Raw genomic sequence first — 57138 nt, forward strand, 5'->3', positions numbered from 1 at the left:
CCGTTCCACGAACCGGTACAGCAGGAGCCCGATGAGGATGTTGAGGACGAGCATGCCCAGCACCACCAGGACGCCCGACCAGACCGGGAACCGCACCTGCGGGCCGATGAGCTCGCGGCCGATCGCGAGCAGCGGCCACTGCGTCAGGTACGCGGCATAGGTGGCGTCGCCGAGCACGACCATGGGCCTCTTGTTGAGCCACCGGGACCGGCCCTCGATGTCCCGCATCGCCACGACGGGCACGAAGAAGCACACCGCGATCGCCATGAACCCGCTGCTCTTGTAGATGGGCGGGAGCAGGTACGTGACACCCCACAGCAGGAGGGTGAACAGAACCACCCAGCGGGCCTTCACCCGCGGCCACGAGCCGGTCTGGACCATGCGCGCCAGGATCACACCGAGCAGGAACTCCGGCAGGCGCGAGACCGGGAAGAAGAAGGCGAGGTACGCCTCGTTGAACGACAGCGGCGCCCACATCGGCCACACCGGGGAGTTGATCGCGGCGTCGACGACCGCCGGCAGCACCGCGATGACCACCATGAGACCCACCAGCCAGCGCCACAGATGACGGGTGGGAATCCGCAGCACGGGGTGGATGAGCAGCGGCAGCGAGATGTAGAAGACGATGTCGGCGGAGACCGACCAGTTGATGCCGTAGACGCTGAAGACGTACGACGGGTCGGGGATCCACGCCTGTACCAGGAACAGGTTCGCCAGCGCCGGCTTCAGCGCCGTCGGGCCGATCAGCGTCATCGGGCCCACGATCGCGACCAGCAGCAGGGTGAAGGCCCAGATCGTCACGTGGCTGGGGAAGATCTTCGCGATGCGCTTGCGGGCGAAGTCGCGGATGGTGGAGGTCCACGGCTCCTGCCAGGTGAGCACGAACCCGCTCAGCACGAAGAACAGCGACAGCGTCGAAATGGCCGAAGGGACCTTGGTGCCGAGGCCGTTGACATCGGCATTCTCGAAGAATTGACCGGCACCCAGCGCGTGCGTGCAGAAGGCGAAGAAGAAAAGAATCACCCGGCCGCCGGTGAGGGACGGCAGGCGGGCCGGGTAGCGCCCCGCCGATCCGGGTCTTATCCCTGCGGGGTCGAGGGTTTCGGGCGTTGCGGACATGGCCGTTCCCCATTCAGTACGACGGCTTGACGAGCACGACGCCCCCAGGATTACCGACCCGGCCAGGCGCTGAGAAGAGGCTCGAACGGCCTTCGAGCGAACCGCGAGCCCGCCTCTAGGAATGGCTTCTCCAGCGATTCTCCGCCGATTTTTTAGGCCCGTCGCGGCGCATGCCCTACCATTGACGAACGTCAACGTCACGCCGTGGAGGGGAGCCGGACCGTGGCACACCGTCGAGGGCGCGGCCGGCTACGGCGCCTCGGCAGGTTCCTGCGGGTGCACCTCCCGGCCGCCCTCGCCCACGTCGCGCTCTGCATGGGACCGTACGCGGCGCCGGCTGTCGCCGAGACGCGGGGCGGCCGGCCGCTCACCGCCCGCGAGGCCGCCGCCTGGGCCGAGATCGTGGCGCGGTGGAACACCTCGGAACCGCAGGCGTAGGTGGCCCGTCGGTCAGGGGCGGTCGCTCGTGATGCCGAAGAAGTCCACGGCGGTGCGGTCCGCGCGGTCCATGTCGTCGAACGCCTGCACCAGCCGGCGCTCCTCCCACTGGAAGTGGGACTCCATGATGGCGCTGAGGCCGTCGAGCTCCCGGCGTACCTTCTCGGCGTCCTCCACCCGGAAGTCCGTCAGGAGCTCCTGGGTCCGGCGCAGGATGTCGGCGATGAGGACGTGGTCGCGCTCCAGCTCGGTCAGCACGTCCCCCAGCTCGGGGAACTGCTCGCGCAGGGCGGGGAAGGCCGTACGGTCCTCGCTGGTGTGATGCGTCGTCAGCGCGTCGCAGAAGGCCGCGCACCGCAGCCGCAGATCGTCCAGCCGGAACCGGACGTCATCGGGCGCCGTCTCCAGCTGCCGCCGGACCCGGGAGAGCTCGGACCGTAGGGACTGGTGCACCGCCACGAGCTCGCGGCCGAGTGCCCTGGCCCGGTCGCTGGGCCGGCCCGCCTTCGAAGACCTGGTCATGAACCCGCTTCCGTCGGGGCGGAAGCGTCCGGGCGGGAGTCTGGCGTCCCCACCGGCCCCCGCCGATCGCCATGTCCGGTTTAGCAGACGCGACCAAGGCGTACAACTCAGGGCGAAAATGGCGTCCGGCTCGGGGTCGCCTCAGGGGCGTGTCGGGGTAGGGCCCCATGGTGCGGGCGGATCTCGGCGACAAGGCTGATCGTGTGATCGCCGAACTGATGAGCTCCGAACTAGCTAGCTCCGCCTCCACCTTTGTCGCGTGGCTGGCCACGCTGGACGAGTGGCCGGTGCTGCTGTTCACGACATTGTCCAGCGCCATCGAGACCACGTTCCTGCTCGGCCTGTTCGTGCCGGGCGAGTCGGTGGTCATGCTCGCCGGTTCGCTGCCGCACGGTCCGGGCGGGTTCGCCCTCGCGGTCGCTGCGGGTACGGCGGGAGCGCTGGCGGGTCAGATCGCCGGATACGCCGTCGGCCGGGTCCTCGGGGCACGGCTGCGCGACACCCGGCTCGGCCGGCGGATCGGCCCGCAGCGGTGGGACCGTGCCGAGGCGTACCTGCGGGACAACGGCGCGGCGGCGCTGGTGGCGATCCGCTTCGTGGCGGTGATCCACGCGGTGGTGCCGATCGTCGCGGGCACCGCCCGGATGCCGTTCGGCCGGTTCGTCGGCTGGTCGGCGCTGGGCACCACCATCTGGGTGAGCGTCTTCGCCGCGGTCGGCGCGCTCACCGCCGGCGCCGACGACTCCGGCGGCACCGGCGTGGTGCTCACCGCCATCGGCGCGACCTGCCTGGGCGTGGTGCCGTTCGCAGGGCGCCTGGTGCGGCGCGTCGTACCCCGGGTGGCCGCGGCCGGCTCCTGAACCGCCGGTGGTCGGCGTAGCTTGTGGGGAGCAGGTCGTCCCTCCAGCCAGACCGCTGAGGAGTCCGGAGATGAACAAGCTCATCAACGACCCGGCCACCGTCGTCACCGACGCGCTGCGCGGCATCGCCGCCGCCCATCCCGAGCTGCGCGTCGACCACGAGAATCACATCGTCTGCCGCGGCGACGCACCGGTCCGCGGCAAGGTCGGGCTCGTCTCCGGCGGTGGGTCGGGCCACGAGCCGCTGCACGCCGGCTTCGTCGGCCCCGGCATGCTCGACGCCGCGTGCGCGGGCGAGATCTTCACCTCCCCGGTCCCGGATCAGATCCTGGCCGCCACCAAGGCCGTCGACGGCGGCGCCGGGGTGTTGCACATCGTCAAGAACTACACCGGCGACGTCATGAACTTCGAGATGGCGGCGGAGCTGGCTGAGGCCGACACCGGCGTCTCCGTCACCGCCGTGGTGACCGACGACGACGTGGCGGTGCAGGACAGCCTCTACACGGCCGGCCGCCGCGGCGTGGGCGTCACGGTCCTGCTCGAGAAGATCGCCGGCGCCGCCGCGGACCAGGGCCGGCCGCTGGCCGAGGTCGCCGAGGTCGCGCGCAGGGTCAACGCCGAGGGCCGCAGCATGGGCGTCGCCCTCACCTCCTGCACCGTGCCGGCGGCCGGCAAACCCACGTTCGATCTCCCCGACGGGCAGATGGAGCTGGGCATCGGCATCCACGGCGAGCCCGGGCGCCGCCGCGTGCCGACCGCGCCCGCCGCCGAGCTCGCCGAGATGCTCGTCAGCCCGATCCTCGCCGACCTCGACTTCACCGGCGGCTCCGGCGTCATCGCGTTCGTCAACGGGATGGGCGCCACCCCGCTCATCGAGCTCTACGTGATGTATCACGAGATCGCGACGATCCTCGGCAAGAACGGGGTCACGGTCGCCCGCTCCCTGGTCGGGCCGTACATCACCAGCCTCGACATGGCCGGGTGCTCCGTCACCCTCCTCAAGGCCGACGACGACATGCTGCGGTTGTGGGACGCCCCGGTGCGTACCCCGGCGCTGCGCTGGGGGGTGTGAGCCGCATGACCGGCACCGTGGACACCGCGGCGCTCGCCGCGTGGCTGCGCGAGTTCGCCCGCCTCGTCGCCGAGAACCGCGCGCGGCTCACGGAGCTCGACGCCGCCATCGGCGACGCCGACCACGGTGCCAACATGGACCGCGGCATGACGGCCGTGGTCGCGGCGTACGACGAGGCCCCGCCTGCGACACCGGCGGAGCTGCTCAAGCGCACCGGCTTGACCCTGGTGAGCAAGGTCGGCGGCGCCAGCGGCCCGCTGTACGGAACGGCGTTCCTGCGCATGGCCGCGGCGGCCGGCGACGCCGCCACCCTGGACGCCCCGGCCTTCGCCAAGGTGCTGCGCGCGGGCCTCGAGGGCGTACTGGCGCGCGGCAAGGCCGAGGCCGGCGACAAGACGATGGTGGATGCGCTCGCCCCGGCGGTCGACGCGCTCGACGCGGCCCTCGCCGCCGGCCAGCCGCTGCGGGAAGCCCTGAAGGCCACGGTCCGGGCCGCTGAGGAGGGCCGGGACGCCACCATCCCGCTGGTCGCCCGCAAGGGCCGGGCCAGCTACCTCGGCGAGCGCAGCGCCGGGCACCAGGACCCGGGTGCGACCTCGGCGACGCTGCTACTGACGGCCGCCGCCACGACGCTGCCCGGCGAGGCCTGAGGAGGATGGTCGGCCTGGTCGTCGTCAGCCACAGTCGCGCACTGGCCCGCGCCGCCGTGGCCCTGGCGGCCGAGATGGTCCCGGACCGGCCGGTGCCCCTGGAGGTGGCGGCCGGGCTGGACGACACGACCTTCGGCACGGACGCGGTCGCCATCACGGAGGCGATCACCGCCGCGGACCACGGCGACGGCGTCGTGGTCCTCATGGACCTGGGCAGCGCGGTGCTCTCCGCCGAACTGGCGCTCGACCTCCTGGCGGACGGCGTCCGCGACCGGGTCGTGCTGACCGCGGCCCCGCTGGTGGAAGGCCTGATCGCCGCCACGGTCGCCGCGGCGGGCGAGGCGACCCGGCAGGAGGTCGCGGACGAGGCCGCTGCGGCCCTGAGCGGCAAGCAATCCCACCTCGGCACTCCACCGCCCGGGCCGGAAAGCCCCGCACCATCCGGTCCTGGTCCATCCGCGACGGTGGCCGTGGTCAACCCGCACGGTCTGCATGCCCGCCCGGCGGCCCGGCTCGTGACCCGGGTCAGGTCGTTCGACGCGACGGTGGAGATCCGCAACGCCACCACGGGCTCCGCCTGGGTGCCGGCGGCGAGCCTCTCACGGGTCGCGACCCTCGGCGTCCTGCGGGGACACGAGATCGGCGTGCGCGCGTCGGGCCCGCAGGCCGCCGCCGCCGTCGACGCCGTCGTCGCGCTCGCCGCCCGGGCCTTCGACGAAGCGCACGCCGAGCCCGCCCCGCCCGCCACGGCCCCAGCCGCCGCCGGGCCCGCCGCGTCCGCCATCGGGCCGGCCCCGGTCGCCGCCATCCGAGGGCGGCCCGCGTCGCCGGGCATCGGCATCGGGCCCGCCCGGCATGCGAGCACGGCGGAACCCGCGATCCCCGACCTGCCGTCCCGAGGACCGGCCCCCGAGTGGCACCGGATCGAGGACGCGCTCACGTCGGTGCGACAGGACCTGCTCCGGATCCGCGCGGGCACCACCGATGGCCACGCGGGGATCTTCGACGCCCACCTGCTGCTGCTCGACGACACCGACCTGCTCGGCGACGTACGGTCACGCATCGATGGCGATTCTCCGGCGCCGCGGGCCTGGGCGGAGGCCACCGCCCGGATCGCCGCCGAGTTCGACGCCCTGCCGGACCCGTACCTTCAGGCCCGGGCAGCCGACGTGCGCTCGGTGGGCACGCAGGTCCTCCGCGCTCTGCTCGGCGTACCGGGCGCGGCGATGCCGGACGCGGGGGTGCTGATCGCGGCCGACCTGGCACCGGCGGACGCGGCGGCCCTGAACCCCTCGCTCGTCACCGGGATCCTGCTCGCCTCCGGCAGTCCCACCTCGCACGGTGCGATCCTCGCCCGTACCCGTGGCATCCCGGCGGTCGTCGCCGTGGGTCCCGCCCTGCTCGACGTTCCCGAAGGCACACCGGTCGCGCTGGACGGCGCCACCGGCGAGGTCGTGGTGGATCCATCCGAGCCGATGCTCGCGTCCCTGCGCGAACGGGCCGCCGCGCAGGCGTCCCGCCGCAGCCGAGCCCTGGCCCGGGCCGCCGAACCGGCGGTCACCCGGGACGGCGTACCCATCGAGGTAGGCGCCAATGTGGGCTCGGTCGCGGACGCCGCCACCGCAGCGGCGAGCGGGGCCGACCTGGCCGGCCTGATCCGCACCGAGTTCCTGTTCCTCGGCCGCGACATGGCACCCGACGCCGGCGAACAGGAAGCCGTCTACCGGCAGATCGCCGCCGCCCTGCCCGGCCGCCGCCTCACGATCCGCACGCTCGACGTCGGCGGCGACAAACCCCTGCGATACGCGCCGGCGGCGGCCGAGGACAACCCCTTTCTGGGCGTACGGGGCATCCGCCACTCCCTGGGCCACCCGGCATTGCTCGCGGCCCAACTCCTCGCCATCGTCCGGGTGGCTCACGACGTACCCGTCGACGTCATGTTTCCCATGGTGAGCACAGTGGACGAAGTAGTGGCGGCACGCGGGCTCCTCGACGAGGCGGTGGCGCAGTCCGGCCGGGGTGCCCCTCCCGGACTGCGGGTCGGCATCATGACGGAGGTGCCCGCGGCCGCCCTCAAAGCGGCGGCCCTCGCGCCCCACGTCGACTTCTTCAGCATCGGCACCAACGACCTGACGCAGTACGCCCTGGCAGCCGAACGGGGCAACCCGGCGCTCGCCACCCTGGCGGACGGCCTCGACCCGGGCGTCCTGCGGCTGATCGACGCGGTCTGCCGAGGCGCGGGCGACCGCGTGCCCGTCTCGGTCTGCGGGGAGCTGGCCGCCGACGAGGCCGCGGTGCCCCTCCTGCTCGGGCTCGGCGTGCGGGAGCTGAGCGTGGCACCGCCGCTGATCCCGGCGGTCAAGGAGGCCGTACGAGCCACGGACCGCGCGCGGGCCGCCGTCGTGGCCGCACGGGCGCTCGATCTCCCCGGCCCCGCGGCGGTCCGTTCCGGGTCAGGCTGAGGCCTCGACCCAGCCGCTCTCCCGGTGCTGGCACCGCAGCGCGCCGCGCCGCGGGTCGCCCGGCCGCAGGTCGCCGTTGTCGCCGATGTACAGCCGCTTCTCCGGGTTCGCCTCGATGAGGTCGCTGTGCCGCCAGTTCTCGATCCGGCCCATCCACTCGCTGTGGTTCAGCGCCTCGCTGAGCACCCGGATCCGCCGCCGGATGGTCGCCCCGTCGGCGTCCGGCAGCAGCGGGACCAGGGTTTCCGTGAGCTCGTCGACTCTGCGGTGGCACGCGAGCTCGGTGTCCCCGGACGCCCGGCACACGAACTGCACGAGGTCGCTCGCCGTACGGATGCCGACCGTCCGCAGCGCGGAGCGCAGCGCGGCGTTGGGGTGGCTGGGCGCCTCCTCGTCGTCCTGGACGCCGTTGAGGTACATCACCAGGATCGCCTGGTCCACCCAGTCCACCAGGCGGGCCGCCTGGATCCGGGTCTTGAAGAACAGGTCCAGCAGGTCGTGGTGGGCCAGGGCCTCGACGTTGGTGATGCCCTCCTCGGAGAGCCGGGTGCGCTCGTAGAGGTCGACCCCCTCGATCTCGGTGAGCGGCTGCTGCTGGTCGAGGTTGAGCAGGTTCGTCATCTTCGGCAGGACCTTCTCCCACAACAGGTGCAGCACCCGGTCGGGCACGAAGCCGGCGGCGAACGCGATCAGGAAGAGGGGCTGGGACTTGTCGCCGGCGTCGGAGACGGCCTCGATCAGCCAGGCCAGCACCACGACGACGAGGATCCGTACGGCGATCGTCGTGTACGTCTTGGGCCGCAGGTCCGCGCGCATGTAACCGGACCGGATCAGGTTGAGGGCGAAGAAGTACGCGCCCAGGAACGCGAACGTCACCATGGACTGGTCGGGGTCGAGCAGCCCGAGGAACGACAGGCTCTCCCCCGGGCCCAGCTGCACCCGGTCGCCGGCGCGCAGCATGATGAGCAGCCAGCCGAAGGCGAGGATCACCGTGGTGACGATGATCGGCGAGCGGCGCCCGCGGGTGAGCCGCCCGCGGCCGTCGTCGCCGCCGTACGCCTCCTCGAGCTGACGCTCGTACTTCGCCTTGACGTCGGCCATGGTGAAGACGGTCGGGTCGAGCCGGAACACGTTCTGGATCCAGCGGTGCCGCAGCGTCCCCAGCCGCTCGGCGTCGAACTGGAAGTACATCAGCGCCGGCATGAGCGTCGCCACCGAGATGAACGTGAGCTGCATGAGGCGGCCGACGATCACCAGCGGCTGGGCGAAGTCGACGGAGAAGCCGTCGGGCCAGAACGTGACCACGTCGTGCAGGTCGGTCGCGAGATAGAGGATCACCGCGGGTACGAGGATCCCGATGGCCACGACCATGACCATCGTGAAGTTGTACCAGGTCCAGCGGCGCACCTGCCGGCCCGCTGCCCGGCTGAGCGCCGCGTTGCGCTTACGTCCCCGGCGCGCCGGGGAGGTCAGCAGTGCGAGAAACCACAACCCGCAGCCGATCGCCAGGGCCGCCCCCAGGCGCAGCCACCACCACAGCGGCAGCGGCCACCAGGCGGCCAGCCAACCGGCCCCCATGATCATGCTGATCCGGACGGCCGCGGCGATCTGCGGGTCGGCCTCCGGCGTCTCCGGCTTGCGGCACACCGTGACCTGGTGGCGTTCCTCCAGCCGGGTCAGCTGCGGGAACGCCTCGCGCAGCGCCGGGCCGGCGTGCCAGACGCTCTCCTCGTGCGGGGCGAGGCTGAGGACCCGGCCGTCGTTCTCCAGCCAGATGGGGCGCGGCGTCTCGTTGCGGATCAGCCAGCACGGGGCGGGTCGCGGCCATCGGTTCTCGTCATGATCGGTACGGGGTGAGGTCCGCAGAATGCGGGACGGCATCATCGTCGGTGCGGCCACGGGAGTTCACTTCCTTCCTCGTACTGCTACGAGGCGGGTTCCCGGTGCCGAGATACCTGCCCTCAGCGTGCGTGGTCCTGCAGAAACCTGACCAAGTCGGCGAGCTGCGGGGATGCGTCGGTGTCGGAGCCGTTCAGCACCCTGGTGGCCCCGGTGTCCTCGACGGTGACGGTGTAGGACATCGCATCCCGAGCCGCGCCGCGCCCGGCCGATGAGGCCGCGGGCCCGGCCGGCGGGGCGGCGTCCGTGCCGAGCGCCGCCTCCGCCAGCCGGGCCAGCTCCTCCGCCTGCTGCGGCGGCAGCAGGCGGGTGTCGGCGACCCGGACGGCAGCGACCCGGTTGATCGCCGCCGCCAGGCCACCGTGCTCTTGCAGGGTCACCCTCACTCAGTGCCTGCCCGCCAGCGCCTGCACCTCGGCGGCGAGTGCCTGGACCTGGGCGGTGAGGCCCTCGAGCTGCTGGGAGATCGAGGGCGCCGACCCGTTGTCGTCGCCGGGCGTGGCCGGCGGGACCGTGACCGGGACGCCCACGCCCTCCCAGGCGTCCGCGACCGCCTGTTGCTCGGCGCTTCCCGAGCCGTACAGCTCGCCCGCCTTGGCGTGGGTGGTCGCGGCGAAGTCGGCGAACTGCGCATGGGCGGTCGAGGCCTTGAGCGACTCGTACCAGATGTGGCCCGCGGCCTCCCACGAGTTGCCGCCGATCCCGGTCGCGACGAGGTGGAAAGCCTTGTTCGGGATGCCCGAGTTGATGTGCACCCCGCCGAAGTCACCCTCCTCGGTGTCCGGCAGCTCGACGAAGTCGTTCATGTGCGCCGGCTGCGGGTCCTTGCCGAACAGCTGGTTGTCGAACGCCGTGCCCGGGGCCTTCATCGAGCGCAGCGCGTCGGCGTCGATGCCGGGCGTGAAGACGTCGGCCCCGATGAGCCAGTCCGCGTCGGCAGCGCTCTGCTTGAGCGCCCACTGCTTGACCATCGACCCGAAAACGTCGGACATCGACTCGTTCAGGGCGCCGGGCTGATCGTGGTACTCCCACGCGGCGGTGAACTCGGTGACGCCGTGCGCCAGTTCGTGCGCGATGACGTCCAGCGAGCCGGTGAAATCGCTGAAAACGCGTCCGTCACCGTCGCCGAAGACCATTTCACTTCCGTCCCAGAAAGCATTGTTGTAACGCAGCCCCCGGTGGACGTACCCGTGCAGCCGCATGCCGAGGCCGTCGATGGAGTCGCGTTCGAGCACCTCGCGCAGGAATTCCCGGGTCACCCCGAATCCGTCGTATGCGCGATTGACGGATTCGTCGGCCACCTCCTCGCCGCCCTCCGTCCGGGCGAGCGTGGCGATCCGCAGGAGGATGCCGGTGCGGCAGTCGAAGATCGACCGGCGACCGGCTACCGGGGCCGAAGCAGCCCCCGCGAGCAGGGACCGGACGTTCCGCTCGCCGCGGAGCTGGGCGGTGGAAACCAGCGTGGCCAGCGCGGCGCGGCGGATCTGCGCGTCGTCGCTCTCGAGCAGACTCTGAAGAATGTACGGCGGTGTGATGCAGGTCAGGCGCCGGCGATTGACGGTCACGGCTTCAGCCTCCTCCAAGGCACGGAATGGGTTTGTTCTGTGCCCGGAGTCCCTGGTGTGCCCATGATCCGCACATCGGCCGGCGGTCGCAGAATTTCCTCACCGTGACACCCGCATCCGCCCTGGTCCAGACGAAAGTCCAAATGGCGACACGCGCGATCAGAACGGCCGCGGAATCATCGCCGGGCCCATTAGAGACGGCCGTCGATCCGTTATCACACCGAGCTGGCGGAACTGCTCTCCTGCCGGTCGGCGAAGTCCTTCACCGCCCGCGACGTGAGGTGGCGATGCAGCTTCACCAGCTGGCTCACTTCTCGGCGCATGGTCGAGGTGGTGGCGCGCACGTCCGGCAGCAGACCCTGGCCGGGCTCCTGGTCGATCCTGGGCGCACCGGTCCGCGCCTCACGGCGGGTCGCCTCGATCCAGCAGGCGACGGCGACGAGACGTTCCCGGCTCGGTTCGGCCACATCGACGGCGTACTCCGCGGCCTCGCCCAACAGCCGCGGCGTGGCCCAGCCGTCGTGCAGGAAGGTGATGCTGTCCCGGATCTCGACGACCCGCTGGTGCAGCAGCTCCCAGCTGTCGCCGGAGCTCAGGAGATCGGCCGGTCGCGATCGCGGCTCGTGCAGGACCAGCTCGGGCGTCGCCTTCCGCAGCAGCAACCACAGCCCGTACAGACGCTGCCGGCGGGCCCGGTAGAGCAGGGCCCTGCGCATCGGTTCCAGCGCGGCGACGGAACAGGCGAGGGCGACGACGACGAACCGTGTGAAGGAGAACCAGAACCCGGCCACGGCGAGGCCGGCGGGGGTATCCGGCACGAACCACCGGACGGCCCGGATCACCAGGTACGGCAGTTCGGCGCCGACGCCCAGCGCCAGGGCGATCATGCTGACCCGCAGGATCGGGCTGCGCATGGACCGGGCGGTACGCCAGAAGATGGCCGCCGCCCCGATCGCCGTCGTCGCCCCGTACCCGATCCAGGCGATGGCGTAGGGGATCCACCAACCATGGGCCTGCTTGCCGTATCTGTCGGCGTCCGGGGTGAGGACGAACAGCACGACGGCGATGACGGCCATCGTCGCCGCGGCGACCAGCGGAGCGCGGAAGGGTTGCCCCGATCCGGGGTGGGCGGCCCGGTGCAGGTGCAGGGCGAACCACCAGACGGCGGCGAAGTCGGTGAGCGCCACGAGGGACACCACGAGGTCGCTCAGGTGCGCCACCCCGCTCGTGCCGTCGATCCACCGGGCGACGCCGGCCTGGATGACCACCGAACCCAGGGCGAGGCACAGCAGTACGACCCACGCCGGGCGCTGCTGCCGCCGCCGGACCGCGGGGAGGCGCAGGATCAGCACCGTCCAGACGATGATGAGGAGCACGCCTCGCAGGCTCTCGACCCAGCCGGGCACGTCACGCACGGAAGGCTCCGAGCAGCTCCTCGGCGCGCCGTTCCGTCGCGCTCAGGTCGGGTGGGGGCAGCTGCCCCGCCGCCTTCAGCACCATCGAGGCGAACGTCTCGGCGAGCTCCTCCTCGATGCTGTTGCAGACCCGCGCGAAATCCCGTCGCGGCGTGCCGTGCCCGGCCAGGACGTGGCATATCTCGTGCAAGATGATGTGGTCCCGGTAGTAGCCGGTGGCCGAGGCGCGATGGATGATCCGGTCCCGGCTGCCGTCGTCGTACCACAGGCCCGAGGGCAGGCCCCGCAGCCGGACCGCGTGCACGGTCAGGGGGCGGCCGCGTGCCGCGGCGACGTCGCGGCAGAGCGTCTCGATGTTCCAGGGCTTGGGCAGGTCCGGAAGCCGTGCGACGAGCCTGCCGGCGATCGCGCGCGTGTACTTGGACGTCAAAGCCCTCTCCGTTCTCCGCCCCCGGGGGCATCGCCGGCTCACCCTCGGTCGGTGTGGTCGCGCTGTCCGTCACGGTTCTTGACCATGTGGATGGCCATCTCGATCGCTGCCAGTTCCTCGGGGCGCAGCGAGGAGAACCGCATCGCGAGCGTCTCGACGTCCGTCTCCGCGGCAGTCTCAGCTGCCGGCATGAGGGCGGACGGCGGCACTCCGAGGAACCGGGCGAGGACGGCCCTCGTCCGGTCGGTGATGTTGACGGCGTCACCGCTCAGGATGTTGTGCATGTGGCCGTGCGAGATGGAGTCGCCGTCGTTGGCGTCCTTCATGTGCCGGGCCAGGACCCGTACGGAGGGGACGCGGCCGCGGCCGTATCTCTGCTCCAGGAGCCTGAGGACGGTGCTGGCCAGCCAGACCCCGGAGGTGTCGCCGGCAGACGTGCCGTTCATCGGGTCACCCCTTCCTCCGGACGCCGGCGAACAGGTCGTCCTCGGGCAGCGGCGCCCCGCTGCGGTCCCAGGTGCGGATGTACGTCTCCCGGCCCAGCACCGCGGGCAGCTCCTTCGCGAAGAGCCGCTCCATCCAGGTGTCGCGGACCTGGCTGGCGTGCGCCAGGATGGCGGCCTGCTTCCGGGCCAGGACGACTCCCACGTCGACGGTCGTGGTGATCCGCTCGTCCACGCGTTCGGCCTCGGCGCTGGTCTCCGGTTCGGCGAAGGAGTCGCCCAGCCCCGCCTGCACCGCCGCGTCGTGGATCCCGCGCCAGTAGGAGGCGCCCAGGGCCACGCCGTACGCCTTGACCGGGATGCCGGTGGCCGCCACGGCCCGGTGGGTCGCCGCCGCGGCGTGGGAGTGGTCCGGGTGGTAGCGCCCCTCGGGGTCGTACGTCACCACGACCTGCGGGCGGTAGCTGCCGATGAGGGCGCCGATCCGGTCGGCGACGTCGTCGACGGGGACGTCGCTGAAAGCGTCGGACGGGCGCGTGTCCGCCATCCCCGAGTCGCGGTAGCCGAGCAGCTCGAGGTCCGTGACGCCGAGGTGGGCGCAGGCGTTACGGAGTTCCGCCACGCGGTCCGCACCCGCCGCCGGCGTGCCGTACTCCCCGTTCGTGCAGGTGATCAGGACGACACGCACACCCTGCCGCGCGTAGCGCGCGAGGATGCCGCCGGTGTTGGTGGACTCCGTCCCGGGGTGGGCATGCACCGCCATCAGAACCAGCTCTTGCGGGAAAGGCATCGTCGAGGAGGTCCTCTCGTGGGCGATCGTCATTGACTCCGGTCAGTGTACGGCCCCCCGATGATCGGCTCTTCATACCACCGTCACCGCCTCGCGTCCCGCAATTGTCTACTACACCACAAATAGCGCTCGCGATGTCACGCTCTCGAATGTATTCCATTGAGGACATTGCATCGCGGGCGGCGAAACCGCCGTAAAGGAGGCCGAACGCGCTGTCCACTGTGGCGTCCAATGCACTTGACACGCGACGGGCGCAACTCCTAGGCTCAATCAGGTCTTCATGAGGAATATCGTAATTGTGAAGGCTATCGAAATAGGAACGGGAATGGACACGCAGCGGTCTGCTTCACGGGCGATCCACCGCTCTGAACGCCACGGCAGGTGATCGGGGGCGTCGCGCTCTGAGCATCGGAGGCACGTGAGCAGAACTTCCTCGCCAGCCCAGGAGATCTCCGCATGGCCAGGCACCTCACCACCGTGCTGACCGACGACATCGACGGCGGCAGCGCCGACCGTACGCTCGAGTTCGGCATCGACGGCGTGACCTACACCATCGACCTCTCCGAGAAGAACGCCGGCAGGCTGCGCACGGCACTGCAGCCGTACCTGTCCGCCGCGACCCGCATCGGTCGCGGCGGAAACCAGGGTCGCACCGAACGCCGCGCCGGGTCCGGACAGGACCAGCACCGCGCGATCCGGGAGTGGGCCGACCAGACCGGGTACGAGCTGGCCGGCCACGGCCGCATGCCGATCTCCGTCGTCGAGGTCTTCCACCACTCCCACTGACGCCACCACGTTAGTACGGTTGACGATATATTACGGCTGCCGTAGGTTGCCCTGTCATGCAGGAACCGACCTTCTTGATCCTTTCGGCCCTCGCGGCCGAGCCACTGCACGGCTACGGCGTGATGCAGTCCGTGGCCGAGCTGTCCGACGGCGACGTACGGCTCCGGGCGGGCACCCTCTACGGCGCCCTCGACCGGCTGGCCGAGCAGGGACTCATCGAGATCGACCGGGAGGACGCCGTCGACGGCCGGCTGCGCCGCTACTACCGGCTGACCGACGGCGGCGCGGCGGCGCTCGCCACCCAGGCCGACCGGCTCCGCCGCCGGGCCGCGGCAGCCGAGCGCCAGCTCGGCCGCAGAGGCACTCCTCGGATCGCGGGAGGCGCAGCATGACCGGCGCCGCATGGCCCGCGGGCGACGTCCGCCTGGAACGGTGGTATCGCCGGCTGCTCCTCGCGTACCCCGGCCACTACCGCCGCCGGCACGGCACCGAGATCCTCACGACGATGCTGGAGGCGGCGGAGCCCGGACGACGCCGCCCGGTCCCGGCGGAGGCGGCCGACCTGCTGCTCGGCGGCCTGCGCCAACGGTTGCGGCTACCCTCCCGGAGGCCGTTCGCGCTGATGGCCGCCGTGCTGGCGACGGTGGCCCTGGGCGCCTTCGGCGCGGCCGCGGGTTCCTGGGCGGGCGAGCGGACCCTGCCGGCCCTGCCGTCCGAACGCGAGGCATCGGCCCTGGTGAGCGACCTCACCGGCGGGATCGTCGAGCCGTGGATGGGCACTTATGGAAGGCCGTACCACGCGCCTGTCCTTCACGGAGGGACCGGTTCATATCCCGGGGACCCGCTGACCACGGCCGGCTGGCGGGCCGAGCAGGCCCGGGACCGGCTCGCCGCGGACGGCTGGACGATCACCCGGTTCGGCGTCTCCTCGCTGCCCGTCACCGGCCCGGGCCGCAACGGATACCTCTCCGCCGCACGCGACGGGGTCGTGTTCGAAAGCCGTTGGACCTCCGACATGAACGCCGATCTCAGCGTCGACATCTTCGCCCGGCGCAGCGGTGCGTACCTGCCGATCACAGTGGCCGGTGGCCTGCTGGGCGCAGTGACCGGATGGTTGCTGGCCGCCTGGGGCGCGTACCGGATGCGGGTGCTGCCGATCCTCCGCCGCAAGGTGGCCGCCAGGCTTGCGGGGCTTGCCTTCGCCTGGTCCGCGCTTCCCGTCGTGGTCCTCGGCGGCGCCGCCGCCCGGCTGGTGCTCCGGCATCTCGGCGACGACCGGATGCCGGTGTTCAGCCTGCACGCTCCGCTGTATCCGGGCGTCCCGTTCCAGCAGCTGAGGACCTCCTGGATGCCGATCGAGCTCACTCTCCGGCTGGTTCCCGGGTCGGCCCTCGCCGCGGCGCTGTGCGCGGTCGCGGCCTTGGCCGTCATGGCCGGACGGACGACCGCCGTGCCCGGCCTACTTCCGGGTGCGGCGCAGCCGGCCGAGCAGGGGTGAGGACCGCCGGGGTTCGACGTCCTCCACCTGGATGACGAGGGCGTTCGACGTCCCGCCGCCCGGCGCCGGGTTGACGACGACGAGCTGGAGTGCGCCGCCCTCGTCCAGGGCGCGCTCGTCGATGGTGAGCTCCATGGCCGTGTCGCTCACGACGCGCTGCGCGGCGGGGACATCGCCGCGCCCGTCGCCGGCGCGGCTGACGCGGGCGGTGGACTCGGCCGCGAAACCCTCGCCGAGGAGCCGCAGCACCGCGGTGGCGTTGCGCGGCACGCTGCTCGGCGCCACGGCGACCAGTCGTGGCGCCGGCAGTGCCACCTTGTCCTTGCGCAGCGCGTCGCCCTTGCGGTCCTGCACGCGGAACAGCGTCGTGAAGACCTCCTCCAGCTTGTCGGTGGCCTGCTTGGAGAAGAGCCCCACCAGACCCGCGAGGGCGGCCATGCCGTACGGGTTGACGTCACTCGTGTCGGCCTGGGCGGCCAGGAACCCCCCGCGGATCGCCAGGTAGAAGATGACGGCGAGGGCGGCCCCGATGAAGATCCGCAGCAGGTACCACCACACCCAGCTCAGCGCCAGGGCCCGGTTGCCCACGTACGTCGCGAAGGAGGTCGCGGCGTGGACGAAACCGCCCAGGGCACTGCTCATCACCACCAGCAGGAGCAGGGCCGCGTCCGGGACCAGCTGGAGGGTGACGACGCCGAAGAGCTGAACGCGCTGGGCCGGAGCCGGGCCGGTGCCGCCCGCCGTGGCGACGGTCACCGCCGGCCAGATCACGACCAGGACGTACACCAGCACCGTACCCATGACCATCAGGCCCAGGCCGAGCAGCGTGGTGATCCAGGCGAGCAGCTTCGGTGAATCAGCCGTCATGCCGATTCAAGGTAGTGCGCGGCACCGGTACGGGCAGCGGCGTTGTCGGATATCAGGAAGTCGGAGGAGGACTTCGGGATGCGTACGGCGCACAGCAGCCCGCCGCCCATCGCGAGCGCGTACAGGATCATCGCGAGCACATAGGAGCGCGGACCGGGCAGGCCCGACGCACCGGCCGACCAGGTGAGCACGGTGCCGCCGACGGTGGCGCCGAGGCTGCCGCCGACCGTACGCATGACGGTGTTGACCGCTGCGGCCACCCCGGTCTGTTCCCGCGGCACGGCCTCGACCACCAGGGCACCCACCGCCGCGAAGGCGAGTCCCACGCCCGCGCCCATCACCAGCACCGCGGTGCAGACCTGCACCAGCGAGCCGTGCAGGAGCGCCAGCATCAGGTACGCCGAGCCGGCGACGGCCGTACCCGCCGTCAGCGCTGCCCGCGGCCCGCGGCGGCGCACCAGGCGGCTCTGCACCGGCATCACCAGCAGCGTGCCGAGCGCGGTCGGCAGCATGATCAGTCCGACCGTCGTGGGCCCGGCGCCGAACCCGATCCCGCTGCTCGCCGGCTGGCTCACCAGCAGCGGTACCAGCATCCACGAGCCGAACATGCCGAAGCCGAGCAGCAGGGTGGCCGCGTTGGTGGCGCGGACGGTCGGCAGCGCGAGCATCCGCAGGTCCACCAGCGGATGCCGGGCGCGGCGCTGCCTGCTCACCCATAGCGCCGCGAGTGCCGGCACGGCCAGGCCCGGCACGAGCACCGGTGCGGACGTCCACCCGTAGGTGCCGCTGAGGCTGATCGCGAGCAGGAGCAGGCCGAGCCACGAGGCGAGCAGCGCGGCACCGGCCCAGTCGATGCGGCCGTCGTCACGGCGCCGGCCGCCGCCCGGCAGGAGCGCCGCCACAGGGATCATGGCGAGGGCCGAGACCAGCGCCGGTACGCCGAAGAGCCAGCGCGAGGAGGCGACGGACAGCATCGGGCCGACCGCCACCGTACCGGCGGCCCCGCCGACGCTCATCACGGTGGAGACGGCGACGAAGGCGCGCGGCCGCCGGTCGGCCGGAAGCCGGTCGCGGATCAGCGCGAAGCAGAGCGGGAACACGGCGCCGCCGAGGCCCTGGATCGCCCGCCCGGCCACCATCAGGCCGAGCCCGCCGGCCGCCGCGGACACCGCGGACCCGGCGCTCATCGCGGCGAGCGCGGCGAGCAGGACGCGGCGCTTGCCGTAGAGGTCGGCAAGCCGGCCGAGCAGCGGCGTGGACACCGACGCGCTGAGCAGGAAGGCGGTCAGGATCCACGCCGCGCCGGAGGGGGTGGTGCCCAGCTCGCGCTGGAAGACGCCGAGCGCGGGCACCACCAGCGACTGCAGCACCGAGTAGGCGGCGGTGGCGAGGCAGAGGCCGCCGAGAACGGCCCTGCCCCGCGGTGCCGTCACGGAAGGACCGCGGGACGGCGGTCAGCCGTGTTGCGGTTGGCCGGGCGCGGCAGGCCGTAGTGCTCCCGCAGCGTCCGTCCGGTGTACTCGGTGCGGAACCGGCCGCGTTCCTGCAGGATCGGCACCACCTCGTCGACGAAGTGCTCCAGCGAGGACGGCAGCACCGGCGGCATGATGTTGAAGCCGTCGGCGGCGCCGGCGTCGTACCACTGCTCGATCGCGTCGGCGACCTGTGCGGGCGTACCGGCGAAGGTCAGGTGCCCGCGCCCGCCGCCGAGCCGGGCGATGATCCGGCGGACGGTGAGCCGCTCGCGGCGGCCGAGGTTGACCACCAGCGTGCGCCGGCTCTTGGCGCCCTCGATCTCGTCCTCCTCCGGCAGGTAGGCCGGCAGTTCCTCGTCCAGCCGCAGGTCGCCGACGTCGACGCCGAGCAGCTCGGCCAGGCCGGGCAGCGCGAACTCGGGCCGGATGAGCCGGTTGAGCTCGGCGTCGAGCTCGCGGGCCTCGGCCTCGGTGGCGCCGATCAGCGGCACGATGCCGGGCAGGATCTTGACGCTGTCCGGGTCGCGGCCGTGCTCGGCGGCGCGGCGCTTGAGGTCGTCGTAGAACTCCTGGGCGTCGGCGAGCGTCTGGTGCGCCGTGAACACCGCCTCGGCGTAGCGGGCGGCGAAGGTGCGCCCATTCTCCGAGGAGCCCGCCTGCACAAGCAACGGGTGGCCCTGCGGTGTCCGGGGCACGTTGAGCGCCCCGGCGACGCGGTAGTAGCTGCCCTCGTACGCCGGAGGGTAGATCTTGTCGCTGTCGCCCCAGACTCCGCTCTCCTTGTCGGCGACCACGGCGTCGTCGTCCCACGAGTCCCACAGCTTCAGGGAGACGTCGACGAACTCGGCGGCCCGCTCGTAGCGGTCGCGGTGCGCCGGCAGGTGCTCCAGGTTGAAGTTGCGGGCGGCGTCGAGACCGGCGGTGGTGACGATGTTCCAGCCGGCCCGCCCGCCGCTGACGACGTCCAGCGACGCGAACCGCCGGGCCAGGTTGTAGGGCTCGTTGTAGGTGGTCGAGGCGGTGGCGATCAGCCCGATCCGCTCGGTCGCCCCGGCGAGCGCGGTCAGCAGGACGGTCGGCTCCAGGACGCCGGACGGGCGGCGCTCGACCTGGTCCCAGAGCACGGGCCCGTCGGCGAGGAACAGCGAGTCGAGCTTGCCGCGCTCGGCGATGCGGGCGAGGTGCTTGTAGTGCTCGACGTCGGCGGCGGCGTACGGGTCGCTCTCGGGCAGGCGCCACGCCGCCTCGTGGTGGCCGACGCCCATGAGGAAGGCGTTGAGGTGGAGGTGTCCGGGCCGGCTCATGACGCCGCCTGCGGGGTGTAGTGGGCCGCGTCGCCGCCCTCGAGGACGTGGCTCTTGCCGCCGTCCGCGCCGACGGGCACGTCGCCGGCGATGGTCACCCGATGCAGCTTGCGGGGCAGGTCGCCGTAGTCGTCGGCGGCGTAGTGCTGGGTGGCGCGGTTGTCGAAGACGACGACGTCGCCCACCGCCCAGTGGTGGCGCAGCGTGTTCTCCGGCCGGGTCACGTACGCCTGGAGCAGCCGCAGGACGTCCCGCGACTCGGTCCGCGACAACCCGAGGAAGCTGCTCGCGAACCCGCCGATGAACAGGTTCGGCGTACCCGACTCGGGGTGGATGCGGACCACCGGATGCACGGTGCGGTAGCGCTGGGACACGAACACCTTGTGGTACTCCTCGACCTCTTCGTTACGGAACTGCGGATGTTCGGCGTAGTCGTGGTCGTTGGTGTGCACGGCCCACAGCCGGTCGGCGAGCAGGCGCAGGTGCTCGGGCAGGTCGGCGTACGCGGCCGCGGTGCTGGCGAACAGCGTGTCGCCGCCGTACGGCGGGATGACCAGGCTGCGCAGCGTGGTGGCCTTCGGCGGGCGGAGCACGAACGTCACGTCGGTGTGCCAGGAGTTGGCGCGGGCTCCCTCGCCGCCCTGCACCGGCAGGATGTTCGCCTGGCCGTCCACCGAGGGCACGGTCGGGTGGGCGGTGGTCAGCGGCCCGAACGCGGAGGCGAAGCGCAGGTGCGCCTCGTCGTCCAGGTCCTGGCCCCGGAAGATCAGGACCTTGTGCTCGACGAGGGCCCCGTTGAGCTCCCTCGCCAGCGTCTCGTCGATCGGCCGGGAGAGGTCGACGCCCTCGATCTCGGCACCGATGCGGCCCCCGATACGGCGGATGGTCATGGTGGTTCCCTTCTAGTCGGCGGTGCGCCAGGTCGAGAAGCGGCGCTCGATGAGCACGAGCAGCTGGTTGACCAGCAGGCCGATGCCGGAGATGGTGATGATCCCGGCGTACATGTCGGGCACGGCGAAGTTGTACTGCGCGTAGTTGATGAGGTAGCCGAGGCCGGCCTTGGCGCCGACCATCTCCGCGGCGATGAGGATCAGGATCGAGTAGGCGCCGGCCAGCCGGATGCCGGTGAAGATCGTCGGTACCGCCGCCGGCAGCACGACCTTCTGGAACAGCCGCAGGGCCCCCAGGTCGAGCGAGCGCGCCGACTTGATCAGCAGCGGGTCGACCGTGCGCACGCCGCTGATCGTGTTGAGCAGGACGGGCCATGCGCAGGCGTAGAAGATGATCGCGATCTTCGAGGTCTCGCCCAGCCCGAGGATCAGCACGAAGACCGGCAGGATCGCCAGCGCCGCGGTGTTGCGGAACACCTCGAGCAGCGGGTTGAGCAGGTTGGCCACCGGCCGGTACCAGCCGATGAGCAGGCCGAGCGGGATGGCCGCGATGATCGCCAGGCCGAAGCCGGCGAGGGAGCGGGTCAGGCTGGCCTGCACGTGGTTCCACAGCTCGCCCGACTGCACGAGCTGCCACCACGCCGCCAGGACCTCGGACAACGGCGGCAGGAACGTCGCGTCGACGAGGCCGAGCCGCGGGAAGACCTCCCACACGACGGCCAGCGCGGCGATCGCGACGGTCCGGGTCGCGACCGCGCCGGCGACACGCATCACGGGTACGCGCGCGGTCGTCACGATCTCACGTGGCACGGGCAGCACGACGCTAGACACGGGCGGACTCCTTCCTGTCGTCCAGGCCGAGCTCGGCCTTGCGGGCCTTGCGGACCTCGTCGCGCAGCAGGGTCCAGATCTCGTGCCGGTAGTGGGCGAACCGCGGGTCCGACCGCAGGTCCTCGGTGGCCGAGCGGGCGGTGAGCGGGATGTCCACCACCTGCTTGATCCGGCCCGGCCGCGAGGTCATCACCGCGACCCGCTGCCCGAGGTACACCGCCTCGTCGATGCCGTGGGTGATGAACACGACGGTCTTGCCGGTCTTCTCCCAGATCCGTAGCAGCTCGTCCTGGAGCCCGTCGCGGGTTTGCGCGTCCAGGGCCGCGAACGGCTCGTCCATCAGCAGCACGTCGGGGTCGAAGGCGAGGCTCCGGGCGATCGCCACCCGCTGCTTCATGCCGCCGGAGAGCTCGTGCGGATACCTGTCGTGGAACCCGGCGAGCCCGACGAGGTCCAGGTACTCCCGGGCCCGCGCGGCGCGTTCACGGCGGGGCACGTGCTTGGCCTCGAGCCCGAACTCCACATTGCCCTGCGCCGTACGCCAGGGCAGCAGGGCGTACTGCTGGAAGACGACGCCGCGGTCCAGGCCGGGCCCGGTGACCTCGGTGCCGTCGACCAGAATCCGCCCGCTGCTCGCCCGCGCCAGGCCGCCGAGCAGGTCGAGCAGCGTGGACTTGCCGCAGCCGCTCGGGCCCACGATGACCAGGAACTCCCCCGCCCGGACCTCGAGGTCGATGTTCTGCAGCGCGGTGACCGTGGTGCCGCGGGCCTGGAAGACCTTGCCCACATCGTCGAATCGGATCTTGGCGTCGCTCATCGCGCCGCACCGCCCGAGGCCAGCTCGTTGTACTGGTTGGTGTACAGGTCGGACGGCTTGAGATCTTTGGTCTTGAGCTCGCCGGTGCTGCTCAGCCAGTTGATCCAGGTGGTGAAGTCCTTGTCCGTGATGGTGCCGCCCTTGCCGGCCACGCCGTAGCTCTTCCAGAACTTGAGCTGGCTGTCGTCCTCGTTGCGCCCGCGCTTGGCGAGGATGTCGCGGAACCGGGCGATGACCACGTCCCGCGGTTGCGTCCGCGACCACTCGATGGCCTTGGCGACCCCGGTCGTGAAGGTCTTCACCGTCTGCGGGTTCCTCTTGAGGAAGTCGTCGCGCAGCACGTAGCTGCCGCCGGTGAAGGCGCCGAGCAGGTCGAAGTCGGTGTAGAGCGGCCGGATGGCGCCATGCTCCAGAGCCTTGTCCCGCAGCGGCCCACTGAGCGAGGCGACGTCGATCTGACCCTGCCGCAGCGACTGCTCGGTGTTGACCGGCGGCACCACGACCAGCTCGACCTGCTTGATCTCCTCCTGCGTGAGGCCGTTGCGGCTCAGGTAGGTCTTGGTGACGGCCTCGGCGTGGGCGCCGAGCGTGTTGACGCCGATCTTCTTGCCGATCAGATCCTTGGCTGTCTTGATCGGACTGTCGGCGCGGACGTAGAAGCCGTTGTACGTGTCCTTGTCGGACCCGTAATAGCCGATCACGGCGGTGATCGGCGCCCGGCCGGCCTTCAGCTTGACGATCGCGCCGTTGAACGCGCCGCCGAAGTCGATGTCGCCGGTGGTCGCGGCCTGGATGTCCTGCGGGCCGCTGATCGTGTTGCCGATCCACTTGAGTTTGACGTCCCCGAGGTATCCGAGGTCCTCGGCGAGCTCGGGCGGCGTCACCTGGCCGACCCAGCCCTGATATCGCAGTTCCTTGACGTTCTCGGCGGCGCCCGCGGCGGACGATCCGCATCCGGACAGTGCGGCCGCGGCGAGGCTGGCGGCCAGGGCGGCCGCCACGGCGGCTCTGGTCATCTTCATGGGAAGGCTCCTTGCTGCGGGTAGGTGTCATCGGCCCGGGTGGCGGCGGCGCCACGGGAGGAGGGCAAGGGTCGTCGCGCCGGCTCGCGGCGTCGACATGCGAAGAAGGTCGGGCGTTGATCTGCTGCGCTCGCCCGGCGACTCAACAGGTGCAGGAACACACCCGGAGGTAGTCGACGAAGCGGCGTCGGGTGAGACGCTTGCTCCGGTTCATGTCAGCAAGGTAAGCGCCCGGACCTGCCGAAGTCAGCCACTTTGTGACCCACGTCACATACATTTCCCATAGAGTGAGTGGGATATCAGCGAAGGCGGGCGTAGAGCTCCGTGGTCTCCGGGGACGGTGGCACGCCGAGCTGGTCGTCAAGGAGGCAGGTCAGTTCCTCGTACTGGCGCAGCGCCCGCCCCCGGTCCCCCAGCGCGGCGTGGCAGCGCATCAGGCCCCGGTGCGCCGCCTCCAGCAGCGGGTCGTGCGCCACCAGACGGGCGAAGACCTCGGCGGCCTCGGCGAAGCGGCGGTTCCGGGCGAGGAGGCCGCCGAGCGTACGGAGGACGTACTCGTACTCGCGCCGCAGCTCGTCACGGTGCTGCTCGGCCCACGCCCCGGCCGGCACGTCGCCGAGGAAGTCGCCCGGGTAGCGGGCCGCGGCGTCGGTCAGCGCGTCGATCGCGGCCGGTGTGGTGCCGTGGCCGCGGGCCGTGGCCGCGGCCGCGGCCGTACGGAAATCCTCGACGTCGTAGCGCAAGGGCAGCACCGGCTCGACCCGGTAGATGCCGCCGGCGTAGCGGACCCGGACCGCGTCGCCGACCGCCCGGCGCAGGAACTTCAGGCTGGTGTGGAAGCTGTTGCGCAGCTCGGTGCCGGAGGCGTCGGGCCACAGCGCCAGCCCGATCTCGGCCTTGCTGCTGCCGGGCCGGGTCAGCAGGTGGAACAGCAGCTCGCGGGGCTTCGCGTAGGTCCAGTCCTCCGGGCCGAGCGCCCGGCCCGCGATCGTGACCCGGGTGCGGCCCAGCGCGCGCACGGCGACCTCGGCCGCCGCGACGACGGCCCGTTCCGGCTCCAGCGCCGCCTCGACGGCCTGATCCACCGACAGGCTGCGCCCCTCCCTGGTGACGCGTGCCAGCTGCGCCGGGTTCAGCGCGGCACGGATCGCCTGGAGCCGCCGCTCGTGATCCGGCCGGTCGCACGGCGGCAGCGGGGTGCCGATCAGCTCGCGCAGCCGCGCCGCGGCGGCCAGCAGCCGGGCACCGCCGGCCGGGTCGGCGTGCTCACCCGCGAGGGCCTCCAGGACGCTCGCCGTGCGCCAGCGGTCCCCCAGCTCGTGGTGGACGCCGAGACTGTGGCGCAGCAGCCGCACCGCCTCCGCGCGGTCACCTCCGGCCGCGGCGACGAGTCCGAGTTGCTCGTGCGCCCAGGCGGTCGCCTCGCGCAGGCCGAGCCGATCGGCGACGGCCAGGCTCTGCTCCAGCAGAGGGCGCGCCGCGTCGGGGTCCCCCTGGCGGAACGTGGCGGCGGCCAGGTCCACAAGGGCTCCGGCCAGCCCCTCGTCGTCGCCGAGCTCGCGGAAGCGGCGTACCGCGTCGGTCGACGCCTCGATCGCGCCCACGTGGTCGCCTTCCAGCCACGCGGTGAACCCCGTCGACTTGATCGCCCGTGCCACGGCGGCGCCGTCGCCGCGGCGGTGCCCGATGGCGAGCACCTCCTCGTGGTGGCGGCGGGCCTCGGCGTACCGGCCCTGCTCGCGGGCGATGCTGGCGAGGCTCTGCACCGCCGCGGCCGTCCCGCGATCGTCGCCGGTGGCGGCATAGAGCCGGCGGGCCTGCGACAGGCGTTCGGCGGCCTGGGTGTACTCGCACTGCAGGAACTCCAGGGTGCCCAGCGCCGTGAGGGCCTTGGCGCGCGCCGCCGGAGCCGCGGTCGCCTCCATCGCGGACACGGACGCCGCCAGCCATTGCCGCCCCTCGGCGTACTGGCCGCTGAGCCGCCAGTACCGGCCCAGCGCGCCGGCCAGCCGTACGCCCAGACCCGGGTCGTGGTGGCGCGACCAGCTCAGCGCGGCCCGGATGTTGTGCCGGTCGCGGTGCAGCCGGTCCAGCCACGGCCGCAGCCCGGCGCCGGCGAGGCCCTGTTCGGCGCGTTCGGCGAGCTCCAGCATGAAGCAGGCGTGCCGGATGGCGGTGGTGCCGGCGCGGTCGCCGAGGTGCTCCGCGGCGTACTGGCGGACGACCTCGAGCAGCCGGTAGCGCTCCTCGGTGCCATCGGTGCGGGCCTGCACCAGCGATTTGTCGACGAGCCGGGTGAGCAGCTCCAGCGTGTCCAGGACCCCGGCGTCGTCGCCGGCGACGGCCGCCGCGGCGGCCAGGCCGAACCCGCCGCGGAAGACCGACAGCCGGGCGAACAGGTCCCGCTCCGCGGCGGGGAGCAGGTCGTAGCTCCAGTCGAGGGTGGCACGCATGGTCGCCTGCCGCGGCGCCACGTCGCGGCCGGTGCTCACCAGCAGCGACACCGCGTCGTCGAGCCAGGCGACGATCTTCGGCAGGGGCAGCACCCGCAGCCGCGCCGCGGCGAGCTCCAGCGCGAGCGGCATGCCGTCCAGCCGGCCGCACAGCCGGGCCACGTCGGCCGCGTTGGCGTCGGTCACGGCGAAGCCGGGCAGCACCAGCCGGGCCCGGTCGGTGAACAACTGCACCGCCTGACTGCCGGACAGGCCCTCCAGGAACCAGGTGGTCTCCCCCGCCGCGGCGAGCGGCTCCCGGCTGGTCGTGAGGATCCGCAGCCCCGGGCAGGCCCGCAAGAGCTCGCCGGCGAGGGCGGCGCAGTCCGCGACGAGATGTTCGCAGTTGTCCAGCACGAGCAGGCCCTCCCGCTCGCGCAGGTGCCCGACGATCACGTCCGCGAGCGACCGGCCCGGCACCTCGGCGACCTGCACGGCATCGGCCACCGTGGACAGCAGCAACGCCGGCCGGTCCAGCTGGGCCAGCGACACCCACCAGGCCGGGTGCCCGCTCTGCGCCGCGAAGCGGTCGCGGACCACATGGGCCAGGCGCGTCTTGCCGCTGCCGCCCGGGCCGACCAGGCTCAGCAGCCGGGTCCGGCGCGCCGCGGCCAGCAGGGCGGTGATCTCCGCCTCGCGCCCGACGAAGCGGGTCAGCGGCGAGCCGGCCGGAGGCGGCGCGACGATCGCGTGCGACGGTGCTACGGCTGTTCCCAGGGTCATGAAGTGGGCTCCGGCGCCAGGGAGGGGACGGCTCGCCGGGCGGGGCGGACCGTGCTCCAGAATCGAACCCAGCATCGCATCGGTCAAGGCGAATGTCGGTTTCCCGGCGGGCCACCGACCTGCCTCCCCCCACACGTCCCCCCGCGCCACCCCGCAGTGCCCCCCACGCCCGCGCCGCAGCATCGAGGTGTTCCCGGCGCCCGGATGACGGGCCGCCACGACCGAGGGAGATCCCACCCATGCGCACCAACCCGCTCCGCCGGCGCCTGTTCCGCCTCGCCGTGACCGCGGCCGCCGTCCCGGCGACGCTGCTGCCGCTCGCGGCCACGCCGGCCTCCGCCGCCGCCGCGCCGACCTTCACGAAGATCGAGGGCGCCGCCGCCGATGCGGCGGGTCTGCAGCCCACCGTCGACGCCTACCGCTCGCTGCTCGGCGACCCCAACAACGGCAGCACCCCGGGCAGCCAGCCGGCGGGTCGTCGTGAGATCAACTGGGACGGTACGCCGGACGCCCAGTCGGCGCCGAACGCGCTGCCCCGCGACTTCTTCAACACCACCGTGCCCCGCGGCGCCGTGTTCTCCTCGGGCGCCGGCAACCGGTTCCAGGTCAGCGCCGACACCGACAACCCGACGCACACGCCCGTCCGCTTCGGCAACCTCAACACCCAGTACCCGACCGTCTTCGGTACGTTCAGCCCGCAGCGGCTGTTCACCCCGGTGGGCACCAACCAGATGAGCATCAAGTTCTTCAGCCCCGGCACGAATACGCCGGCCACGGTCAACGGCTTCGGCGCCGTGTTCACCGACGTGGACAAGGCGGACACCACCAAGATCGAGCTGTACGACCGCTGGGGCACCCGCCTCTGGTGGCACGCCGTACCCAAGGGCACGACCGCGTCGAAGAGCCTGTCCTTCCTCGGCGTGAAGACCGGCGCGGACGTCTACGAGGTCCGCATCACCACCGGCAACGCGCCGCTGAGCAGCACCAACACCGACACGTCGACGCGCGACGTGGTCGTCATGGACGACCTGCTGTACGGGGAGCCCAAGGCGCTCTAGGCACGGGCCGACGGCGTGGCCGGGGAGGCATTCCCCGGCCACGCCGGCCGTGGCTCGGCGCACTCGTCAGTGCGAGCGCGCACCCCTGAGCACCGGCGCCGGTGCGGCACCGCGCGGCGGCACGGCGCCACGGCGCGGGTCGGGGTAAACCACGTCGAAGGCGGTCAGCCACCGGATCTGCTCGCGCGGGGGAATCCCGCAGCCGCGCAGGAAAGCCACCAGCGAGTCCCGCCGGGGCACACTCCTGGCGGTGACCAGGTTGTGCACCGTGGCGCGGGAGATCGGCGTTCCGGCGGCGCGGCTGCGCAGCGCCACGCTGTCGAGGGACCTGCGGCACGCATCCATCAGGGCGCGCAGGCGGCGGGCGAACTCGATCGGGGTGGCAGCGCCGGTCGGGTCCGGCGGCACCGTCGGGGTGGTTGCGACGCTCACAGCAATCGATCCTCAGTCGGGTTCCCGACAGGAACAAGAACGCACTTGCGTACGAGTTCGGCTCAGGGGATCCGGGCCAGGACCGGTGGCAGGTAGAGGCCGTGATCGGCGGCACGCATCACCGCCGCGGCGCTGCTGCCGGCGCCGAGCTTCATCCGTGCCTGGTCGAGGGCCGTGCGTACCGACGGGGTGGGGATGCCCATCCGCGCGCCGATCTCCGTGACCGCGCAGCCGCTGATCAGCAGGCCGAGGATCGTCATCTCGCGGTGGCACAGATGGTGGAGATCGCCGGCGGGACGCAGCAGGACGACGGCGGTGAGCTCGTGCGGCGGCTGGTCGGGGCAGGCCAGCATCGTGACCCTGAGGTAGCCCGGTGGCTTCGAGGCACCCGTGGCGGTGAGGAAGACGGCGCGCGTATCGCCCTCGTCGTAGCACGTGCGGGCCTCGGCCAGGACCGGCGAGCGGGGAGCCAGCAGGCGGTGGCCGGGCAGTCCCGGAAGGGCGACGGTGTCGCCGCAGTGGGTGAGGACGACACCGGCGATCGCGTCGTCGACGAGGGCGGTGAGGGCGCCCACCGTACGCATCGGGTCGAGGGCGTGGGCGATGGGCCGGCGGAGACGGCCCAGGAGGGCGCAGGTGGCATCGTCCGCGGGCTCGGCATCCGCGCTCAGGGCGGTGCAGAAGCCGAGGTAACGGCCGTCCGACGTGACCAGCGGGAAGATGACGCCCTCCCGGAACCCGGCCGGATACAGGTACTCGGCCCAGAGGGGGATCTCCTGGGCCGGGACGGGCAGATCCTTGATCCGCATCGGTGGCGGATTCCGGTGCAGGCCGAGCAGCTCCGCGTCGCGTACGGCTCCCGGTCCGGCGATGTACTGCCGCGCCCGTTCCGGGTAGCCGCGCCCGGCCACGTTCGTCTGGCGCCGGCGCGGCGCGTCGAACAGGGCGATGCGGGCGGCGTCGAAATGCGTGAGCCGGTGCACCACATCGAGCACCTCCTCCGCGCGTGCCGCGATGGGACTTCGATGGGCGCCGATCGCGTCCATCTCGCTGATGACGCGGAGCGCCGGCGGTGAGATCGGGCTCATCGGAAATCGTGCTCCTGAGGAAGCGTCAGTTCGGCGGGTATGTAGAGGCCCCGGCGCAGCGCCCGGGCCGCCGCCATGTGCCGCGTGGACGCGCCGAGCTTGGCCAGGATGAGTTCGAGGTGGCCGGCCAGCACGCGTACGCCGATCGAGAGCGCGGCGGCGACGCGCGGCAGGGACCATCCCTCGACGAGCAGGCCGAGGATGTGCAGTTCGAAGCGGGTGAGCCCGCGGGGATACGGCACCGGCGACAGCAGGATCACCCTGCGCAGGTGTCCGGGCGGGTGGGGTGGACAGACCAGCATGCTGACCCGGAACAGCTCGGCTCCGAACTCCGGGGCGTCGTCCGGCCACAGGAAGGTGACGAAGGGATGCCCGGCGGCCGACCGGGCGGACGCCGCGACGATCAACGGAGAGTCCGGCGCCAGCAGGGGGTGATCGGGGAGCCCGGTCAGCGGCACAGTGTCACCGCCGCGGGTCAGCACCACCCCGGCGACGGCGTCGCCCACCAGCCGGGCGATGGCGCTGACCGTGCGCCACGGGTCTATCGCGTGCGCGATCCACAGCGCGGCGCGACCCAGCAGCCACCGGTCCGCCTCGCCGGCAGGCCGCGGGTCCGCGCTGTTCATCGTCACGTTGCCGAGATGCCGGCCGTCGCGGGCGAAGAGACCCGTGCTCAGACACTGGCGGATTCCCGCCGGATACATGTGCTGCGACCACGTCGGCAGGGTCTCGGCGGGCACGGGCAGGTCGCCTATCCGTACGGGCGGACACGGGCCCTGCAGACCGGCCTGCTCGATGTCGCGGGTGAGCTGCGGCCCGTCCAGCGCCCGCATGACCGCGGCGGTGTAGCCGTAACGCAGCAGCGGCGTCTGCATCCGGCGTTCCGGGTCGAACGCGGTGATGAAGGCGGCATCGCACGGCGTGATCCGCCGGAGGGGCTCCAGCAGCGCTTTCGCGCGTTCCGCCGCGCTCCCCGGCGTCACGGCGATCCCGGCGATCTCGTCCAGCACCGACACGTCGGCGGCGGACAACCGCATCATGAGGCGTACCTTCCGGTCGGCCCCCGCGGACAATGCTTTTTTCCACCATAGAATGATTCGTCCTTGTAGCGATAGGACGGTGTGCGAGAGCCTGAGTGACATACCCCTCGCGAGAGGCCGGGTCCCGCCATGACCGGAATCGGTATCGCCCGCCATCTCATGCTGCTGTACGGCCCGGACCGGGCCTGGCTCGGCGGCTGGGTGAGCCGCGGTCTGCGGACCGGCGAGAAGGTCCTCTACCCGGTGCACGCCGGCGGGTCCGGGCCACCGCTGCTCGAGATCCTCGACGAGCGCGGTGTGGACGTCACGTCGGCGACTGCCCGCGGGGCTCTGCAGGCACTCCCGTCCGCCCTGTACCGCCGGCCCGGCGAGCTGGCGGCCGCGGTGCGCGAGGCCCTGCAGCAGGGACACCCCGCCGTCCGGGTCGTCGCCGGCATCGGGGGGACCCTGTCCCGGCAGGAGTACGCGACCTCCGAGCAGATACTCAACGACCTGTGCCACACCTACCCGGCCGTCGTGCTCTGCCCGTACCGGAAGGACGACCTGACCGACGAGCAGCTACGGCTTTTCACGGCCTGGCATCCCCATAGCCGGCACCGATACCTCGAACTCCGGCGCCGCGACCGTACGGTGGTGGTGGCCGGGCAGGCCGACTTCTCCAACGAGAGGCTCCTGCGAGGGGTCCTCAGCACGGCCGTCGCGGCGGCACTGGCCGCATCAGCGGTGCTGTACGTCGACATCAGCGCCCTGGCCCTGATCAGCGCCGCGGGATGGCGCGCGCTGGCGCAGGGCAGTGTGGACCTGCGCGAGCGCGGCGGGCGGCTGATCCTGGTCGCCCCGCAGCCCGCCGTGGCAAGGATGATCAAGCTGCTCAAGCTCGACGTCTCCGTACGCGCGGGCGGACGGGGGGGAGGAATGGTGATGCCCGGCGCCTTCGCTCATGACGTCCTGTTCTTCGACACCACCGACGAGCTGCTCGCCGTCACGGTGCCGTTCCTGCGCCGGGGACTGGCGGAAGGTGAGGCGGCCGTCGTGGTCGACGCCGGCAGGAACGGCACACCCATCGCGTACGCGCTGGGCGACGACCCGTGGGTCTGCCACGTCACCCGCGACCCCCGCCAGCGGCCGGCGCGCGCCCTGAGCATGTTCCAGCACACCGTGGAGGAGGCCCTGGCGGCCGGCGCGCGAGGCGTACGCATAGCCGGCGACGTGGGCCTGCCGGTACGCCCCTCCCAGTGGGGCGAATGGGTCAGTTTCGAGGCGGCCTTCAACGACGTCCTGGCCGGTTACCCGGTGCAGGCGATCTGCCCGTGGAACACCCGCGAGTTCTCCGAGGAGGCGCTCCGCACGGTCCGGCAGACCCACCCGAGCGTCATCACCGCGTGCTCCCGGCGCAGCAACCCGGACTATCTGGAGCCCCGCGACTGCCTGCGCCGCTTCGCCGCGCCGGCGCCGGACCCGCTGGAAACCACCGGACCCGCCCTGGCGGTGGACGACGTGACCGATCTGGAGGTCCTGCGTCGCGGGCTGGAGGGCGCGCTCGCCGGCAGCACCCTGCCGGTGGAGTACGCCGAGGACATGGCTTTCGCCGTCAACGAGGTGGCGAGCAACGCGATGCAGCACGGCCGCCCACCGGTGCAGGTCAGGTTGTGGCGCGGCCCGGCCAAGGTGGTGTGCACGGTCCGCGACCACGGCCCGGGCTTCGACGATCCGCTGGCCGGATACCACACTGAGCACCGCACCGACCCGGCCCGGCAACGCCTCGGGCTGTGGCTGGCCCGCCGGCTCTGCGACCGCCTCGACTTCTTCCCCCACGCCGACCACTTCACCGTACGGCTGACGACGGCGCCCTGACGCGGCGGCTTGACATCGGCGGGGACAATCGCGCCCGATGATCGACATCCGGGATCTGACGAAGACCTACGGCGGCGTGGACGCCGTACGGGACGTGACGTTCTCCGCCGCGCCGGGACGGGTGACCGGGCTGCTCGGCCTGAACGGCTCCGGCAAGAGCACGACGCTGCGGATCCTGCTCGGGCTCAGCCGGGCCACCCGCGGCGCCGCGCTGATCGGCGGCCGCCGGTACCGGGAGCTGGCCCATCCGCTGCGCGAGGTCGGCGCGGTGCTGGAGCAGGGGCTGAGCCACCCGGGCCAGACCGGGCACGCCCACCTGGTCACCCAGGCGCTGCTCAGCGGCACCTCCCGCGGGCGGGTGAACGAGCTGCTGGCGTACGTGGGCCTGGCCGCGGACGCCCACAAGCGCACCGGCGACTACTCGCTGGGCATGCGGCAGCGGCTGGCGGTGGCGACCGCCCTGCTCGGCGAGCCGCCGGTGCTGGTCCTGGACGAGCCTGCCAATGGTCTCGACCCGTCCGGGATGGCCTGGCTGCGCGGCCTCCTGCGCGACCATGCCGCGGCGGGCGGCACGGTGCTGATCTCCAGCCACCTGCTGGGTGAGCTCGAGCTGATGGTCGACGACGTGGTCATCATCGCGGAGGGCCGGATCCGGCTGGCGGCACCGCTGGCCGAGCTGTCCGGCATGGCCCGCTTGCGGGTCCGCGGCGGCGACCACCACCTGCTGTCCCGGGCGTACGAGCAGTACGGCGCGACGGTCTCGACCGACGGCCGGGCGCTGCTGGTCTCCGGGCTCACACCGGAACAGGCCGGAGACATCGCGCTGCACGTCGCGGTACCGGTGTACGAGCTCGTCGCGGAGACGCAGCACCTGGAGGACATCTTCCTGAGCGTGGCGGAGGCACAGTGATCGCGGTTCTGCGCAGCGAGCTCTACCGGAGTCTGACGATCCGGTCGTCCTGGGTCTCCCTGGCCGGGTTCGCGGCACTCGCGGCGCTGACCGGCTGGTTCAGCGAGGAGTTCTGGTCGCTCTTCGCCGGCCTGGGCACCTTCGGCCTCGCCGTGGTGCTCACCGCCCAGCACTACCAGCACCGCACCGCGGTGCTGGTGTTCCTGGGCCAGCCGCACCGCCTCCGGGCGCTGGCCGCCCAGTTCGCGGTGGCGATCCTGTTCGGCCTGGTGCTCGCCGCGGTCAGCGGCATCTCTGTCGCTGCGTCGGGCTTCACGGCGCAGTACCGCTCCACGCTGACCGCGGTCCCGTTGATCGCCGTGTACGGCGTCGCCAACGCGACGATCGTCCGCCGACCGATGTGGCTGCTTGCCGGCTACCTGGGCTGGCTGGTGTTCGTCGAGGGCCTGATCGGGCGGCTCGAGGAGCCGCTGCCGTTCACCAGCTTCCTCTTCGCGTCGGCCGGCCAGACCAAATTCGTGCTGGCCCTGCTGGCCTGGACGGCGGCGTCCCTGCCCCTCGCCGCCTGGTCCGTCCGCCGCGACCTGACCGGCGACTGACCGCCCGGCGGCGGGGCCAGGACCTCGATCAGCGGGTGCTGTCGCGGACTACGATGTGGGCTTTCGGAGCCTCGTAGACCGCGTCGGCGGAGGCCTCGCGCATCGCGTCGAGGACGGCGCCGGCCGCCAGCTCGCCGATGCGGCCGACGTCGTGGCTCATCGCGGAGAGGGCCGGGACGGCGAGCTGGCACTGGGCGGAGTCGTCCCAGGCGACCACGGAGACGTCGGCCGGGACCACCAGGTCGTGCTCCTTGATGGTCTCCAGGCCGCCGAGCGCCATCACGTCGTTGTCGTAGACGATCGCGGTCGGCCGGACCGGGCTCGCGGCCAGCACCTGCGCGGTGGCCGCGCGGCCGGACTCCTGGGAGTAGTCGCCCTCGGCGGTGATCAGGGTCAGGCCGCGGTCGGCGGCCTCGGCCTCGAAACCGCCGCGGCGCAGTTGCGTGTGCGCGAAGACGAGCGGCCCGCAGACGTGGCCCAGGACGGTGTGACCGCGGCCGGCCAGGAACCGGGCCGCCTCGCGGGCGAATCCCGCGTCGTCGGTCCACACGGTGGGCAGCCCGGACGCCGTCGACGGGTCGCCGATGACGACGGCCGGGATGCCGAGCTCGCGGACCAGGGCGACGCGGTCGTCGTCCGGGCTGAGGTCGACCAGGATCACGCCGCCGACCCGCCGCTGGGCGGACCACTGCTCGTACGTGGCGTTCTCGGCCGCGCGATCGGTGACGACCTTGACCAGCACGGACAGCCCGGCGGGCGTCAGCACGCGTTCGAGTCCTTCGAGGAACTCGTGGTAGTACGGCTCCTCACCGAGAACCTGGGAGGCCCGTGCCAGCACGAGACCGATCCGCCCTGGTGCCTGAGTCACCGCTTTCCCCGCCTCACCTGGGTTGTGCCGGAAGGTACGCCTGGCCCGGCGTGTGGCCGGGAGCGACGGCAGCCTGCACCACCAGCACCGCCGCGCCGATGCCGGCCGCGTCGCGGGGCCGGGCGGAGAGTTCGACGGACACGCCGTGCCGCTGCCGGGAGTGTGCCGTACGGCCCAGGTGGGTCCGCAGCCGGCGGGCGAAGATCGATCCCGCGAGGGCGACGCCGGGGCCGGTGAGCACGAGGCGGCCGAGATCCAGCAGGTTCACCACCGACGTGGCGGCCACGCTCAGCCGTTCGGCGGCCCGGTCCAGCACCTCGTAGGCGGCCGAGTCGCCGTTGACCGCGGCCCGGGCGATCGCGTCGTAGGCGCTGGACTCGCTGCCGTCCCGCGGGAGCAGCGCCCGCAGTGCCGGGTTCTCGCGGGCCTCGCTGACCGTGGCCCGCGTCGACGCGTACTGCTCCACGCAGCCGAGGTTGCCGCACGGGCAGGGGCGCCCCCCGTAGTCGATGGACATGTGGCCGAGCTCGCCGGCGCCGAAGCTCGCGCCGCGGAACAACGCGCCGCCGAAGACGAACCCGGCGCCGATCCCGGAGGAGAGGTAGATGCAGCCGAACGCCTGCTCCCGCGACACCCGCCGGCTCCAGAACTCGCCGAGGGCGGCGGCCGCGGCGTCGTTCTCCACCAGGACCGGCACGCCGATCCGCTCCATCAGCTCGGCCCGCACGCCGGTCAGTTCGGCCCCGGCCCCGGGTCCCACGCCCGCCCCGGGGGATCCCGGTACGGCGGCGGACGCGACGATCGCCAGGCCGTCGATGCGGTCCCGGGGAAGGTCGAGGCCGGCCGTGAAGTCGTCGAACCGCTCGGCCAGCCGGTCCACCCCGGTCGCCTCGTCCGGCAGCCGCGGGACTACCTCGCGACCGACCACTCCGCCGGTGAGGTCGACCGCGACGCAGGTGACCGCGTCCGGGCCGAGGTGGAACCCGATGCCGAAGCGGTTGCCGGGGTTGATGGCGATGAGCTTGCGCCGCCGGCCGTTCAGGGAGTCGAGCGAGCCGATCTCGTGGATGATGCCGTCGGCGATGAGCTCGCGGACGATGTTGGAGATCGACGGCTGGGTGAGGCCGGTCCGCTCGGCGATCTCCCCCCGGCTGATGGTCACCGCGGAACGGATGACATCGACGACGAGGGCGCGGCTTCCCGGTCCGGCCGCGGGCGATTCTCGACGTGCCATGGCGGGTGAGTTCTCCGGTTCTGACCGTGAGCGGCGGTTCCGCTCGTCGACACCGTACCCGCCGCCGAGCGCGGATCCAGTGATCGACGCCCTCCGACGAGGGCTCAGCCAGTAAAATAAATTAGTAATCTAACCTTGACACCGTCGTGACGACCGCCCCATGCTGAGCGCTCCAACGGGCGGTCGACGCATCCGCCCTCGTCGAACCAGCAGGACGGATACCGGCATGATCAATAGAAGGTCTTTCGCGGGCATCGGCGCGGCCGCCGCGCTCGCCCTGGTGGCCGGATGCACCGGCGGCGCGAGCGACGAGACCGCGGGGAGCGGCGACTTCTCGGGCGACGTCAAGGGCTCCATCACCGTCCTGACGAACCGGACGGACCTTGCGACCACGAAACTGCCCGAGTACGCCAAGAAGTTCGAGGCCAAGTACCCCGGCACGAAGGTCACCTTCGAGGGCGTGACGAACTACGAGGACGACGTCACCACCCAGCTCAGCGGCGGCGACTACGGCGACGTGCTGCTGATCCCGAGCACCGTCGCCGTCAGCCAGTACAGCCAGTTCTTCGAGCCGCTCGGCACCGAGGCGGAACTCAAGGCGAAGTACCGGTTCATCGCGCCGGGGGCGTACGACGGCAAGGCGTACGGGCTGTCACTGGGCGGCATCGCCAAGGGCTTCGTCATCAACAAGCGGATCTGGGCCCAGGCCGGGATCACCGCGCCGCCGAAGACGCCGGAGGAGTTCCTCGCCGGGCTCAAGGCGATCGCCGACAAGACCGACGCCGTCCCGTACTACACCAACTACAAGGACGGCTGGCCCCTGAGCGAGTGGAACAACCACCGGGCCATCCTCGCCGACCCCACGATCAACGACACCTTCCCGACCGACCCCGCCCCGTGGCAGCCGGGCAAGATCCAGTACATCACCGACGGCCTTCTCTTCGATGTCGTGAACCAGAAGCTCAGCGAGAAGGACCCGCTGACGACCAACTGGGAAGGCTCCAAGCCGATGCTCGCCACCGGCAAGGTCGCGACCATGCTGCTGGGCTCCTGGGCCGTCCCGCAGATGCAGGACGCCGCCACCGCGGCGAAGGCGAACCCCGGCGACATCGCCTTCTGGCCGTTCCCGTACCAGACCGGCGGCAAGTTCCACGCCGGCATCGACGGTGACAAGTTGGCCGCGGTCAGCAAGAACTCCAAGAACAAGGCGACCGCCAAGGCCTGGCTGGACTGGTTCGTCAACGAGTCCGGCTTCGCCGCGGACCAGCAGGCCATCCCGCCGGCCATCGGCCAGCCGCTGCCCGCGGGCCTGCAGGCCTTCACCGCCACCGGCGTCGAGCTGATGGAGGTGCCGGCGGCGACCACCAACGCCGGCAAGGAGGACGACATCATCAAGGAGTCGGAGATCGACCTGAAGGGCGACATCTACAAGCAGAAGCTGGTGGACATCGCCCGCGGGGCGGCCAAGGGCGACAAGGCGTCGTACTTCGCCGAGCTGAACAAGCGATGGGGTGCCGCCCGGTCCCAGGTCATGAAGTGACCAGCCAGGTCATCCCCCGAGCCCGGTCCGCCGCCCCGGCGGGCCGGGTGGCCGGCACGCCCCGCCGGCGCCGGTTCCGGCACAGCCCGTGGCTGTACCTCGCGCCCGCACTGATCCTCCTGATCACGTTCACGTACGTGCCGGTCGGCAACATGCTGTTCTACAGCTTCCACAAGTGGGACGGCCTGAACCCGGCGATGGACCCCGTGGGCCTGGACAACTACGTCCGGGTCTTCACCGACGAGCGGTACTGGCGGGTCTTCCTGATCAGCCTCTACTACTTCGCCGCGTCCTTCGTGCAGATCGCCATCGCCCTGTACTTCGCGGTCGTGCTGTCGTTCGACGTCCGGTTCCGCAACCTGTTCAAGGGCATCCTGTTCTTCCCGTACCTGTTGAACGGCGTCGCGGTCGGCTTCGTCTTCCTCTACCTGTTCCAGCCCGACGGCACGCTCGACACGGTGCTGCGGCTGATCGGGCTGGGCGAACACACCCAGCTCTGGCTGGGCGACCCGGACATCGCGAACTTCTCACTGGCCGGCACGTCGGTCTGGCGGTTCACCGGGCTCAACTTCGTGCTCTTCCTGGGCGCGATCCAATCGATCCCCGGCGAGATCTACGAAGCGGCGGAGGTCGACGGCGCCAACCGGTGGCATCAGTTCCGGCACATCATCGCGCCGGGCATCCGGCGGATCATCAGCCTGTCCTTCATCCTGGCGATCTCCGGCAGCCTCTCGGTCTTCGAGATCCCGTTCATCATGACCGGCGGTGCGAACGGCACCCGCACCTTCGTGATCCAGGCGTACGACACGGCGTTCCAGTTCCGGCAGATCGGCCTCGCCTCGGCCATGGCGGTCGTGCTGCTCGTGATCGTCCTCGTCCTCACGTGGATCCAGCGCCGGCTCCTGCCCGACGATGAGGTGACCCTGTCATGAGAACCCTGGCTCGCTCCGCGAAGTACGCCTCTCTCGTGCTGTCGTCGGTGGTCGTCCTCGTTCCGCTCGTGGTCGTTCTCTTCGCGTCCTTCAAGACGCACTCGGAATACAGCACCACCGGTCCTCTCACGCCACCGCGGAACTGGCTCAACGTCGACAACTTCGCCACCGCCTGGACCGACGGCCACATGCTGCGCGGTTTCTGGAACACGACCATCATCCTGGCGGTGTCGCTCACCGGCACCGTTGCGGTCGGCACGCTGGCCGCGTACGCGATCAGCCGTTTCACGTTCCCCTTCAAGCGCTTGGCCCTCGGCCTGTTCCTGGTCGCCGCGCTCGTGCCCGGGGTCACGACGCAGGTGGCCACCTACCAGATCGTCAAGTCGATGGGTCTGGTCAACACCCTCGGGTCGGCGATGGTCCTGTACATGGGCACCGACATCGTGTCCATCTACATCTTCATCCAGTTCATGCAGTCGATCCCGCAGAGCCTGGACCAGGCCGCGATGATCGACGGCGCGAGCCGGTTCACGATCTACCGCAAGATCGTGCTGCCGCTGATGAAGCCGGCGATCGCCACCGTGGTGATCATCAAGGGCATCGCCGTCTACAACGAGTTCTACATCCCCTTCCTCTACATGCGCTCGCCCGGCCTCAACGTCATCTCCACGGCGCTGTTCCGCTTCAAGGGACCGTACGGCGCGCAGTGGGAGACGATCGCCGCCTGCACCATGATCGTCATCCTGCCGACCGTCGCGATCTTCCTGCTGCTCCAGCGCTTCATCTACAACGGCATCACCGCCGGAGCCACCAAATGAGAAAGGACGGCCGCATGCTGCAGGTCCAAGAACTCGGCGGGGCATGGGAGCTGCGCGTCGACCCCGACGGCCCGCTTCCGGAGCAGGCCCGGACGCTGATCGACGTCCCGGTGCCGGCGCTCGTCCCGGGCTGCGTGCACACCGACCTGATGAACGACGGCCGGCTCGAGGATCCGTTCCTCGACGACAACGAGACCGCGGTCGCCTGGGTCGGGCGCACCGACTGGCGGTACGGCCGCGACGTGGCCTGGAGCGGGCCGGTGCCCGAGCGCATCGACCTGGTCTTCGAGGGCCTCGACACGGTGGCGGCCGTTGAGCTCGACGGCACCGCCCTCGGCGTGACCCGCAACATGCACCGCGGCTACCGGTACGACGTCACGGAGCTGCTGGACGGCACCCCGCGGCCGCTCAGCGTGCACTTCACGTCGGCGTACACCGAGGCGGAACGGGTCCGTGACCTGCTCGGGCCGCGGCCCAACGCGTACCCGGAGCCCTTCAATTTCATCCGCAAGATGGCCTGCAGCTTCGGCTGGGACTGGGGCCCGACACTCGTCACCGCGGGCATCTGGCGGCCGGTACGGCTGGAGGGCTGGAGCACCGCGCGCCTGGCCACCGTCCGTCCACTGGCGACCTACGACGGCACCGGGCGGCTCGATGTGACCGTCGGCGTGGAGCGCACCCGGGATCGCGACCTGCGCGCCCGCGTGCTGCTCGACGAGCGGGAGATCGCCGTCCTCGACCTGCCGGGCGGCGCGACGGCAGCGCAAGCGGCCCTCGACGCCGGCGAAGTGACCCCCTGGCACCCGCGCGGATACGGCGAACCGGCGCTGTACGACCTGACCGTCGAGCTGCTCGACGGCGACCACGTCCTCGACCGGTGGCAGCGCCGCACCGGCTTCCGCACCGTGGAGATCGACCGTACCGGTGGCGGATTCGTGTTCCGCGTCAACGCCGAGCCCACGTTCGTCAAGGGCGTCAACTGGATCCCGGACGACATCTTCCCCACCCGGATGACCCGCGAACGCTACGAGCTGCGGCTGCGCGAGGCCGCGGACGCCGGGGTCAACCTGATCCGGGTGTGGGGCGGCGGCATCTACGAGGACCGGGCCTTCTACGAGGTCTGCGACGAGCTCGGGCTGATGGTCTGGCAGGACTTCCTGTTCGCCTGCGCCTGCTATCCCGAGGAGGAACCGCTCGCCTCGGAGGTGGCGGCCGAGGCCCGGGAGAACGTCCTCCGCCTCTCGCCGCACCCCAGCCTGATCACGTGGAACGGCAACAACGAGAACCTGTGGCTGCGCGAACCGTGCGGCTGGCCCGGGCAACCCGGCGGCGACCTGAGCTGGGGCGAGAAGTACTACCTGGAGACGCTGCCGGCCATCGTCGCGGAGCTGGACCCGTCCCGGCCGTACCAGGCGGGCAGCCCGTGGTCGGGCAGCTGGGACCACCTGCCGAACGACCCCGGCCACGGCACGTTCCACTCGTGGGACGTGTGGAACCGCGAGGACTACGGCAATTACCGTGACTCGGCACCGCGGTTCGTCGCGGAATTCGGCTGGCAGGCACCGCCCGCGTGGACGACCCTGCGGGACGCGGTGTCCGACGAGCCCCTGCTGCCCGACTCACCGGGCGTGCTGCACCACCAGAAGGCCGAGGACGGCAACGGCAAGCTGGCCCGCGGCCTGGCCCCGCACTTCGGCGAGCCGTCCGACACCGAGGCCTGGCACTACCTGACCCAGCTGAATCAGGTACGGGCGATCCGCACCGGCGTCGAGCACTGGCGTTCCCACTGGCCGCACACCGGCGGCACGATCCTCTGGCAGCTCAACGACCTGTGGCCGGTCACCTCGTGGGCGGCGATCGACGGCGCGGGCCGGTACAAGCCCCTCTACTTCGCCCTCCGGGAGCTGTACGCCGAGCGCGCGCTGACCATCCAGCCCGGCGACGGCGGCCCGGTGGTGGCAATCCTCAACGACCACGCCGACGAGTGGACCGGAACCCTGCTCGTCGAGCGCCAGGACACCGGCGGCGGCGTACGGGCCTCCGTGACCGGGCGGGTTTCCGTGGCCGCACGGTCGGTGGCCCTGGTGCCGGTGCCGGCCGCGGTGGCCGAAGCCGGCGACCCCGCCGGCGAGCTGCTGGTCGCCCGGCTCGGCGATGCCCGCGCCCTGTGGTTCGCGGCCGAGGACCGGGATTTCGGGTACGACGACCCGGGACTCACCGTCGACGTCGAGACCGTTCCGGGCGGGCTGGACGTCCGCGTGCAGGCGGTCGGCCTGGCCCGCGACGTCCTGCTCCAGCCGGACCGCATCCACCCGCGAGCGGTGGCCGACAAGGGCTTCGTCACCCTCCTGGCGGGCGAGTCCACCGTCTACCACGTCCGCGCTCCGATCGAGCTGGACCCCGCGCTGGTCAAGGCGCCCTGGGTGCTCACCGAACTCTCCTCGGTCCTGCGGAGGACACCATGAAGAACCTGCTCCGGGCGGCGGCCCTCGCCATCACGGTCCTGACGACCGCGGTGGCGGCCCCCACCCCGGCGAACGCCGGCAACCGCGGCTTCGTGACGCGGGACGGCACCCACCTGAAGCTGGCGGGACGCGACTTCCGTTTCGCCGGCACGAACATCTACTGGCTCGGGCTGGACGAGAACGTGGGCGGGGTGGACTACCCGACCTATTTCCGGATCCGGGACGCCATCGACACCGCCAAGGCCATGGGGATGACGGTCCTCCGCTCCCACATGCTGGTTTCGACGGGCAGCCCCAAGACGCTGCTGCCGTCGAAAGAGGCCGGCTACAACGACATGGCTTTCAAGACCATCGACTACGCCATCGCGTACGCCGGGAAGGTGGGCATCCGCCTCGTCCTCCCGCTGACCGACAACTGGGCGTACTACCACGGCGGGCACGCGGACTTCACCGCGCCGTACGGGTTGCCGGAATCCGCCTTCTACACCGATCCGCGGGTCATCGCCGACTACCAGGCGTACGTCTCGCACATCATGCACCACATCAACGCGCTGACCGGCAAGCGCTACATCGACGATCCGACCATCATGGCGTGGGAACTCGGCAACGAGCTCGAGGGCATGACCCCCGGCTGGATCACCGCCAACGCCGCGGCCTTCTCCGCCTGGGCGCCGCGCCAGCTCATCGCCGCGGGCCGCCGGTTCGACATCGACCCCGACACCCTGGCCGCCGCCGACCTCGACATCGTCGACGTCCACTACTATCCGCCGACGGCGGCGAAGGTGACCGCGGACGCCGCCACGGTCGCCGCGTCCGGGAAGGTCTACATCGCCGGTGAGTACGCCTCGACGGCCGCGAGCGGCTCGCTCCTCGACCCGCTGGTGGCGGATCGCAACGTCACCGGCATGCTGTCGTGGTCGCTGTTCGGCCACCACGACCGCTCGGGCTTCGTGCAGCACGACGACGGGTTCACCTTCCACTACCCCGGCGACGACGAGCGGGTGGCGGCCGCGAACCAGGCCCAGATCGCGTACGCGAAGGCCCTGGGTGGATCGGTCGCGACCCGGCCGGCCGGCACCCCGCTGATCACCGCGATCGCCAAGCGCGGCGGGCTCAACGTCCTGCAGTGGCGAGGCGCGGCCTTCGCCGACGGCTACCGCGTGGAACGCGCGCGGACCCCGCACGGACCCTGGCGGGCGGCGCACGACGGCCTGCTCTCCGACGACGACACGCCCTGGATCGACCGCACGCCCCCCGGCAACACCTGGTACCGCGTCGTCCCGGTGACCGGCGGCCGACCGGGACCACGGTCCCAGCCCCTGTACGCCGGCGCCACCGAAACGGCCCTGACCGACCCGTTGGAGACCTTCGACATCGCCGACGGCCACACCGGGGTGGACATCCGCCCCGGCCCGGGACACGCGGTCGCCCGGCCCACCGGCCCGGGCAAGGCCTGGGTGAGCTGGCACAACCCCGGAACTCACCGGGTCCGGTTCGAGGTGCTCGCGGCGCGGCGCCCCGGCCTCGCGGTCCAGGTCTCGGCCGACGGAACCACCTGGCGTACGGTGGCCGCGCAGATCGAGCGGCGCGACCCCACCGGTTTCACGATCACGGCGACCACCCCGTCGGTCGACCACGTGCGCGTGGTCTGGACGGGAGGAGACGCCGGCGTGTCCAGCGGCACGTTCTGGGCCGTGGATCCGGCACCGGTGACACAGGCGCCGGCCCCGTTCGAGCCGGTGTCACCCGCGGCGGAAGCCACCGGCGTCATCGGCCCCCGGACCTACTCCTGGAGTCCCGCCGCCGGCGCGGGCTACTACTCCCTGACGGTCTCGCGCCGTCCGGACCTGAGCGATCCGGTGATCAGCGTGACCGGGCTCGACACGACGACGTACACCCCGTCCCAGGATCTCGACCCTGCGACGACTTGGTACTGGAGCGTGCGGGCCACGAACGCCGCAGGCAGCACGACCACACCGGTCGCGACCTTCACGACGCGAACCCTGCCGACGGCGCCGACGACCATCGACGACTTCGAGGGGTACGCCACCAGCATCGCGCTCGCCGAGGCGTACGTCCGCAACACGGGCGGCGACGTGGTGACTCCCTCGCTCGTCGCGTCGCCCTCGGGCACCGGCCAGGCCATGCAGCTCGAGGTGACGCCGGGCGCGGCCGGGTACGCGGGCGTCACCCGTACCTTCTCCCCCGTCGACATCTGGGGTCAGCAGGGCATCGCCCTCCTGCTGGATCGATCGGGGAGCCAGGCGAGCGTCACGATCCAGTTCGTCGCGAACGGCGCGTACTGGGAGCACACTCTCCCGGCCGGGACGCCGCCCGGGATCGTCCGGGTGCCGTTCACGGTCTTCACCCAACCGCCGTGGGCGCCCACCGGCACCCTGGACCTGCAACACGTCACGCAACTGTCCATCTATCTCGGCGGCAGCGACGCCGGCCGCCTGATCGTCGACGACGTGCAGGCGTACCCGTTCACCGGGTGAGCGAACCGACGACCGTCACCGGTGCGCGGTCTGGGGTGCGCGGTCGGAGCCCCGGGCCCGGTGCTGGGGCCGGTCGGCGAACGGACTGCGGTCGGCTGTCGGTGACGGCGATGTGGTCGCCCGGCTCGGGGGTGACGAGTTCGCTGTGCTCCTCGGGGCGGCTTCGACCGCCGAGTCCGACGCGGTCCTCGGCCGGCCGCTGACACAGCGCGAGACAGCGTCCGTACCCTCTTGGGCTTTGCATTAAATTATTAATCTAATGTTGACAGCCGCGCAACGGCGACCGCATGCTGGGCCCGCAAAGACAGTCCGTCCCCCAACGGAGGTCCCCGATGCGAATCCCCCGCCCTGCCTGGGCCGTTGGCGGTGCCGTGCTGGTGCTTGCCGCCGGCATGGTTCACGCCGCCACGACCGCCGAGGCGTTCGCGGCCACCCCCAAGTCGACCGTGCTCACCTATCTGCGGACCATCACCGGCACGTCGATCGTGTCGGGCCAGCACAACAAGGAGCCGGCCAGCAGCCCGGCCCAGTACACGCAGCAGGTTCGCAACGCCACGGGACAGTACCCGGGGCTCTGGGGCAGCGACATGATGTTCCGCGCCGAGGACGTCGCCAACCGGCAGCTCGTGATCAACGAGGCCAAGGCCCAGTGGGCGGCCGGATCGCTCGTGGCGCTCACCTGGCACGCCTGCTCGCCGACAGTCGGCGCCACCTGTGAGTTCGACGGCGGCGTGAAGACCCAGATCTCGAACGCGCAGTTCCAGGAGATCGTCACCGCGGGCACGAACCTCAACACGGTCTGGCGCAGCCGGATGGCGGCGGTCGTGCCGTACCTGCGGCAGCTCAAGGACGCCGGGATCCCGGTGCTCTGGCGGCCGTTCCACGAGATGAACGAGAGCTGGAACTGGTGGGGTGCCCGGCCCGGTGCGAACGGCGGCGCCAAGATATATCAGCAGATGCGCGACTACTTCGACAGCCAGGGGCTGGACAATCTCATCTGGGTGTGGAACGTGCAGGACAACCCGGCCGGCGGCTGGGCGAACTACTACCCCGGCAGCACCTACGCCGACGTGGTGACGCTCGACGCGTGGTACAAGAACTACCCGTCGGCCGCCGACTACCAGCAGATCCAGTCGATCGCGGCGGGCAAGCCGATCGCGATCGCCGAGTTGGGCAAGATGCCGGACGCCTCGCTGCTGACCGGTCAGCCGAAGTGGACGTACTTCATGATCTGGTCCGAGCAGCTGCTCGGCAACAACTCCACCGCGGAGATCCAGGCGACGTACAACAACCCGCGTGTGCTGAATCGCGGTGAGATCACCTTCGGCGGCGGGGGCGGCACCCCGCCGCCGACGCCCCCGGCGGCCGGAACCGGGAAGATCCGCGCCGTCGCCAGCGGTAAGTGTGTCGACGTCGCGGCCGCCAACCCCGCGAACGGCACCGCGGTCCAGATCTACACCTGCGACGTGGGCGGCACTGCCCAGCAGTGGACCATCGGCACCGACGGCACCGTCCGGGCCCTCGGCAAGTGCCTGGACGTCGCCGCCGCGGGCACCGCCGACGGTACGAAGATCCAGATCTACGACTGCAACGGCGGCACCGCGCAGCGGTTCACGTACAACGCCTCCACCCGGGACCTCGTGAACGCCGGGTCGGGCAAGTGCCTCGACGTCCGGGCGGAGGCGACGGCGAACTCGACGCCGCTGCAGCTGTGGACGTGCAACGGCAAGGCCAACCAGGACTTCACCCTGCCGGCCTGACCTCCTCGAGAACGGCGCCGGCCGACCGCGGCTCAGCGGCCGGCCGGCGCCGTTCCGGGAGCCAGCGCCCGCCGGGCATAGGCGCGCACGTCCGCGTCCGGATCGGCGGCGGCGGCCCGCAGCACGCTGACCACATCGGCACGGTGAGACCATCCGGCCAGGGACCGGACGGCGGCCCGCCGCACGTCCAGATTCGGATCCCGGGCGGCCTCCGCCAGGGCCGGTACGGCGATCTCCGGCTCGGCGCCGCCGAGCGCCTTCGCGGCTCCCTCCCGCGCCTGCCACGCCGGATCGGCGAGGGCTCCGAGCGCCGCGGCGGCCAGGTCACCGTGGCAACCGATCTGTCCGGCCGCCTGCAGTGCCGCCGCCCGTACCAGCGGATCGTCGTCGCCGGCCAGCCCGTGCAGCACCGCGGCCCCGCCGGAGTCGCCGACGGTCCCCACGCCGTGCGCGACGGCGACCCGGATCTCCCGCGCCGGGTCGCCCGCGCCGGCAGCGAGGCCCACCAGGTCGTTCAGGCGCACCAGCCCGCGTACGGCCTGCAGGCGTACCGCCTGGTCGGGGTCGGCGACGGCGGCGCGGAAGTCCGCGGTCGCGCCGACGCCGGTGATCCGCTGGAGTTCGGCGACCACCTGACGCACCGCCGGATCCGGGCTGGAAACCGCTGACCGCAGGCGGTTCGCCAGGGCCGGCGTGGCGGGCAGGACGTCCGCCATCTCGCGCAGGCCGGCAACGGCCGCGGCACGGACCTCGGCGTGGTCGTCGGCAAGCGCGTCGACCAGGGCGTCCGCCACCCCGGCTGGGGCCACCTCGACCAGGGTCGCCACCGCGGTACGCCGGACATCCGGGTCGGTGTCGCTCAGGAACGGGCCGAACGCGCCCAGCGCGGGTTCCTGCTCGCCCAGGGCGAGCACGGCCACGATCCGGTCGGCGGCGGGCCCGCTGGTCCGCGCGACCGCGCGATGCTCCACCCGATCCCTGGCCGCCGCGCCGAAGCGGCGCTCCTCGGCGACCACGCTCTCCGCGGGCCCGGCCGCCGGGCGGAAGTCGTCCACCGGCACCAGATACTCCGCCACCGGGCGTTTGACGAACTCCATCTCGCCGTCGGGACGGCGTCGCAGGTTCAGGTGGTACAGCCAGGTCGCGTCGTCCCGCTCCGGGTGATCCGTCCGGTCGTGATAGAGACCCCACCGGCTTTCGGTACGCACGAGCGACGCGCGCGCCGCCATCTCGGCACAGTCCCGGATGAAGGTGACCTCCGCGCAGCGCATCAGCTCGTGCGGGGTGCGCGCCCCCATCCCCGCGATCTCGCCGGCCATCCGCTGGAACGTCTCGACCGCGATCTCCAGGTTCGCCGCGGCCTTCAGGGGCGCCACATAGTCGTTGACGAAGCGGCGCAGCTTGTACTCGACCTGTGCCTGCGGCGGGCCGTCGGGATGCCGCAGGGGCCGGTACACGAGCTCGTGCGCCGCGGCGATCTGGTCCTCGGGCAGCGGCCCGGATGCGGTCGCGTGAACAGCCGCGTGGGTGCCGGCCAGGTCGCCGAAGACGAACGCTCCGATCATGTAGTTGTGCGGCACGCAGGCCAGGTCGCCGGCCGCGTACAGGCCCGGAACGGTGGTGGCACCGTGCTCGTCGACCCACACCCCGGACGCCGAGTGCCCGCCGCACAGCCCGATCTCGGAGATGTGCATCTCGACGTCGTGGGTGCGGTAGTCGTGGCCCCGGCCGGCGTGGAAGGTGCCGCGGGTGGGTCGCTCGGTGCTGTGCAGGATCCCCTCGAGCTGACCGATGGTCTCCTCGGGCAGGTGCGAGAGCTTGAGGTAGATGGGACCGCGGTCGGATTCCAGTTCGCGGGCGACCTCGGCCATCATCTGACCGGACCAGTAATCGCAGTCGACGAACCGATCGCCCCGGTTGTTGACCTGGTAGCCGCCGAACGGATTGGCCACGTACGCGCACGCGGGCCCGTTGTAGTCCTTGATCAGCGGGTTGATCTGGAAACACTCGATGCCGGACAGTTCCGCGCCCGCGTGGTACGCCATCGCGTACCCGTCGCCCGCGTTGGTGGGATTCTCGTACGTGCCGTACAGGTAGCCGCTGGCCGGCAGCCCCAGCCGTCCGCACGCGCCCGTCGCCAGGACCACCGCACCGGCCGTCACCGTGACGAAGGCGCCGCTGCGGGTGTCGAAACCGGCCACCCCGGCGGCACGCCCGTCGCGGGTGAGCACCCGTACCGGCATCACCCGGTTCTCGATCTGGATCTTCTCGCGCATCTCGCGGCGGCGCAGGACGCGGTAGAGCACCTTCTTGACGTCGCGTCCCTCCGGCATCGGCAGCACGTACCGGCCCGAGCGGTGCACCTGGCGGACCGCGTAGTCGCCGTACTCGTCCTTCTCGAACTTGACGCCGTACCGTTCCAGCCGTTGCACCATGTCGAAGCCGCGCGTGGCGGTCTGGTAGACGGTGCGCTGGTCGACGATGCCGTCGTTGGCCCGGGTGATCTCCCGGACGTAGTCCTCGGGGGTCGCCTTGCCGGGGATGACGGCGTTGTTCACGCCGTCCATGCCCATCGCGAGGGCGCCGGAGTGCCGCACGTGAGCCTTCTCCAGCAACAGCACCCGGGCGCCCTGCTCGGCGGCCGACAGCGCGGCCATGGTGCCGGCGGTGCCGCCGCCGACGACGAGAACGTCGCAGGACAATTCCCGGCGATCGGTGGGAGAAGGGATCAGCACTGGCCGCTCCTGTCGTCGGCGCCGAGCGCGGCGAGCACGGCGGTACGGGCGGCCCGGACCACCGGGGTGCCGCGGGTCGCGAGATCGCGCGGTTGCGGCACGTCGACCAGGGTCTGCACCCCGTCCGGCCCCAGCACGGCGACCCGGTCACCGATGAACAGCGCCTCGTCGACGTCGTGGGTGACGAACACGACGGTGGCCGGGGTGGTCCGCAGCACCTCGACGAGCAGCCGCTGCATGGCGGCGCGGGTCTGCGCGTCGAGCGCTCCGAACGGTTCGTCCATGAGGATGGCGCGGGGGCCGCCGGCCAGGGTCCGCGCGAGTTGCACCCGCTGGCGCATCCCGCCGGACAGATGGGCCGGCAGGCGGTGTCCCTGCCCGGTGAGACCGACCTGGGCGAGCCAGGACTCCGCCCGGGACCGCCGCTCGGCGCGGGGCACCTTCCGGATGGCCAGCGGCAGCTCGACGTTGCGCCGGGCTGTACGCCACGGCAGCAGCGCGTCGCCCTGGAAGACCAGGGCACGGTCGGGCGACGGGCCGATGACCGGGGAACCGTCCGTCGAGATCACACCGGCCGGGACCGGCAGCAGTCCGGCGATGGTGCGCAGCAGGGTGGACTTGCCGCAGCCGGACGCGCCGACCACCACGAGGATCTCGCCCGGCGCGACGTCGAGCGTCAGATCGCGGACGACGGCCGCGCCCCCGTAGCCGAGGGTGACCCCTTCGGCCCGCAGCCGCAGGCCGGTCCGGGTCGCCTCGGAGATGGCGGTGAGCGTCATCGGACACCCCCCGCCCGGCGGTCGGGCAGCCAGCGCGTGACCCGCCGCCCGATCAGCTCGACGGCCGCGGACGTGCCCCAGCCGAGCACGCCGATGGTCACCATCCCGACGAGCACCGCCGGATAGTCCACGATGGTGTACGCGTGCCAGGTGCGGTAGCCGACGCCGAAGTCCCCGGAGATCATCTCGGCGGAGATCACGCAGATCCAGGAGACTCCCATGCCGACGGACAGGCCGCCGAGCACCCCGGGCAGTGCGCCGGGCAGCACGACGCTCGAGAGGACGCGCCACCTTCCGCCGCCCATCGTGCGTACGGCGTCCTCCCACACCGTCGGCAGCGCGCGTACGGCATGCCGCGTACTGACCAGGATGGGGAAGAACGCGGCGGTGAACGTGATGAACACGATGCCCTCCTCGTTGCGCGGGAAGAGCAGGATCGCGACGGGGACCAGCGCGATCGCCGGAATGGGGCGGACCACCTCGAACAGCGGCTGGAGCAGGTCCGAGACCAGCCACGACCGGGCCACCGCGACACCCGCGGCCACCCCGGCGACGGCCGCGAGGGTGAAGCCGGTCAGGATGCGGACCAGGCTCTGGGCGATGTCCTGGTAGTACACCGGGTCCTGCGCCACGCGGCCGAACTGCTGGGCGACCGCCACCGGGGTGGGCAGCCGGTCGAACCGTACCCACAGGGTGACGTCGGCGGTGGTCAGCCACTGCCAGAGCAGCAGTGCGCCGGCCAGCGACCCGATCCGTACGGCCCAGCGCAGCGGCTTCAGCCGTCGTTCGGGGCGTGTCACCACCTCCACGGCGCGGGTGCGTGGCGCGGTGGACAGCGCGGTCATGCGGACTTCACCGCCTCCGCGTACGGCACGACGGCGGCGCCGGCGTGCGCCGAGACGTACCGCTGGGCGGCGGCCGCGGTGACGAACGGGTGGAAGGTCTCGCCGTCGCGGACCCAGACGCTCTTGTCGGCGAACCATCGGGTGCCCGTGGCGGCGTCGGGAACGTACGCGGCCTTGATCTGCTCGCCGGCGGCCTGCGCGGCCTTGACCGCCCGCAGCAGGCACGTCGGATTCGCCGCCGGCTGGGTGCGGCCGGAGAGCCACAGCTCCCCCGCAAGCGCCGGGTCGGCCACCGGCTTCTTGCAGACCGGGTCGGTGCCGGTCAGCGCGGCCTTGTTCGCCGTGCCGGCGAGGTCGGCGTCGTACCCGGCGCCGTAGACCTCACGGACGAAGCTGTCGTCGACGAACGCCGCGAGGTCGATGTTCTGCAGCACCCCGATGGACTTGAGGAACGGTACGTCCTGCTGGAGCGCGGCGCGCAGCTGCGGCTTGAGCGTGGGGTCGAAGGTGGCGATGCCGTTCGCGCCGTTGTAGAGATAGACCACCTCGGGCGGCAATCCGGTCGCCTGCGCCACGATCTCGGCGGCCTTCAGCGGCTGGTCCCACAGGAACTTGGTGGCGTCCAGCTGGGCCTGGAGGAACGCCTTCACCACGTCGCGGTTGCCGGCGGCGTACTTCTCCTGGACGACGGTGCCGTGCAAGGTCGGCACATCCAGTTCCCCACCGTCGTAGATGACCGTGGCGGCACCCTGGTGCACCAGGAGCCCGGGCCAGGCGACGAACTGCGACAGCGCGTCGACGTTGCCGGACTGCAGGGCGGACGCGCCGATCGGCGGCTGCTGGTTCTCGATCTTGACGTCCTTCCCGGGGTCGAGACCGTTCTTGCGCAGCGCCTGGACGAGCAGTCCGTGACCGGCCGAGCCGGAGCTCGCCGACACCACCTTCCCGCGCAGGTCGGCGAGGGAGCGGATCGGCGAGTTCCGCGCGACCACCACCGTGTTCAACGCCCCGCGCAGGTTGTAGCCGGTGACGGCCACCAGCTTCGTGCGGGTCTCGGCGGACTGCTGACCGCGGGCCCCGTTGATCAGCAACGGATAGTCGCCCATCGAGCCGATGTCGATCTTGCCGGCCATCATCTGCGCCGTGATCGGGGCGCCGGTGTCGTAGTCCTGCCACGTGACGGCGTACTTCTTGCCGGTGCGCGCGCCCAGCTCGCCGAGGCGCTTCTCGAAGAAGCCCTGGGCCCGCAGCAGCGTGCCGGCGGTCACCGTGTTGATGGTCTTCGACTGATATCCGACGACCACCGGTTCCGCGCCGGCGTCGGCGGCGTTACCGGCAACGGTGCACCCGCTCAGGCCGGCGACCAGCGCCATCAGCAGAACGGTACGGCGTGCTCTCATGGGCGACCTCATCGGATCAGGAACGGCATGTTGACGGTCACGGCGCCGGTCGGGCACCGGGCGGCGCACGGCCCGCAGTACCAGCACTCGTCGACGTGCATGTAGGCCTTGCTCGTCTCCGGATCGATGGCGAGCGAGTCGAGCGGGCACATGTCGACGCACAGCGTGCAGCCGTCGATGCAGAGGCTCTCGTCGATCGTCACCGGGACGTCTACGCGTTGGTTGACCAGGGCCATAGATGTCTCCTGTCGCGGGTTCAGTAGCCGATGACGCGGGCCGGCGGTGCACCGCGTTGCAGTTGGCCGTGCATGGCGAGGCGGTCGCCGCGGAAGCGGATCCATTCCAGGTCGACCGGGCGGCCGTCGGCCAGGCGGGTCAACCGCTCGACCATGAGGACGGCGGCCTGCTGCGGCAGCTCCAGGAGTCCGGCCGTGTGCGGGTCGGCATTCACCGCCTCGAACGAGATGTCCGCCGAACCGAGCGGCTGCCCGGCCACCCGCTCGATGAGCACGAAGATGTCCTGCCCGGCGAGATCGGCGGCGAGCAGCGGCTCACCGATGTCGCGGGGCAGATACGTCAGATCGAGCGACATCGGTACGCCGTCGAGCCGGCGCAGCCGTTCCACGTAGACGACGAGCTGATCGTCACGCAGACCCAGGCGCTGCGCGACGAGCGCGGGAGGCCGGACGAGGGCGGCGGTCCGGACGTCGTTGGTGATCTGCCCCTGGCTGTGCAACGTCTCGCCCAGGCCCATCAGCCGGTGCAGGCCGTGCGCGTACTTCTCGGTGAGCACGGTCGTCCCGACCCCTGGGGAACGCTCCACCAGGCCCTCCCCCGCCAACAGGGCCAGCGCCTCGCGGACGGTGTTGCGGGACACCTCGAAATCGCGGCAGAGCTGGGCCTCGCGGGGCAGCTGACCCTGCGGGAAGGAACCGGCGAGCACCTGATGGCGCAGCACGTCGGCGACCTGGCGGGCCCGGTCGGCGCGCCGCCGCCGCGCCGTCTCCAGGTTGTTCATCGTCGGCCCCCTCTCGTCGACCCGAACCCTATGAAACTCATAGGAGATGGGGAAGTCGGTGGGGCCTCCGCCACCGGATCAGTCCCGCGCGGCGCGGCTGAGCTGCGCAAACGATGAGGACGTCGGCCATTACGCCACCCGGGGTGTCCGGATGCTGGTACGGACCCCTCCCAAGGAATCGACGTTCTTGACTGAATAGAGGCGGCGGTGCAAACTTTTTGTAAACTTTCTTAAGGGAGCGCCCTGATGACCAGACAGGGATATTCGCGCCTCAGCCTCGCCGTCCTGCTCCTCATCGGAGGGTGGATCGGGCCTGCCGCGCCCGCACAGGCCGCCGCCGCGGGCCTCAACGCCGCCTTCTCGGCCACCGGCTACGGCACGTACTACACGGACAAGTACGTCGTCAGCAATCCCACGAGCGCCGCCGTCACCGGCTGGACCCTGGAGTTCGACCTTCCCCCGAGCGTCACCATGGGCGGCACGTACAACGGCGGCGTGACCCGTACCGGCGACCATGTCACGGTCGTGAACGCCCACTACAACGGCACCGTCCCCGCGGGCGGGAACACCGAGCCGTACAGCTTCTGGTTCATCGCCACCGGATCGAACGCCGCGCCGCTCAACTGCCGGATCAACGGCAACAAGTGTGACGGCAGCGCCGACCGGGCGCCGGAGGCACCCACCGGGCTGACCGTCGCCGGGCGTACCACCAAGACCGTCTCGCTGCGCTGGACCGCGGCCGCCCCCACCGACTTCCCGATCGCCGGCTACGACGTCTACCGTGGCACCACCCTTGCCCTGACGGTGACCGGGCCGGCCGCCACCGTCGGCCAGCTCACCCCGAACACCGCGTACGCGTTCACGGTGCGCGCCAAGGACTCGCGCGGCAACGTCTCGGCCGCCTCCGCCGCGGTCACCGCCACCACGCTCAACCCCGCCGACGACACCACCGCACCCCCTGCGCCCGGCGGATTGCACGCCACCGCCAAGAGTGCGGTCAGCGTGACCCTCGCCTGGAACGCGGTCACGGACGCCCACGGCATCGCGGGCTACGACGTCTACCGGGGCGCGACCCTGGCCGCCTCGGTGACCGGAACCACCGCGACCGTCGGCGGGCTGAGCCCGCTCACCGCGTACACATTCACCGTGCGCGCCCGCGACGGCTACGACAACGTCTCACCCTCGTCCAGCGCCGTCACCGTCACCACCGACGACGCGGTCGGCACCGGCAACTATGCGAAGGTCGGCTACTTCGTGCAGTGGGGCATCTACGGCCGCCAGTACTTCGTCCGCAACCTCGACACCTCCGGGGCGGCGGCCCGGCTGACCCACCTGAACTACGCCTTCGCCAACCTCGACCCCGTCAACCTCACCTGCCTGCAGGGCGTCACCCGCGGCACCACCGCCAACCCGCAGGACCCCGACCAGGGCACCGGTGCCGGAGACGCCGACGCCGACTACGCGCGGCCGTTCAGCGCGGCGCAATCGGTCGACGGCGTCGCCGACACCGGCTGGGAGACGTTGCGCGGCAACTACAACCAGCTGCGCAAGCTCAAGGCCAAGCACCCGGACCTCAAGGTGCTCATCTCGCTCGGCGGGTGGACGTACTCCAAGTTCTTCTCCGATGCGGCCGCCACGCCGGCCTCGCGGGAGAAGCTCGTGCGTTCCTGCATCGACATGTACCTGCGCGGGAACCTGCCGGCGTACAACGGTGCCGGCGGACCGGGCAGCGCGGCGGGCATCTTCGACGGCATCGACCTCGACTGGGAGTGGCCGGGCGCCGAAGGCCACGCCGGCAACCATTGGGGACCGCAGGACAAGGCGAACAACACCGCGCTGCTGGCCGAGTTCCGCCGGCAGATGGACGCCCTCGGCGCGACCACCGGCAAGCGCTACCTGCTGACCGCGTTCACCCCGGCCGACCCCGCGAAGATCGCCGCCGGCTGGGACATCACCAGCGCCGACGGTACGCCCAGCGTGTTCGACTCCCTGGACTTCGCCAACGTGCAGGGCTACGACTTCCACGGCGCCGGCAGCGACAACTCCTGGGAGCCGAACCGCACCGGCCACCAGGGCAACCTCTACCGCGACGCGCAGGACCCGTATCCGTTCGAGTTCAGCGTGGAACGGGCCGTACGCGCGTACCTCGATGCCGGGGTGAATCCCCGCCAGTTCACGATCGGCTTCGCCTTCTACGGCCGCGGCTGGCAGGGCGTGGCGGCCGGACCGGCCGGTGCCAACGGTGAGTGGCAGAGCGCCACGGGCGCGGCTCCCGGTCAGTTCCCCGAGGAGGCCGGCACCCGCGGGTACGCCAACCTCGTCGCCATGGTTCCCGGCTGCACCGTCCAGCACGACACCCAGTCGATCTCGACGTCCTGCTACACCGGCGCCGGCGGGCAGTGGTGGACCTTCGACGACGCGTGGTCGATCGGCCAGAAGAGCACCTGGCTCAAGCAGCAGAACCTGCTCGGCGCCATGGTGTGGGAGATGTCCGGCGACACCGCGGGCGGCACGCTGATGACCGCCCTGCACAACGGCCTGTGAGCGACCCACCCATTCCTCTAGTTGACGCTTGATAAAGGAGATGCTTGAGTAAGGCGCATGGGAACCACGGTCGAGGATCAACGGCTCGACGCCTTGTTCACGGCGCTCGGCGATCGCACCAGGCGGGACATCGTCGCCCGGCTCAGCGCGGGCGAGGCGACGGTCAAAGAGCTGGCAGAGCGGTACGCCATGACCATGCAGGCCGTGTCGCAGCACATCCAGGTGCTCGAGCGGTCCGGCCTGATCAGCCGCGGCCGACACCGGCAGACCCGCCCGTGCCGGCTGGAACCGGCGGCGCTGGAAGTCGCAGTCTCGTGGATCGAGGAGAGCCGGCGAACGTGGTCGGAGCGGATGGACCGGCTGGAGACGCACCTCACCCGCCTGCAGGAGAACCCGTGACCGACGACGAACTCGTCTACCGGCGGGTCTTCCGGGCGCCGCGCGAGCTGGTGTGGCGCTGCCTCACCGAGCCCACCGAGCTGGCGCAGTTCTGGGGCCCGCGCGGCATGGCCACCCCGGCCGACGGCATCATCGTCGAGCTCCGCCCCGGCGGCCGCTTCGAGACCCTGATGCTCGGCGCGCACGGCAGCCACCGGATGGTCGCCACCTTCACCGAGGTCGTACCGCCCGAACGGCTCGCCTGGGTCGAGCCGGCGAGCGGGATGCACACCACCAGCACGCTCGACGACCTCGGCGACGGCACCACCGCGGTCGTCATCCATCAGCGGCACGTACCCGAGCCGATGCGCGCGCCCGAAGCCCGCGCCGGCTTCCTGACCTCCCTCGACAAGCTCGAGGATCACCTCGCTCGCCTCATGCAAGGAGACCGATCATGACCGACCTGCAGTCCTGGGTGGCGCCGACCTACGACGGGCTCGCCGATCTCCTCGCCGCCGCTCCGGCCGGCACGTGGGACGCGCCGTCGCTGTGCGAGAAATGGTCGGTACGCCACGTGATCGCCCACGTGACGATGCCGGCACGGCTGACGGCCGAGCAGTTCGGGGCCGAGATGGCGGCGGCGGGCGGGAACTTCACCGTGCTCTCCGACACCGTGGCCGCGCGCGACGCTTCGCTGCCGGTCGCCGACCTTCTCGGCCAGCTCCGATCGCCGGGACTGCACGCGTGGCAGCCGCCGGGCGGCGGCGCGGCCGGCGCTCTGACCCACGCCGTCATCCACTCTCTGGACGTGACGATCGCGCTCGACCGGCCCGCGGTCGCTCCGGCGGAGGCCCTGACCGCCGTCCTCGACCAGCTCGCCGCCGCCGACGGCACCTTGTTCGGGGTGGATCTGACCGATGTCCGGCTCGAGGCCACCGACACCGCCTGGAGCCGGGGAAACGGCCGGCTCCTTCGCGCCGACAGCGGCGCATTGGTGGCACTGCTCAGTGGCCGCGCGCTGCCGGACGGCCGCATCCTCCCCCGCGGCTGACGCGTCACGTCCTACTCGCCGGGCTCCCAGGCGACGAGCTGGTCGAAGATGCGCCAGGCGGCTAGACGGCGGCGATGGCGAGGGTGACGAGCGCCACCAGCGGGGGTCCGGCCTGGAGGGAAGCGGCCGCGGCGAAGCGACGGTCGGTGGCCAGCAACACCGCACCGGCGCCTGCCATGCAGGCGCCGCCGAAACCGATCAGAGAAGCGCCCACAACGGTACGGCCGGACACGATCGCGACGACGCCGACGAGTACGCCGAGGGCCAGGAACAGGTTGTACCAGCCCTGGTTGAACGCCATCGGCCGGATCACGTCGGCGTCGTGCTGCGATGCGATGCCGAAGCGCCGCCAGACCGCCGGGCGGGTGAAACGCAAACTCTCCAGGACGAAGAACTGGACGTGGAGGACGGCGGCCAGGGTGGCGGCGATGAGGGCGACGAGGAGCACGGGGTTCCTTCCGGATATTGAACTGATCGGTTCAGAACGTATACTGAACCGGTCAGTACAGATTCGTCAAGGGGGAACCGTGGCGCGCACCCGGTCGTTCAGCGCGGCGGACGCGGTGCGCGCCGCCCGCGACCAGTTCTGGGAGCACGGGTACGAGGCCACCTCCCTGGCAGACCTCGAACGGGTCACCGGCCTCAACCGCTCGAGCCTCTACCAGGCGTTCGGCAACAAGCGGCAGCTCTTCACCCTGGCGGTGGAGAACTACCTCACCGAGGTGGCGGCCCCCCGGCTGGCGGCCTTGGAGGCGCCCGACGCCACCGAAGCACAGGTGGTCGACTATTTCGAATCGCTGGCCGCCGCGATGGCAAACGCCCCCGGTCGTCTCGCGCGACGCGGCTGCCTCGTCGTGAACAGCATCACCGAGCTCGCGGCCCACGACCCGGAGGCGCATGCGGTCGGCGTCTCCTACCGTGC

At 71.6% G+C, this 57138-nt stretch carries 53 protein-coding genes (2 of these 53 only partly in view); 24 read left to right on the top strand and 29 right to left on the bottom strand.

Translation table 11 applies throughout. The features are described from left to right. Positions 1 to 1119: the 5' portion of an acyltransferase gene (locus AB0368_RS08375; protein ID WP_366153133.1), read on the bottom strand. Its footprint begins 51 nt before the window's first position; only the first 1119 of its 1170 coding nucleotides appear in the window; its start codon is at positions 1117 to 1119; its stop codon lies off the left edge, out of view. Positions 1120 to 1341: 222 nt separating this feature from the next. Here AB0368_RS08375 and AB0368_RS08380 point away from each other — a divergent pair, with 222 nt between their 5' ends. Beyond that, complete coding sequence (locus tag AB0368_RS08380) at positions 1342 to 1557, top strand: hypothetical protein (RefSeq protein WP_366153134.1); 216 nt, start codon at positions 1342 to 1344, stop codon at positions 1555 to 1557. Positions 1558 to 1569: 12 nt separating this feature from the next. Here AB0368_RS08380 and AB0368_RS08385 read toward each other — a convergent pair whose 3' ends face one another. Beyond that, a complete protein-coding gene (locus tag AB0368_RS08385) occupies positions 1570 to 2079 on the bottom strand; it encodes a hemerythrin domain-containing protein (RefSeq protein WP_366153135.1) in 510 nt (169 codons plus the stop codon). Between the two features lie 167 nt (positions 2080 to 2246). On the opposite strand from AB0368_RS08385, the gene AB0368_RS08390 reads away from it, so the two are divergent. From AB0368_RS08390 to ptsP, 4 genes are all read left to right on the top strand, one after another. Next, a complete protein-coding gene (locus tag AB0368_RS08390) occupies positions 2247 to 2939 on the top strand; it encodes a VTT domain-containing protein (RefSeq protein ID WP_366153136.1) in 693 nt (230 codons plus the stop codon). Positions 2940 to 3009: 70 nt separating this feature from the next. Continuing rightward, positions 3010 to 4011, top strand: coding sequence for a dihydroxyacetone kinase subunit DhaK (gene dhaK, locus AB0368_RS08395; RefSeq protein ID WP_366153137.1), 1002 nt, complete (start codon positions 3010 to 3012; stop codon positions 4009 to 4011). Positions 4012 to 4016: 5 nt separating this feature from the next. Continuing rightward, positions 4017 to 4661, top strand: coding sequence for a dihydroxyacetone kinase subunit DhaL (gene dhaL, locus AB0368_RS08400; RefSeq protein ID WP_366153138.1), 645 nt, complete (start codon positions 4017 to 4019; stop codon positions 4659 to 4661). Positions 4662 to 4666: 5 nt separating this feature from the next. Next, on the top strand, positions 4667 to 7123 hold the full coding sequence (gene ptsP / locus AB0368_RS08405; RefSeq protein ID WP_366153139.1) for a phosphoenolpyruvate--protein phosphotransferase: 2457 nt from the start codon (positions 4667 to 4669) through the stop codon (positions 7121 to 7123). On the opposite strand, the gene AB0368_RS08410 is transcribed toward ptsP, so the two are convergent. From AB0368_RS08410 to AB0368_RS08440, 7 genes are all read right to left on the bottom strand, one after another. Further along, the gene (locus tag AB0368_RS08410) at positions 7115 to 9022 is read right to left on the bottom strand and encodes a hypothetical protein (protein WP_366153140.1); all 1908 of its coding nucleotides are present in this window, start codon (positions 9020 to 9022) and stop codon (positions 7115 to 7117) included. The two genes, ptsP and AB0368_RS08410, sit on opposite strands and share 9 nt — an antisense overlap. A gap of 62 nt (positions 9023 to 9084) precedes the next feature. After that, positions 9085 to 9402: a protealysin inhibitor emfourin gene (locus tag AB0368_RS08415; protein ID WP_366153141.1), complete on the bottom strand. Its 318-nt coding sequence runs from the start codon at positions 9400 to 9402 to the stop codon at positions 9085 to 9087. A gap of 6 nt (positions 9403 to 9408) precedes the next feature. Next, entirely contained in the window at positions 9409 to 10587 is a 1179-nt protein-coding gene (locus AB0368_RS08420) for a M4 family metallopeptidase (RefSeq protein WP_366153142.1), read from the bottom strand. A gap of 215 nt (positions 10588 to 10802) precedes the next feature. Further along, entirely contained in the window at positions 10803 to 12002 is a 1200-nt protein-coding gene (locus tag AB0368_RS08425; RefSeq protein ID WP_366153143.1) for an MAB_1171c family putative transporter, read from the bottom strand. Further along, on the bottom strand, positions 11995 to 12432 hold the full coding sequence (locus tag AB0368_RS08430) for a hypothetical protein (protein WP_366153144.1): 438 nt from the start codon (positions 12430 to 12432) through the stop codon (positions 11995 to 11997). The genes AB0368_RS08425 and AB0368_RS08430 overlap by 8 nt, the downstream gene beginning before the upstream one ends. 38 nt (positions 12433 to 12470) lie before the next feature. Further along, a complete protein-coding gene (locus AB0368_RS08435; protein ID WP_366153145.1) occupies positions 12471 to 12878 on the bottom strand; it encodes a hypothetical protein in 408 nt (135 codons plus the stop codon). 4 nt (positions 12879 to 12882) lie between these two features. Further along, the gene (locus tag AB0368_RS08440) at positions 12883 to 13665 is read right to left on the bottom strand and encodes a PIG-L family deacetylase (RefSeq protein WP_366153146.1); all 783 of its coding nucleotides are present in this window, start codon (positions 13663 to 13665) and stop codon (positions 12883 to 12885) included. Between the two features lie 456 nt (positions 13666 to 14121). On the opposite strand from AB0368_RS08440, the gene AB0368_RS08445 reads away from it, so the two are divergent. Genes AB0368_RS08445 through AB0368_RS08455 form a run of 3 tightly spaced genes read left to right on the top strand, consistent with a single transcriptional unit; the run spans position 14122 to position 15949 of the window. Further along, positions 14122 to 14451: an Lsr2 family protein gene (locus AB0368_RS08445; RefSeq protein WP_366153147.1), complete on the top strand. Its 330-nt coding sequence runs from the start codon at positions 14122 to 14124 to the stop codon at positions 14449 to 14451. Positions 14452 to 14507: 56 nt separating this feature from the next. Beyond that, positions 14508 to 14843, top strand: coding sequence for a PadR family transcriptional regulator (locus tag AB0368_RS08450; protein ID WP_366153148.1), 336 nt, complete (start codon positions 14508 to 14510; stop codon positions 14841 to 14843). Next, positions 14840 to 15949, top strand: coding sequence for a hypothetical protein (locus tag AB0368_RS08455; protein WP_366153149.1), 1110 nt, complete (start codon positions 14840 to 14842; stop codon positions 15947 to 15949). Before AB0368_RS08450 ends, AB0368_RS08455 begins: the two co-directional genes overlap by 4 nt. On the opposite strand, the gene AB0368_RS08460 is transcribed toward AB0368_RS08455, so the two are convergent. The 8 genes from AB0368_RS08460 to AB0368_RS08495 form a co-directional block, all read right to left on the bottom strand. Continuing rightward, positions 15911 to 16816, bottom strand: coding sequence for a hypothetical protein (locus tag AB0368_RS08460; protein ID WP_366153150.1), 906 nt, complete (start codon positions 16814 to 16816; stop codon positions 15911 to 15913). The two genes, AB0368_RS08455 and AB0368_RS08460, sit on opposite strands and share 39 nt — an antisense overlap. Continuing rightward, positions 16813 to 18249, bottom strand: coding sequence for an MFS transporter (locus AB0368_RS08465; RefSeq protein ID WP_366153151.1), 1437 nt, complete (start codon positions 18247 to 18249; stop codon positions 16813 to 16815). The genes AB0368_RS08460 and AB0368_RS08465 overlap by 4 nt, the downstream gene beginning before the upstream one ends. Beyond that, entirely contained in the window at positions 18246 to 19595 is a 1350-nt protein-coding gene (locus tag AB0368_RS08470; protein ID WP_366153152.1) for an LLM class flavin-dependent oxidoreductase, read from the bottom strand. Before AB0368_RS08470 ends, AB0368_RS08465 begins: the two co-directional genes overlap by 4 nt. Continuing rightward, the gene (locus AB0368_RS08475) at positions 19592 to 20485 is read right to left on the bottom strand and encodes a TauD/TfdA family dioxygenase (protein ID WP_366153153.1); all 894 of its coding nucleotides are present in this window, start codon (positions 20483 to 20485) and stop codon (positions 19592 to 19594) included. Before AB0368_RS08475 ends, AB0368_RS08470 begins: the two co-directional genes overlap by 4 nt. Positions 20486 to 20497: 12 nt before the next feature. Then, positions 20498 to 21316: an ABC transporter permease gene (locus AB0368_RS08480; RefSeq protein WP_366153154.1), complete on the bottom strand. Its 819-nt coding sequence runs from the start codon at positions 21314 to 21316 to the stop codon at positions 20498 to 20500. Next, positions 21309 to 22133, bottom strand: a complete 825-nt coding sequence (locus AB0368_RS08485; protein ID WP_366153155.1) for an ABC transporter ATP-binding protein — start codon at positions 22131 to 22133, stop codon at positions 21309 to 21311. The genes AB0368_RS08480 and AB0368_RS08485 overlap by 8 nt, the downstream gene beginning before the upstream one ends. Beyond that, a complete protein-coding gene (locus AB0368_RS08490) occupies positions 22130 to 23155 on the bottom strand; it encodes an ABC transporter substrate-binding protein (protein ID WP_366153156.1) in 1026 nt (341 codons plus the stop codon). Before AB0368_RS08490 ends, AB0368_RS08485 begins: the two co-directional genes overlap by 4 nt. A 299-nt stretch (positions 23156 to 23454) precedes the next feature. Then, positions 23455 to 26370, bottom strand: a complete 2916-nt coding sequence (locus tag AB0368_RS08495) for a BTAD domain-containing putative transcriptional regulator (RefSeq protein WP_366153157.1) — start codon at positions 26368 to 26370, stop codon at positions 23455 to 23457. A gap of 239 nt (positions 26371 to 26609) precedes the next feature. Between AB0368_RS08495 and AB0368_RS08500 the strand changes: the two genes are divergently transcribed. After that, on the top strand, positions 26610 to 27428 hold the full coding sequence (locus AB0368_RS08500; protein ID WP_366153158.1) for a hypothetical protein: 819 nt from the start codon (positions 26610 to 26612) through the stop codon (positions 27426 to 27428). A gap of 66 nt (positions 27429 to 27494) precedes the next feature. Here the strand turns inward: AB0368_RS08500 and AB0368_RS08505 are convergent, their stop codons facing one another. The 3 genes from AB0368_RS08505 to AB0368_RS08515 form a co-directional block, all read right to left on the bottom strand. After that, entirely contained in the window at positions 27495 to 27860 is a 366-nt protein-coding gene (locus tag AB0368_RS08505; RefSeq protein ID WP_366153159.1) for a helix-turn-helix domain-containing protein, read from the bottom strand. Positions 27861 to 27922: 62 nt separating this feature from the next. Beyond that, positions 27923 to 28948, bottom strand: a complete 1026-nt coding sequence (locus tag AB0368_RS08510) for a helix-turn-helix domain-containing protein (RefSeq protein ID WP_366153160.1) — start codon at positions 28946 to 28948, stop codon at positions 27923 to 27925. Further along, positions 28945 to 29988 (bottom strand): hypothetical protein, encoded by a 1044-nt coding sequence (locus tag AB0368_RS08515; protein WP_366153161.1) that lies wholly within the window; start codon positions 29986 to 29988, stop codon positions 28945 to 28947. Before AB0368_RS08515 ends, AB0368_RS08510 begins: the two co-directional genes overlap by 4 nt. A gap of 129 nt (positions 29989 to 30117) precedes the next feature. Between AB0368_RS08515 and AB0368_RS08520 the strand changes: the two genes are divergently transcribed. From AB0368_RS08520 to AB0368_RS08530, 3 genes are read left to right on the top strand one after another with little or no spacing between them, the layout of a single operon-like run. Beyond that, on the top strand, positions 30118 to 31842 hold the full coding sequence (locus tag AB0368_RS08520) for an anti-sigma factor RsbA family regulatory protein (RefSeq protein ID WP_366153162.1): 1725 nt from the start codon (positions 30118 to 30120) through the stop codon (positions 31840 to 31842). A gap of 37 nt (positions 31843 to 31879) precedes the next feature. Next, positions 31880 to 32752, top strand: coding sequence for an ATP-binding cassette domain-containing protein (locus tag AB0368_RS08525; RefSeq protein WP_366153163.1), 873 nt, complete (start codon positions 31880 to 31882; stop codon positions 32750 to 32752). Further along, positions 32749 to 33351, top strand: a complete 603-nt coding sequence (locus AB0368_RS08530) for a hypothetical protein (RefSeq protein ID WP_366153164.1) — start codon at positions 32749 to 32751, stop codon at positions 33349 to 33351. Before AB0368_RS08525 ends, AB0368_RS08530 begins: the two co-directional genes overlap by 4 nt. Positions 33352 to 33379: 28 nt before the next feature. Here the strand turns inward: AB0368_RS08530 and AB0368_RS08535 are convergent, their stop codons facing one another. Next, positions 33380 to 34189, bottom strand: a complete 810-nt coding sequence (locus tag AB0368_RS08535) for a substrate-binding domain-containing protein (RefSeq protein ID WP_366153165.1) — start codon at positions 34187 to 34189, stop codon at positions 33380 to 33382. 43 nt (positions 34190 to 34232) lie between these two features. After that, positions 34233 to 35453 (bottom strand): ROK family transcriptional regulator, encoded by a 1221-nt coding sequence (locus tag AB0368_RS08540; RefSeq protein ID WP_366153166.1) that lies wholly within the window; start codon positions 35451 to 35453, stop codon positions 34233 to 34235. A 226-nt stretch (positions 35454 to 35679) separates the two neighbouring features. On the opposite strand from AB0368_RS08540, the gene AB0368_RS08545 reads away from it, so the two are divergent. The 7 genes from AB0368_RS08545 (at position 35680) to AB0368_RS08575 (ending at position 45466) form a co-directional block, all read left to right on the top strand. Beyond that, positions 35680 to 36993, top strand: a complete 1314-nt coding sequence (locus AB0368_RS08545) for an ABC transporter substrate-binding protein (protein WP_366153167.1) — start codon at positions 35680 to 35682, stop codon at positions 36991 to 36993. After that, the gene (locus AB0368_RS08550) at positions 36990 to 37925 is read left to right on the top strand and encodes a sugar ABC transporter permease (RefSeq protein WP_366153168.1); all 936 of its coding nucleotides are present in this window, start codon (positions 36990 to 36992) and stop codon (positions 37923 to 37925) included. The genes AB0368_RS08545 and AB0368_RS08550 overlap by 4 nt, the downstream gene beginning before the upstream one ends. After that, positions 37922 to 38743: a carbohydrate ABC transporter permease gene (locus AB0368_RS08555; protein ID WP_366153169.1), complete on the top strand. Its 822-nt coding sequence runs from the start codon at positions 37922 to 37924 to the stop codon at positions 38741 to 38743. The genes AB0368_RS08550 and AB0368_RS08555 overlap by 4 nt, the downstream gene beginning before the upstream one ends. Positions 38744 to 38757: 14 nt before the next feature. After that, positions 38758 to 41208 (top strand): glycoside hydrolase family 2 protein, encoded by a 2451-nt coding sequence (locus AB0368_RS08560; protein WP_366153170.1) that lies wholly within the window; start codon positions 38758 to 38760, stop codon positions 41206 to 41208. Continuing rightward, positions 41205 to 43706 carry a cellulase family glycosylhydrolase gene (locus tag AB0368_RS08565; RefSeq protein WP_366153171.1) on the top strand — a complete coding sequence of 834 codons (2502 nt, stop codon included), beginning with the start codon at positions 41205 to 41207 and terminating at the stop codon, positions 43704 to 43706. Before AB0368_RS08560 ends, AB0368_RS08565 begins: the two co-directional genes overlap by 4 nt. 85 nt (positions 43707 to 43791) lie before the next feature. Beyond that, entirely contained in the window at positions 43792 to 43953 is a 162-nt protein-coding gene (locus AB0368_RS08570) for a diguanylate cyclase (RefSeq protein WP_366153351.1), read from the top strand. 85 nt (positions 43954 to 44038) lie between these two features. Then, positions 44039 to 45466 carry a glycosyl hydrolase gene (locus tag AB0368_RS08575; RefSeq protein ID WP_366153172.1) on the top strand — a complete coding sequence of 476 codons (1428 nt, stop codon included), beginning with the start codon at positions 44039 to 44041 and terminating at the stop codon, positions 45464 to 45466. Between the two features lie 32 nt (positions 45467 to 45498). On the opposite strand, the gene AB0368_RS08580 is transcribed toward AB0368_RS08575, so the two are convergent. The 6 genes from AB0368_RS08580 to AB0368_RS08605 are packed head-to-tail and all read right to left on the bottom strand — an operon-like array spanning position 45499 to position 52243. After that, complete coding sequence (locus tag AB0368_RS08580; RefSeq protein WP_366153173.1) at positions 45499 to 48201, bottom strand: fumarate reductase/succinate dehydrogenase flavoprotein subunit; 2703 nt, start codon at positions 48199 to 48201, stop codon at positions 45499 to 45501. After that, positions 48195 to 48980, bottom strand: a complete 786-nt coding sequence (locus tag AB0368_RS08585; RefSeq protein ID WP_366153174.1) for an ABC transporter ATP-binding protein — start codon at positions 48978 to 48980, stop codon at positions 48195 to 48197. Before AB0368_RS08585 ends, AB0368_RS08580 begins: the two co-directional genes overlap by 7 nt. Further along, a complete protein-coding gene (locus AB0368_RS08590) occupies positions 48977 to 49825 on the bottom strand; it encodes an ABC transporter permease (protein WP_366153175.1) in 849 nt (282 codons plus the stop codon). Before AB0368_RS08590 ends, AB0368_RS08585 begins: the two co-directional genes overlap by 4 nt. Next, entirely contained in the window at positions 49822 to 51225 is a 1404-nt protein-coding gene (locus tag AB0368_RS08595; RefSeq protein ID WP_366153176.1) for an ABC transporter substrate-binding protein, read from the bottom strand. The genes AB0368_RS08590 and AB0368_RS08595 overlap by 4 nt, the downstream gene beginning before the upstream one ends. An 8-nt stretch (positions 51226 to 51233) precedes the next feature. Continuing rightward, a complete protein-coding gene (locus AB0368_RS08600) occupies positions 51234 to 51461 on the bottom strand; it encodes a ferredoxin family protein (protein ID WP_366153177.1) in 228 nt (75 codons plus the stop codon). 20 nt (positions 51462 to 51481) lie between these two features. Beyond that, positions 51482 to 52243 (bottom strand): GntR family transcriptional regulator, encoded by a 762-nt coding sequence (locus AB0368_RS08605; RefSeq protein ID WP_366153178.1) that lies wholly within the window; start codon positions 52241 to 52243, stop codon positions 51482 to 51484. A 246-nt stretch (positions 52244 to 52489) separates the two neighbouring features. On the opposite strand from AB0368_RS08605, the gene AB0368_RS08610 reads away from it, so the two are divergent. Genes AB0368_RS08610 through AB0368_RS08625 form a run of 4 tightly spaced genes read left to right on the top strand, consistent with a single transcriptional unit; the run spans position 52490 to position 56216 of the window. Next, on the top strand, positions 52490 to 54787 hold the full coding sequence (locus tag AB0368_RS08610) for a glycosyl hydrolase family 18 protein (RefSeq protein ID WP_366153179.1): 2298 nt from the start codon (positions 52490 to 52492) through the stop codon (positions 54785 to 54787). Positions 54788 to 54844: 57 nt separating this feature from the next. Next, positions 54845 to 55186 carry a metalloregulator ArsR/SmtB family transcription factor gene (locus tag AB0368_RS08615; RefSeq protein ID WP_366153180.1) on the top strand — a complete coding sequence of 114 codons (342 nt, stop codon included), beginning with the start codon at positions 54845 to 54847 and terminating at the stop codon, positions 55184 to 55186. After that, positions 55183 to 55623, top strand: coding sequence for an SRPBCC domain-containing protein (locus tag AB0368_RS08620; protein WP_366153181.1), 441 nt, complete (start codon positions 55183 to 55185; stop codon positions 55621 to 55623). Before AB0368_RS08615 ends, AB0368_RS08620 begins: the two co-directional genes overlap by 4 nt. Next, positions 55620 to 56216, top strand: coding sequence for a maleylpyruvate isomerase family mycothiol-dependent enzyme (locus AB0368_RS08625; RefSeq protein ID WP_366153182.1), 597 nt, complete (start codon positions 55620 to 55622; stop codon positions 56214 to 56216). The genes AB0368_RS08620 and AB0368_RS08625 overlap by 4 nt, the downstream gene beginning before the upstream one ends. Before the next feature lie 61 nt (positions 56217 to 56277). Here the strand turns inward: AB0368_RS08625 and AB0368_RS08630 are convergent, their stop codons facing one another. Further along, the gene (locus tag AB0368_RS08630; protein WP_366153183.1) at positions 56278 to 56664 is read right to left on the bottom strand and encodes a DUF1304 domain-containing protein; all 387 of its coding nucleotides are present in this window, start codon (positions 56662 to 56664) and stop codon (positions 56278 to 56280) included. A gap of 79 nt (positions 56665 to 56743) precedes the next feature. Between AB0368_RS08630 and AB0368_RS08635 the strand changes: the two genes are divergently transcribed. Continuing rightward, positions 56744 to 57138, top strand: the 5' portion of a protein-coding gene (locus tag AB0368_RS08635) for a TetR/AcrR family transcriptional regulator (RefSeq protein WP_366153184.1). It continues 166 nt past the right edge of the window; 395 of the gene's 561 nt are visible here — the first part of the coding sequence; the start codon lies at positions 56744 to 56746; its stop codon lies beyond the right edge, outside the window.

It is taken from the genome of Actinoplanes sp. NPDC051475, assembly GCF_040689425.1.
GTDB lineage: Bacteria > Actinomycetota > Actinomycetes > Mycobacteriales > Micromonosporaceae > Actinoplanes.

Coding starts and splice junctions, on each gene's coding strand:
- AB0368_RS08475 (WP_366153153.1), bottom strand. CDS start 20,485: ATGACCATCCGCCGTATCGGGGGCCGCATCGGTGCCGAGATCGAGGGC.
- AB0368_RS08450 (WP_366153148.1), top strand. CDS start 14,508: ATGCAGGAACCGACCTTCTTGATCCTTTCGGCCCTCGCGGCCGAGCCA.
- AB0368_RS08440 (WP_366153146.1), bottom strand. CDS start 13,665: ATGCCTTTCCCGCAAGAGCTGGTTCTGATGGCGGTGCATGCCCACCCC.
- AB0368_RS08540 (WP_366153166.1), bottom strand. CDS start 35,453: ATGGCACGTCGAGAATCGCCCGCGGCCGGACCGGGAAGCCGCGCCCTC.
- AB0368_RS08610 (WP_366153179.1), top strand. CDS start 52,490: ATGACCAGACAGGGATATTCGCGCCTCAGCCTCGCCGTCCTGCTCCTC.
- AB0368_RS08585 (WP_366153174.1), bottom strand. CDS start 48,980: ATGACGCTCACCGCCATCTCCGAGGCGACCCGGACCGGCCTGCGGCTG.
- AB0368_RS08525 (WP_366153163.1), top strand. CDS start 31,880: ATGATCGACATCCGGGATCTGACGAAGACCTACGGCGGCGTGGACGCC.
- AB0368_RS08625 (WP_366153182.1), top strand. CDS start 55,620: ATGACCGACCTGCAGTCCTGGGTGGCGCCGACCTACGACGGGCTCGCC.
- AB0368_RS08510 (WP_366153160.1), bottom strand. CDS start 28,948: ATGAGCCCGATCTCACCGCCGGCGCTCCGCGTCATCAGCGAGATGGAC.
- AB0368_RS08595 (WP_366153176.1), bottom strand. CDS start 51,225: ATGAGAGCACGCCGTACCGTTCTGCTGATGGCGCTGGTCGCCGGCCTG.
- AB0368_RS08470 (WP_366153152.1), bottom strand. CDS start 19,595: ATGAGCCGGCCCGGACACCTCCACCTCAACGCCTTCCTCATGGGCGTC.
- AB0368_RS08600 (WP_366153177.1), bottom strand. CDS start 51,461: ATGGCCCTGGTCAACCAACGCGTAGACGTCCCGGTGACGATCGACGAG.
- AB0368_RS08565 (WP_366153171.1), top strand. CDS start 41,205: ATGAAGAACCTGCTCCGGGCGGCGGCCCTCGCCATCACGGTCCTGACG.
- AB0368_RS08385 (WP_366153135.1), bottom strand. CDS start 2,079: ATGACCAGGTCTTCGAAGGCGGGCCGGCCCAGCGACCGGGCCAGGGCA.
- AB0368_RS08515 (WP_366153161.1), bottom strand. CDS start 29,988: ATGATGCGGTTGTCCGCCGCCGACGTGTCGGTGCTGGACGAGATCGCC.
- dhaL (WP_366153138.1), top strand. CDS start 4,017: ATGACCGGCACCGTGGACACCGCGGCGCTCGCCGCGTGGCTGCGCGAG.
- AB0368_RS08615 (WP_366153180.1), top strand. CDS start 54,845: ATGGGAACCACGGTCGAGGATCAACGGCTCGACGCCTTGTTCACGGCG.
- AB0368_RS08605 (WP_366153178.1), bottom strand. CDS start 52,243: ATGAACAACCTGGAGACGGCGCGGCGGCGGCGCGCCGACCGGGCCCGC.
- AB0368_RS08520 (WP_366153162.1), top strand. CDS start 30,118: ATGACCGGAATCGGTATCGCCCGCCATCTCATGCTGCTGTACGGCCCG.
- AB0368_RS08390 (WP_366153136.1), top strand. CDS start 2,247: ATGGTGCGGGCGGATCTCGGCGACAAGGCTGATCGTGTGATCGCCGAA.
- AB0368_RS08445 (WP_366153147.1), top strand. CDS start 14,122: ATGGCCAGGCACCTCACCACCGTGCTGACCGACGACATCGACGGCGGC.
- dhaK (WP_366153137.1), top strand. CDS start 3,010: ATGAACAAGCTCATCAACGACCCGGCCACCGTCGTCACCGACGCGCTG.
- ptsP (WP_366153139.1), top strand. CDS start 4,667: ATGGTCGGCCTGGTCGTCGTCAGCCACAGTCGCGCACTGGCCCGCGCC.
- AB0368_RS08485 (WP_366153155.1), bottom strand. CDS start 22,133: ATGAGCGACGCCAAGATCCGATTCGACGATGTGGGCAAGGTCTTCCAG.
- AB0368_RS08435 (WP_366153145.1), bottom strand. CDS start 12,878: ATGAACGGCACGTCTGCCGGCGACACCTCCGGGGTCTGGCTGGCCAGC.
- AB0368_RS08545 (WP_366153167.1), top strand. CDS start 35,680: ATGATCAATAGAAGGTCTTTCGCGGGCATCGGCGCGGCCGCCGCGCTC.
- AB0368_RS08460 (WP_366153150.1), bottom strand. CDS start 16,816: ATGACGGCTGATTCACCGAAGCTGCTCGCCTGGATCACCACGCTGCTC.
- AB0368_RS08560 (WP_366153170.1), top strand. CDS start 38,758: ATGCTGCAGGTCCAAGAACTCGGCGGGGCATGGGAGCTGCGCGTCGAC.
- AB0368_RS08455 (WP_366153149.1), top strand. CDS start 14,840: ATGACCGGCGCCGCATGGCCCGCGGGCGACGTCCGCCTGGAACGGTGG.
- AB0368_RS08500 (WP_366153158.1), top strand. CDS start 26,610: ATGCGCACCAACCCGCTCCGCCGGCGCCTGTTCCGCCTCGCCGTGACC.
- AB0368_RS08495 (WP_366153157.1), bottom strand. CDS start 26,370: ATGACCCTGGGAACAGCCGTAGCACCGTCGCACGCGATCGTCGCGCCG.
- AB0368_RS08490 (WP_366153156.1), bottom strand. CDS start 23,155: ATGAAGATGACCAGAGCCGCCGTGGCGGCCGCCCTGGCCGCCAGCCTC.
- AB0368_RS08575 (WP_366153172.1), top strand. CDS start 44,039: ATGCGAATCCCCCGCCCTGCCTGGGCCGTTGGCGGTGCCGTGCTGGTG.
- AB0368_RS08590 (WP_366153175.1), bottom strand. CDS start 49,825: ATGACCGCGCTGTCCACCGCGCCACGCACCCGCGCCGTGGAGGTGGTG.
- AB0368_RS08555 (WP_366153169.1), top strand. CDS start 37,922: ATGAGAACCCTGGCTCGCTCCGCGAAGTACGCCTCTCTCGTGCTGTCG.